This window comes from Glacieibacterium arshaanense (assembly GCF_004681125.1).
Classification (GTDB): domain Bacteria; phylum Pseudomonadota; class Alphaproteobacteria; order Sphingomonadales; family Sphingomonadaceae; genus Polymorphobacter_A; species Polymorphobacter_A arshaanense.
In genome coordinates, this window is record NZ_SIHO01000001.1 from 1 (window position 1) to 57671 (window position 57671).

The 57671-nt window shown below is 63.6% G+C and carries 52 protein-coding genes and 1 tRNA gene (1 of these 53 running past the window's edge); 31 read left to right on the top strand and 22 right to left on the bottom strand.

The window, feature by feature from the left end:
- Positions 1–253, top strand: a 253-nt coding sequence (locus tag EUV02_RS15565) for an autotransporter domain-containing protein (RefSeq protein ID WP_166430434.1), incomplete at its 5' end; no start/stop codon positions are given.
- Between the two features lie 480 nt (positions 254–733).
- Positions 734–2662, top strand: coding sequence for a TIR domain-containing protein (locus EUV02_RS00005; RefSeq protein ID WP_135244205.1), 1929 nt, complete (start codon positions 734–736; stop codon positions 2660–2662).
- Between the two features lie 180 nt (positions 2663–2842).
- Here EUV02_RS00005 and EUV02_RS00010 read toward each other — a convergent pair whose 3' ends face one another.
- A complete protein-coding gene (locus tag EUV02_RS00010) occupies positions 2843–4888 on the bottom strand; it encodes a hypothetical protein (protein ID WP_135244206.1) in 2046 nt (681 codons plus the stop codon).
- A 33-nt stretch (positions 4889–4921) separates the two neighbouring features.
- Positions 4922–5776, bottom strand: a complete 855-nt coding sequence (locus EUV02_RS00015) for a hypothetical protein (RefSeq protein WP_207790067.1) — start codon at positions 5774–5776, stop codon at positions 4922–4924.
- Between the two features lie 292 nt (positions 5777–6068).
- Between EUV02_RS00015 and EUV02_RS00020 the strand changes: the two genes are divergently transcribed.
- The 6 genes from EUV02_RS00020 (at position 6069) to EUV02_RS00045 (ending at position 12870) form a co-directional block, all read left to right on the top strand.
- Entirely contained in the window at positions 6069–6983 is a 915-nt protein-coding gene (locus tag EUV02_RS00020; protein ID WP_279379484.1) for a helix-turn-helix domain-containing protein, read from the top strand.
- A 303-nt stretch (positions 6984–7286) separates the two neighbouring features.
- On the top strand, positions 7287–8750 hold the full coding sequence (locus EUV02_RS00025) for an aldehyde dehydrogenase family protein (protein ID WP_135244208.1): 1464 nt from the start codon (positions 7287–7289) through the stop codon (positions 8748–8750).
- Between the two features lie 8 nt (positions 8751–8758).
- Complete coding sequence (locus tag EUV02_RS00030) at positions 8759–9643, top strand: SDR family oxidoreductase (protein WP_135244209.1); 885 nt, start codon at positions 8759–8761, stop codon at positions 9641–9643.
- The gene (locus tag EUV02_RS00035) at positions 9640–10347 is read left to right on the top strand and encodes a glutathione S-transferase family protein (protein WP_166430435.1); all 708 of its coding nucleotides are present in this window, start codon (positions 9640–9642) and stop codon (positions 10345–10347) included. Before EUV02_RS00030 ends, EUV02_RS00035 begins: the two co-directional genes overlap by 4 nt.
- A gap of 63 nt (positions 10348–10410) precedes the next feature.
- Positions 10411–11673 carry an alpha/beta fold hydrolase gene (locus tag EUV02_RS00040; protein ID WP_207790068.1) on the top strand — a complete coding sequence of 421 codons (1263 nt, stop codon included), beginning with the start codon at positions 10411–10413 and terminating at the stop codon, positions 11671–11673.
- A 3-nt stretch (positions 11674–11676) separates the two neighbouring features.
- On the top strand, positions 11677–12870 hold the full coding sequence (locus EUV02_RS00045) for an acyl-CoA dehydrogenase family protein (RefSeq protein WP_135244211.1): 1194 nt from the start codon (positions 11677–11679) through the stop codon (positions 12868–12870).
- On the opposite strand, the gene EUV02_RS00050 is transcribed toward EUV02_RS00045, so the two are convergent.
- From EUV02_RS00050 to EUV02_RS00075, 6 genes are read right to left on the bottom strand one after another with little or no spacing between them, the layout of a single operon-like run.
- Complete coding sequence (locus EUV02_RS00050) at positions 12867–13772, bottom strand: MBL fold metallo-hydrolase (protein WP_135244212.1); 906 nt, start codon at positions 13770–13772, stop codon at positions 12867–12869. The two genes, EUV02_RS00045 and EUV02_RS00050, sit on opposite strands and share 4 nt — an antisense overlap.
- 59 nt (positions 13773–13831) lie before the next feature.
- Entirely contained in the window at positions 13832–14707 is an 876-nt protein-coding gene (locus tag EUV02_RS00055) for an HpcH/HpaI aldolase/citrate lyase family protein (protein ID WP_135244213.1), read from the bottom strand.
- Positions 14697–15608, bottom strand: coding sequence for an HpcH/HpaI aldolase/citrate lyase family protein (locus tag EUV02_RS00060; RefSeq protein WP_135244214.1), 912 nt, complete (start codon positions 15606–15608; stop codon positions 14697–14699). The genes EUV02_RS00055 and EUV02_RS00060 overlap by 11 nt, the downstream gene beginning before the upstream one ends.
- Positions 15609–15622: 14 nt before the next feature.
- The gene (locus EUV02_RS00065; protein WP_135244215.1) at positions 15623–16864 is read right to left on the bottom strand and encodes a CaiB/BaiF CoA transferase family protein; all 1242 of its coding nucleotides are present in this window, start codon (positions 16862–16864) and stop codon (positions 15623–15625) included.
- Positions 16861–17346 (bottom strand): MaoC family dehydratase, encoded by a 486-nt coding sequence (locus EUV02_RS00070; protein WP_243445713.1) that lies wholly within the window; start codon positions 17344–17346, stop codon positions 16861–16863. Before EUV02_RS00070 ends, EUV02_RS00065 begins: the two co-directional genes overlap by 4 nt.
- On the bottom strand, positions 17343–17840 hold the full coding sequence (locus tag EUV02_RS00075; protein WP_135244216.1) for a MaoC family dehydratase: 498 nt from the start codon (positions 17838–17840) through the stop codon (positions 17343–17345). Before EUV02_RS00075 ends, EUV02_RS00070 begins: the two co-directional genes overlap by 4 nt.
- A 181-nt stretch (positions 17841–18021) precedes the next feature.
- Here EUV02_RS00075 and EUV02_RS00080 point away from each other — a divergent pair, with 181 nt between their 5' ends.
- The 6 genes from EUV02_RS00080 to EUV02_RS00105 all read left to right on the top strand — a co-directional run bounded on the left by EUV02_RS00080 (position 18022) and on the right by EUV02_RS00105 (position 24541).
- A complete protein-coding gene (locus tag EUV02_RS00080) occupies positions 18022–18810 on the top strand; it encodes an IclR family transcriptional regulator (RefSeq protein ID WP_135244217.1) in 789 nt (262 codons plus the stop codon).
- A 217-nt stretch (positions 18811–19027) separates the two neighbouring features.
- The gene (locus EUV02_RS00085; RefSeq protein WP_135244218.1) at positions 19028–20278 is read left to right on the top strand and encodes a cytochrome P450; all 1251 of its coding nucleotides are present in this window, start codon (positions 19028–19030) and stop codon (positions 20276–20278) included.
- A 75-nt stretch (positions 20279–20353) separates the two neighbouring features.
- Positions 20354–21235: a crotonase/enoyl-CoA hydratase family protein gene (locus tag EUV02_RS00090; RefSeq protein ID WP_135245296.1), complete on the top strand. Its 882-nt coding sequence runs from the start codon at positions 20354–20356 to the stop codon at positions 21233–21235.
- A gap of 39 nt (positions 21236–21274) precedes the next feature.
- Positions 21275–22270 (top strand): NADP-dependent oxidoreductase, encoded by a 996-nt coding sequence (locus tag EUV02_RS00095; protein ID WP_135244219.1) that lies wholly within the window; start codon positions 21275–21277, stop codon positions 22268–22270.
- Between the two features lie 35 nt (positions 22271–22305).
- Positions 22306–22830, top strand: a complete 525-nt coding sequence (locus tag EUV02_RS00100; protein ID WP_135244220.1) for a VOC family protein — start codon at positions 22306–22308, stop codon at positions 22828–22830.
- Positions 22831–22894: 64 nt separating this feature from the next.
- Positions 22895–24541 carry a flavin-containing monooxygenase gene (locus tag EUV02_RS00105; protein ID WP_135244221.1) on the top strand — a complete coding sequence of 549 codons (1647 nt, stop codon included), beginning with the start codon at positions 22895–22897 and terminating at the stop codon, positions 24539–24541.
- A 40-nt stretch (positions 24542–24581) separates the two neighbouring features.
- Here EUV02_RS00105 and EUV02_RS00110 read toward each other — a convergent pair whose 3' ends face one another.
- A complete protein-coding gene (locus EUV02_RS00110) occupies positions 24582–25454 on the bottom strand; it encodes an amidohydrolase family protein (RefSeq protein WP_207790069.1) in 873 nt (290 codons plus the stop codon).
- 98 nt (positions 25455–25552) lie between these two features.
- Between EUV02_RS00110 and EUV02_RS00115 the strand changes: the two genes are divergently transcribed.
- The 9 genes from EUV02_RS00115 to EUV02_RS00155 all read left to right on the top strand — a co-directional run bounded on the left by EUV02_RS00115 (position 25553) and on the right by EUV02_RS00155 (position 36013).
- A complete protein-coding gene (locus tag EUV02_RS00115) occupies positions 25553–26902 on the top strand; it encodes an MmgE/PrpD family protein (RefSeq protein ID WP_166430436.1) in 1350 nt (449 codons plus the stop codon).
- The gene (locus EUV02_RS00120; RefSeq protein ID WP_135244223.1) at positions 26899–27684 is read left to right on the top strand and encodes an alpha/beta fold hydrolase; all 786 of its coding nucleotides are present in this window, start codon (positions 26899–26901) and stop codon (positions 27682–27684) included. The genes EUV02_RS00115 and EUV02_RS00120 overlap by 4 nt, the downstream gene beginning before the upstream one ends.
- 116 nt (positions 27685–27800) lie before the next feature.
- Positions 27801–29432, top strand: a complete 1632-nt coding sequence (locus EUV02_RS00125) for a GMC family oxidoreductase (protein ID WP_135244224.1) — start codon at positions 27801–27803, stop codon at positions 29430–29432.
- Between the two features lie 261 nt (positions 29433–29693).
- Positions 29694–30470: a glucose 1-dehydrogenase gene (locus EUV02_RS00130; protein ID WP_135244225.1), complete on the top strand. Its 777-nt coding sequence runs from the start codon at positions 29694–29696 to the stop codon at positions 30468–30470.
- Between the two features lie 47 nt (positions 30471–30517).
- Entirely contained in the window at positions 30518–31573 is a 1056-nt protein-coding gene (locus tag EUV02_RS00135) for an AraC family transcriptional regulator (RefSeq protein ID WP_135244226.1), read from the top strand.
- A 2-nt stretch (positions 31574–31575) separates the two neighbouring features.
- On the top strand, positions 31576–33222 hold the full coding sequence (locus EUV02_RS00140) for an AMP-binding protein (RefSeq protein WP_243445714.1): 1647 nt from the start codon (positions 31576–31578) through the stop codon (positions 33220–33222).
- Positions 33219–33746, top strand: a complete 528-nt coding sequence (locus EUV02_RS00145; protein ID WP_135244227.1) for a VOC family protein — start codon at positions 33219–33221, stop codon at positions 33744–33746. Before EUV02_RS00140 ends, EUV02_RS00145 begins: the two co-directional genes overlap by 4 nt.
- 27 nt (positions 33747–33773) lie before the next feature.
- Positions 33774–34370: a hypothetical protein gene (locus EUV02_RS00150; protein WP_207790070.1), complete on the top strand. Its 597-nt coding sequence runs from the start codon at positions 33774–33776 to the stop codon at positions 34368–34370.
- 461 nt (positions 34371–34831) lie between these two features.
- Positions 34832–36013: a serine hydrolase domain-containing protein gene (locus EUV02_RS00155; RefSeq protein ID WP_243445715.1), complete on the top strand. Its 1182-nt coding sequence runs from the start codon at positions 34832–34834 to the stop codon at positions 36011–36013.
- A 132-nt stretch (positions 36014–36145) separates the two neighbouring features.
- Here the strand turns inward: EUV02_RS00155 and EUV02_RS00160 are convergent, their stop codons facing one another.
- Positions 36146–37345, bottom strand: a complete 1200-nt coding sequence (locus EUV02_RS00160; RefSeq protein ID WP_135245300.1) for a multidrug effflux MFS transporter — start codon at positions 37343–37345, stop codon at positions 36146–36148.
- A gap of 440 nt (positions 37346–37785) precedes the next feature.
- On the opposite strand from EUV02_RS00160, the gene EUV02_RS00165 reads away from it, so the two are divergent.
- Together EUV02_RS00165 and EUV02_RS00170 are read left to right on the top strand one after the other, a co-directional pair.
- On the top strand, positions 37786–38259 hold the full coding sequence (locus EUV02_RS00165) for a GNAT family N-acetyltransferase (RefSeq protein ID WP_243445786.1): 474 nt from the start codon (positions 37786–37788) through the stop codon (positions 38257–38259).
- A 665-nt stretch (positions 38260–38924) separates the two neighbouring features.
- Positions 38925–39632: a PEPxxWA-CTERM sorting domain-containing protein gene (locus EUV02_RS00170; RefSeq protein WP_243445716.1), complete on the top strand. Its 708-nt coding sequence runs from the start codon at positions 38925–38927 to the stop codon at positions 39630–39632.
- A 421-nt stretch (positions 39633–40053) separates the two neighbouring features.
- On the opposite strand, the gene EUV02_RS00175 is transcribed toward EUV02_RS00170, so the two are convergent.
- From EUV02_RS00175 to EUV02_RS00195, 5 genes are read right to left on the bottom strand one after another with little or no spacing between them, the layout of a single operon-like run.
- A complete protein-coding gene (locus EUV02_RS00175; protein WP_135244229.1) occupies positions 40054–40413 on the bottom strand; it encodes a carboxymuconolactone decarboxylase family protein in 360 nt (119 codons plus the stop codon).
- A 22-nt stretch (positions 40414–40435) separates the two neighbouring features.
- On the bottom strand, positions 40436–40624 hold the full coding sequence (locus EUV02_RS00180) for a YgaP family membrane protein (protein WP_135244230.1): 189 nt from the start codon (positions 40622–40624) through the stop codon (positions 40436–40438).
- A 26-nt stretch (positions 40625–40650) separates the two neighbouring features.
- Positions 40651–41910 (bottom strand): TolC family protein, encoded by a 1260-nt coding sequence (locus EUV02_RS00185; protein WP_135244231.1) that lies wholly within the window; start codon positions 41908–41910, stop codon positions 40651–40653.
- Positions 41907–42110, bottom strand: a complete 204-nt coding sequence (locus tag EUV02_RS00190; RefSeq protein ID WP_135244232.1) for a YgaP family membrane protein — start codon at positions 42108–42110, stop codon at positions 41907–41909. Before EUV02_RS00190 ends, EUV02_RS00185 begins: the two co-directional genes overlap by 4 nt.
- Positions 42111–42127: 17 nt before the next feature.
- On the bottom strand, positions 42128–43405 hold the full coding sequence (locus tag EUV02_RS00195) for an NAD(P)/FAD-dependent oxidoreductase (RefSeq protein WP_135244233.1): 1278 nt from the start codon (positions 43403–43405) through the stop codon (positions 42128–42130).
- Between the two features lie 149 nt (positions 43406–43554).
- Here EUV02_RS00195 and EUV02_RS00200 point away from each other — a divergent pair, with 149 nt between their 5' ends.
- The 4 genes from EUV02_RS00200 to EUV02_RS00215 are packed head-to-tail and all read left to right on the top strand — an operon-like array spanning position 43555 to position 48500.
- The gene (locus EUV02_RS00200; protein ID WP_135244234.1) at positions 43555–43899 is read left to right on the top strand and encodes a rhodanese-like domain-containing protein; all 345 of its coding nucleotides are present in this window, start codon (positions 43555–43557) and stop codon (positions 43897–43899) included.
- 19 nt (positions 43900–43918) lie between these two features.
- Positions 43919–44956 carry an efflux RND transporter periplasmic adaptor subunit gene (locus EUV02_RS00205; RefSeq protein ID WP_243445717.1) on the top strand — a complete coding sequence of 346 codons (1038 nt, stop codon included), beginning with the start codon at positions 43919–43921 and terminating at the stop codon, positions 44954–44956.
- 8 nt (positions 44957–44964) lie between these two features.
- A complete protein-coding gene (locus tag EUV02_RS00210; protein ID WP_135245302.1) occupies positions 44965–48186 on the top strand; it encodes an efflux RND transporter permease subunit in 3222 nt (1073 codons plus the stop codon).
- Positions 48183–48500, top strand: a complete 318-nt coding sequence (locus EUV02_RS00215) for an ArsR/SmtB family transcription factor (RefSeq protein WP_135244236.1) — start codon at positions 48183–48185, stop codon at positions 48498–48500. Before EUV02_RS00210 ends, EUV02_RS00215 begins: the two co-directional genes overlap by 4 nt.
- A gap of 277 nt (positions 48501–48777) precedes the next feature.
- Here EUV02_RS00215 and EUV02_RS00220 read toward each other — a convergent pair.
- From EUV02_RS00220 to nth, 3 genes are all read right to left on the bottom strand, one after another.
- Positions 48778–48854: transfer RNA gene (locus EUV02_RS00220), tRNA-Arg, on the bottom strand.
- Between the two features lie 48 nt (positions 48855–48902).
- Entirely contained in the window at positions 48903–49313 is a 411-nt protein-coding gene (locus EUV02_RS00225) for a hypothetical protein (protein ID WP_135244237.1), read from the bottom strand.
- Between the two features lie 67 nt (positions 49314–49380).
- On the bottom strand, positions 49381–50022 hold the full coding sequence (nth, locus tag EUV02_RS00230) for an endonuclease III (protein WP_135244238.1): 642 nt from the start codon (positions 50020–50022) through the stop codon (positions 49381–49383).
- On the opposite strand from nth, the gene EUV02_RS00235 reads away from it, so the two are divergent.
- Positions 50021–50569, top strand: coding sequence for a DUF2244 domain-containing protein (locus EUV02_RS00235; RefSeq protein WP_135244239.1), 549 nt, complete (start codon positions 50021–50023; stop codon positions 50567–50569). The genes nth and EUV02_RS00235 overlap by 2 nt on opposite strands.
- Positions 50566–51747 carry an N-methyl-L-tryptophan oxidase gene (solA, locus tag EUV02_RS00240; RefSeq protein ID WP_135244240.1) on the top strand — a complete coding sequence of 394 codons (1182 nt, stop codon included), beginning with the start codon at positions 50566–50568 and terminating at the stop codon, positions 51745–51747. The genes EUV02_RS00235 and solA overlap by 4 nt, the downstream gene beginning before the upstream one ends.
- A 7-nt stretch (positions 51748–51754) precedes the next feature.
- Here solA and EUV02_RS00245 read toward each other — a convergent pair whose 3' ends face one another.
- From EUV02_RS00245 to EUV02_RS00260, 4 genes are all read right to left on the bottom strand, one after another.
- Positions 51755–53170 carry a sigma-54-dependent transcriptional regulator gene (locus EUV02_RS00245; protein WP_135244241.1) on the bottom strand — a complete coding sequence of 472 codons (1416 nt, stop codon included), beginning with the start codon at positions 53168–53170 and terminating at the stop codon, positions 51755–51757.
- A complete protein-coding gene (locus EUV02_RS00250; RefSeq protein ID WP_135244242.1) occupies positions 53167–53712 on the bottom strand; it encodes a heme NO-binding domain-containing protein in 546 nt (181 codons plus the stop codon). The genes EUV02_RS00245 and EUV02_RS00250 overlap by 4 nt, the downstream gene beginning before the upstream one ends.
- A 197-nt stretch (positions 53713–53909) precedes the next feature.
- Positions 53910–55538 (bottom strand): response regulator, encoded by a 1629-nt coding sequence (locus EUV02_RS00255; RefSeq protein WP_135244243.1) that lies wholly within the window; start codon positions 55536–55538, stop codon positions 53910–53912.
- 56 nt (positions 55539–55594) lie between these two features.
- Positions 55595–57671: the 3' portion of an ATP-binding protein gene (locus EUV02_RS00260; protein WP_166430437.1), read on the bottom strand. The gene runs 1508 nt beyond the window's last position; 2077 of the gene's 3585 nt are visible here — the last part of the coding sequence; its start codon lies beyond the right edge, outside the window — the gene reads right to left on this strand; its stop codon occupies positions 55595–55597.

The window sequence follows — 57671 nt, forward strand, 5'->3', positions numbered from 1 at the left end:
CGCCTCGCTGCGCGGTTCGGCTGGCTGGCTGCACACCAGCGGCGACCGCTCGCCGGAAGCCATCGTCGCCATCACGGGCACAAACAGCCCGGCGTCGATCTACGGTGTGGCGTTCGACGAGGATGCGGCTTCGCTCGAAGCCGGTATCGACTACAGCTTCGGCGCCTTCCGCGTCGGCGTTGGCTACGTCGGTGTCCTGGGCAAGAACACCAAGGACAACGGCGTGACCGCAACGCTGAGCTGGGGCTTCTAAGCCAGCTACGTCGCAGCTGCGGCAAAACATGCAAGCGGCGGGGGTCAACATTGACCTCCGCCGTTTCGCTGTCTAGCGCTGGTGCATGAACTTCCTGTCCGACAATGCGGCGTGAAAGTTCAATGCCGCAGGTGCTTTGCTGCCAGCCAATGTCAGCTTACATCGGGTGCAGAACCGGAAGCTGCCGTTCGGCAAACGGCCCCGAAACGGAATGGCTGGTTTTCAGCGCCCACATGACCGAAGTTGCCGTCCGCGCAGGGAATTGCCAGGTTGGCGTCTAGCTGAGCTAGCCGCCGCTGAGCGTCGCGTTTGCAAATCTGCCAATTTGTGGGAACTTTGTGTCCCGCGTGCCGGCTACAGACGCACCGCAATGGCCAGAAGTCGCGCCGATGCACTGCACTGAGCGGCACTGACACCCCACGGTCTGGCAATTTGCCGACGCTCGGCTAATGTCGCCTCTGCGCAACGCAAGGGGGTTGGGTGGTCGACGTTTTCGTTTCCTACAAAGCGGAGGACCGCGCCCGTGTGGCGCCGCTGGTCAAGGCGCTGCAGGCCGAAGGGCTGTCCCTCTGGTGGGATGCACACATCGGCGGCGGCGACGACTGGCGCGCCAGCATCGAGAGCAATCTGGAAGCCGCGCGCGTCGTCATCGTCGTCTGGAGCACACGTTCGGTTGGCCCCGAGGGACGCTTCGTGCGCGACGAAGCGACCTGGGCGCAACGGCGCGGCGCCTATCTGCCGGTGCGTATCGATGCGGTTGATCCGCCGTTGGGCTTTGGCGAAATCCAGGCGCTGCAACTCAGCGGCTGGAAGGGCGCGCGCAGCGATGCACGCTACAAGGCCGTGTTGGCGGCAGTACGGGCGCGCACAAGTGGGGAGGCACTTGTCGCCCTTGCACCTGTGCCGCTTCCAGCCAAGGGCCTGGACCGACGCCTGTTGCTCGGCGGCGGCGGCGCGCTGCTGGCGGCGGGGGCGGGTTTCGGCGCCTGGCGGATGTGGGGTGGCAATGTGCCTGCCGGGGCGATTTCAATCGCCGTGCTGCCGTTTACCAATCTGTCGGTTGATCCCGAACAGGCGTATTTTTCCGACGGTCTGGCCGAGGAATTGCGCACGACGCTGGCGCGGATTCCCGAGGTCAAGGTCATCGGCCGGGTCAGTTCGGAGAAGTTCCGCGATGCCGACGATCTAAAAGACGTCGCAGCGCAATTGGGTGTCGATACCGTCCTGACCGGCAGCGTTCGCAAATCGCCCAGCAAGGTGCGCATCTCTGCCCAGTTGATTGACGGCAAGACCAGCGTCGAGCGCTGGTCGGACAGCTTTGACCGGGCGCCGGGCGACGTTATTGCCATCCAGAGCAGCATCGCCACCGCCGTCGCGGCGGCGCTGAGTACCCGGATCGGCAGCCAGATCGGCCGGCAACTGAGCGCAGAGGGGGCAGGCGGCACCGGCAATGCCGAGGCGCAGGCACTGTTCCTGAAGCAGCGGCAATTGGGCCTGACCGGCGACGGGGAGGACATTGCACGCCAGCGCATCGCACTGCTCGATGCCGCCCTGGCGCTTGACCCAGACTATGCCGACGCGATTGCCAACAAGAGCGTCCTGGTCAGATTTTATGGCAACCCGGCCGACCCACAGGCCGCGCGGGCCGCGGCGCGGACGCTGATCAAGCGCGCCGTCACGGTCGCCCCACAATCGGCCTATGTGCGCATCATCAATGCCAGCGGCATGATGTTCGACGGCAACATCAAGGGCTCGGTCGCAGAGGCCGACGCGGCGCTGAAACTGAACAGCAACGATGTCCGGGTGCTGGCCATCGCCGCGCGCCTGATCGGCATCGCCTATCCCGCCCGGGGTGCCACTCTGGCGCGGGCCGGGCTGACGCGGGATCCGTTCAATGCCAACAGCCAGGCTGCGCTGGCCGACACGCTGACCCGTGACCGGCAGTATCGCGAGGCGCTGACGGCTGCGGACGCTGCGTTGGCGCTTTCGAATGGCTCGTTCGGGTGGACCGAAAAGATCGCGGTGCTGTTGGCAACCGGCGACTTTGCCTCAGCACGCATTGGCCTGCCGCAGTTCAAACTGGACTGGCAGCGTTACGCCGCCACCGCCGTGATCGAGGCGCGGACCGGCAGCCGTGCCGCAAGCGATGCAGCGGTTGCGGCCCTCGATGCCATCAACAACGACAGATTCCATTACCAGCTGGCGCAGATCCATGCCCAACGCGGGGAGAAGGCGCTGGCGCTGGCATCGCTCGACAAGGCACTGGCGACGCATGACAGCGCCGTGCAATTCTCGCTGACCGATCCGCTGCTCGATCCGTTGCGCCGCGAGCCCCGCTTCAGGGCCTTGGTGGCGGAACTGTTTCCAGCCGATGCGGTGGCGGCGATGGCGAAGCGGCTGGGAACCTAGGGGGCCGCGGTCAAACACAAGCTGGCGATAGATTTCGCAAATGGGGCGCGGCGCGGCGAGGCGGATATTGGTCTAGTGTGGGGCCGAAAGCTGACTGACGGCAAATCGCCGCAATTCAGACATTGCGGACATTTACGCTCCAATTGCGCGCAGCGTAGCTCAAGCGCCGCCCGATCCCGCTTAAGGTCGGCGTGCGGGGCCAATTTGCGGTGCTGCCACTGGTGCTGCCATGCCATAGAATATCACGACACCCTGTCCGCCGCAGCGCGTGGATAGAGCTTCGGGCGGCACACCTATGCAGGCATCGATATCCTGCCAGTTGTTCATTGCCCAGACGTTGCCGGCGGGATCGACCGCGATGTCGGTGAGCATTTGCAAGCCGCCACCGACATAGCCTTCGGGCGGCGAGATCTGGTCGCCGGTCTTGAAGCCGGGCGGGCAATTTTCGGTACGCGCCCCGCACAGCTGCACAATTGGGCTGCTTGCGCCGGCAAAGTTCGAAATCCAGACATTGTCGTTGCCGTCGACGACCACCGCCCAAGGGCCGGGCAGACCGCCGCTCTTGAACGGGGCGCCGGGGAAAGAACTGCCGTCGGGGCGGATCAGGGTCACCGATCCACCATGTTCGCCGCCCTTTTGCTTCGACATGATTGACGTCAGATAGTCGGATGCCGATGCGACGCCGCGTTCTTTCAGGTGCACGCCCATGTCGACAAGGTGTGCCATGCCGAGCGCACCGGTACCGAAGCGATTGGTAATCCAGGCATTGCCGAGGCTGTCGATGGCCATGCCGCTGTTGTTGATGCCGGTGGCATGCTTTTCGACCTTGGTCGGATCGGCGGCCGAAAACACCGTGACATGCGGCGCGCCGCTATTCGACACCCAGATCCGGTCTTGCTGGTCGATAGCGAGATGGAACGGCGCGGCAAACGACTTGCACGGCTCGGCGCTCTTGCCCTCGCAGACGATGCGGCCTTTGGCGATGTCGCCCTTGGGGAAATAGACGAGCTGGTCCTTTTCGATCCCCAGTGCCCAGACATCACCTGTCTTGGTGACGATGATGCCCTGCATCAGCCCGAGCCGGCCACCGAACGTCAGCCCCTCGGGCGGCGTTAGAGGCTTGCCGCTCTTGTCGAACACGGTGATCGCTTTGCTGCCGTAGCTGGTAAGCCAGGCGTTGTCGTTGCCGTCGACCGCCGCGCCAAACGTCCCGCCTTCCATCCCGCCGCCGGTGAAGCCGGTGGTGATCGGCGACAGCGGCTTGCCGTTGGGCGCGAACTTGCTGGCATGGCCCTGCCAAAGCGAGTCCTGACCCTGCCAGCCGATGGTAAAGTTGTCGCCGACCCACAGATTGCCCTGACTGTCGAACATCGCCTTGCCACCGGCGCGGTAGCCGCCGCCGTCGAACTTGAGCGGCATGACCCAGGCGCTAGGCTCGCGCAGCAGGTACGGCATGAACGGCACCTCGCGCATCTGCGTGCGCGGGTTGGTCGGGTAGAAGTCAGCGATCAGCGCCAGCGCCCGCGCCGGCTTGTACCAGGGGTTGCGCGCAATCGTGCGGATTGCGGCGAACGTATCACGCGGCGCGTCTTGGTCGGGGCCTTGCGCTGCAGCAAACAGCAGCGCGCAGGCGTTTGCACGCACGCTCGTCACACAGCCCGCCATCGCATCGGCGAGCGTCGCGAAATTCGCCATCGTCGGCGTCTGGCCGCCGTTGAGCGGGCCTTGGATCGCCTCGCCCCAGCCTCCGGTTTCGAGATCGACGAAGTTGGGGACATTGCCCGCGGCGATTTTGAGCCCGAGCGGCTGTCCGCTAATGCCGCGGTTGTCGATGAACTGCGCGTGCGTGTAGGCGGCAGCGATCGAGGTGAACTCATTGATTGTGAGGCGCGGCGGTGTCTCGCTGCCCAACACCGTCACCAGCGTGATTGCCGGATTTTCGCCGCCGCGCAGCGCCGAACGACCGCCCTTGGCGATCAGATAGTGGCTGGTGCCCGCTGCGGCAGCGGGGATGTCGATGGTGAAACGACCCTCGGCATTCGTCGTCGCATGGGCGATTTCCTGCGGTGCGGTCGAAGACGCTACCCATAAGGTGACGGCAGCGCCGGCGACCGGTGCGTTGCCGCCCAGAACCCGGCCTTCGACCATGCGGGCGCTGGCCCCGCCCGCAGCGCACGTCAGTGCCGCTGCGCCGGCCAGAACGATGTATTTGCCTATCGTGTTCATCAAGGCTGCTCCTGCTGCTTTCGAATGCGCGCGCTATTTCTTGCCCGTCGGAAACAGGAATGTGGCGAAGGCGCGGATACCCCATTCGGCGGTGCCTTCTGGCCGCGACACATAATACCGCCCGCCGGCACCGAACTGGACGCGCTGGCCACCGATCTTCATCAGCTGCGCGACATCGAGGTTGATCGGCACGGCACACTGGTTGCCCTGAAGTTTCCAGTTACACGTCGTTTCGCTGTTGAGGATGACGGTGGTGAAGTGCCTCGTGGTGTAGGTCAGGAACGGCTGGACATATAGCGCATCTACATCAGCCTGACGCGCATTGCCGGCGAATGACCACATCTGGTTGGCAAGCACGCCGATCGTCCACGGACCGGATTGCTTGAGAGCGACACCTGTGGGCCCGATCGACCATTTGGCACCACCCAGGCCCGGGCTCGTGCTCGTCGGAACCAGGATCACCGGGCCGACGCCCCAGATCAGGCCGCCCTTCGTGGGCGACAGGAAAAAGCTCTGCGTCGTGTCACCGAAGCCGGTCTGTCCGGTCGCGGGGCCCGGCGTGATATGGCTTTGCGTGATGAACGGCAGGATCGTGCGCGAGATCAGGTTCCAGTCATCGTTTAGGTGGATCGGCACCACCGGCTGGATGTTGACCCAATATTTGCTACCCTTGCCGTCGGGGCCGCCGCCCGAATCCCAATTGCCCTGGAACGGTACGCTGATCAGGTCCGCCACCGGGTTGGACAATTGCTTGGCGAGTTTTGCAGCTTCTTCTTCGGCGGTGGCGGCAGGCACCCCTTCGGCACACGCAGGCGCAGTCAGCGTGATTGCTCCCAGCGTCGCCGCAAATAGGGTGACGCGGATCGACGATGAATTCCGTTGGTTCATTTCTGGTCTTTCCGTGCGTGAGTGAGCGGACAGCCGAGCCCCGGCGCAGTTTACATCCAGCTGATATTTACGCCGACGTTCTAAAGCTGGTATTGTCATTTTGCGCCGATTTCAGACGAATTTTCAGCAGACCGCGGCCTATGACCGCGCCGCATGGTAACTCTGGGGGAGACGGGAGATCGCGAGGCAATTCCCACTGTTCGCGCGCGCGTCAGGCTTCGGCCCGCTGTTTTCTATCGTCGCGCGCGATTTCGGTGACGATGCCGCTAATGTTCTGCGCAAGCGTAGCCATTTGCCCGGATTTGCCGAACAGCCGGTGCTTGATGCACTCATGCCGGTGCCCTTTCAAAGCATCATTCATACCTTCACCGATGCATCCATGTTGCTGGGTGATCGAACGATTGGCGCCCGCATAGGTGTCGCAATGCCGGCACAGGCATTCGGACCCTATATGGCGTTCGCACTCGCCGCCAACGACCTCGCTGGGGTGGTCAGTCGCGCGCAAGCCTATTCGCGTTTGCACACCAACGGCGTTGCGTCACATCTCATGGTGCACGGCGCGCGAGCGACCTGGCGTCTGACCTATGCGATCGAGGGAACGACCGATCTGGATAACCATGCACTGCACATCATCGTGCCGCTGATCGCAGTTCTCCGCGAATTTGGCGACCGCGATGCGGACCAGATCGCCGTGCACATCGTCAGTGGCTATGCACCCGATGCGCGTGCCATCGAAGCCATTGTCGGCAGCCGAGTGGTACCACGCAGTAGCGCCCATGCTGTGTCGTTTCCGGCAGCATGGCTGCGCCGGCGACGACCAGCGCCAAAATGGGCCGAGGACGTATCTCTCGACGCCCTGCCACAATATCTCCAGGTGCCGCTGCCGACATCACTGGTCGATGCGGTGCGGCATGCGCTCGCCGGTAGGCCACTCGAGGACACTGTTGATCTGGAATCGATCGCCGCGGAACTGGGCCGGGCCGGTCGCACGCTGCAACACGGTTTGGCATGCGAAGGCGTCTCATATCGTGACATAGTACGCAATGTGCGGATCGAACGCGCAATTCAAATGCTGGCCGAATCCAATCGACCGATCGCCGAAATCGCCCAACACGTCGGCTACACGGATCAGGCGAATTTTCACCGGGCATTTGTTGCCGTGACCGGCGCAACGCCGAAGCAACACCGCAAAGCATCACGTAGCTGAGAGACCACAGTCGACTTTAAATGGACTCGCCTAAGGTTCATGGAGACGCACGGATTGCTCGGAACTGCCGGATGGGGCGCTATAGGGACCTTACCAACTTCGGCCGAATTGGGGCCGTAAGCGGAATGGCGGGTTGGTGGCCCTTTGGCAGCGGAAACTGCCGTTCGTTCACGTTCGGCGAAGACGGACGGCATTGTGCATTGCATAGCCTCCACGTCGCCCAAATGCGCAGCTCTCCATCACAGTTGTAATCGATTGGGCACGCGGCTTACGTGCGAGGTCAGGATTGGATAGCAATTCGACATGACGCGCGAACAGCCAAAATCCAGCCAGCTGCAACGCTGGGATCATTACATCAATGGCGCCAGCCATGCGCCGGCTAGCGGTAACTATATCGATGCCTTCGACCCCTGCGCCGGTGCGGCGGTGGACCAGGTTGCTGCCGGTTCGGCGGCCGATGTCGACCTTGCGGTGCGCGCTGCGGCTGCGGCAGCGGCTGCCTGGCGCGACCGTCGGCCGATCGAGCGCGGGCGCATCATGCTCGCCATTGCCGCCAAGATCCGCGAGAAGGCCGCGCATATCGCGGCCATCGAAAGCCGGCAGACCGGCAAGCCGGCGTGGCAGTCACCGCTCGAAGTCGAGGTCGCGGCACAATATTTCGAATTTTACGGCGGGCTGGCAAACCTGTTCCATGGCGAGGTCATCGGGCTCGGCGCCGGCTATCATTCGTACACCACGCGCGAGCCGTTCGGTGTCGTTGGCGTCATCACGCCTTGGAATGCGCCGATCAACCAGGCCGCGCGCGGTATCGCTCCGGCGCTGGCGGCGGGCAACACCGTTGTCGCCAAGCCGTCCGAATTCACCTCCGCCTCCACTGTCGAGTTGGCGCGACTGGCGTGCGAGGAATGCGGCCTGCCACCGGGCGTGTTCAACGTCGTGCTGGGCGAAGGCGAAGCGTGCGGCGCGGCGCTGGTGTCGCATCCGCTGGTACGCAAGGTCGCGTTCACCGGCAGTGTCCGCGCCGGCCGTGCAATCAGCCATATTGCGGCCGAGCGGCTTATCCCGCTGACGCTCGAGCTCGGTGGTAAATCGCCCAACATCATCTTCGACGATGCCGACCTGAAGCAGGCGATCCCCGGCGCCGTGCGCGCGTTTTCGGGTAATGCCGGGCAGGTCTGCCTCGCCGGCAGCCGGCTGCTGGTCCAGACGTCGGTCCACGGCCAGGTTGTCGAGGCGCTCGCTGCCGCGGTCGCTGCGGTCAAGGTGGGCCCGCAGAGCGACGCGATGGTCGGCCCGATCACGACGCGCGCACAGTACGACCGCGTCCGCAGCTATTTCGAGATTGCCCGGCAGGACGGCGCCCGTGCCATTGTTGGCGGCAATCTCGATGCGCGTGACGAATGGAACGCGGGCTGGTTCGTGCCGCCCACGGTCTATGCCGGCGTCACCAACGACATGCGCATCGCACGCGAGGAAATCTTCGGCCCGGTGCTGGTCGTCATTCCATTTGCCGACGAAGCGGAGGCTATCCGCATCGCCAATGATACCGAATATGGCCTCGCCGCTGGAATCTGGACGCAGAATCTGTCGCGTGCACACCGGGTCGCGGCGGCGCTCGAGGCGGGTCAGATCTACGTCAACGAATATCAAGCCGGTGGCGTCGAGACGCCGCTCGGTGGCTACAAGAACAGCGGCTACGGTCGCGAAAAGGGCATCGAAGCGCTGCACCACTATACGCAGCTCAAGTGCGTCACCATCAAGCTTTAGGCACGCCAATGCAGATTTCAGGTAAGATTGCCGTCGTCACCGGGGGAGCTTCGGGGATCGGCCGCGCGATCGCGACCGAATTGCTGGCGCGCGGGGCCAAAGTCGTGATTGCTGACATCGACGGCGCGCGCGCGGCGCTGGTCGCTGCCGAACTCGGCGGCGGTGCGGTCGGGGTGGCGTGCGATGTGGCCGACCGGGCGTCGGTCGAGGCGTTGGCGGATGCCACTGAAAGCAGCTTCGGGCCAGCCGATTTGGTATTCGCAAACGCCGGCGTCAGCGTCAGCGGGCCGCTGATCGACGCGACGCCGCAGGCGCTCGACTGGATTTTCGGCGTCAATGTCCGCGGCACCTGGAACACCGCCGCCGTATTTGCGCGCCGCATGCGCGACACTGAAAGCGCCGGCCACATCTGCCTGACCGGATCCGAACATTCGATCGGCATGCAGAGCGCCGGCATGGGGTTGTACACGGCGACCAAGCAGGCGGTGCTCGGCATGGCGGATGTTTTGCGCGCCGAGCTTCCGGCCAACATCGGCGTCAGCATATTGTGCCCGGGACTGGTCGAAACCGAACTGCATCTGTCAAAGCGTCACGGCCCGCTGGAGCAAGATGATGCTGCCGCACAGGCGTTCGGCGGCGCCATCATGGCGCGCGGCATGCCCGCCGCGGGGATAGGTCGCGCTGCTGTCGAAGGCGTTGCGCGCGGTGATTTCCTGATCGTCACCCATGCGACTGCGCTGGCAGCTGCGGAGGCGCGCCACGCCGAAGTACTTGCTGCCTTTGCCGCTCAGGCGCCGATGACGGCCGAGGCCGCGCGCTATGCAATTGACCAGATCATCGCCGATGTCGGGGCACAATGGGCCGCGCGCGGTGCAGCGGAGGCCGGACAATGATCACGCTCTATCAGCTCGCCACCTCGCCGTTCACCGAGAAGGTGCGCCGCGCCCTCGCCTACAAGGGCATTGCGTTCGATATTCACGAAGTTGAACGCGCCGCGGTTCCGGGCGGGCGCTATGCCAAGGTCAGCCCGACCGGCAAGTTTCCGGCGATGGATCACGACGGGACTGGAATCTGGGATTCGACCGACATCATCCGCCATCTTGAAGCTGCGTTTCCGCAAAAGCCGCTGATACCGGTCGACCCGCGCGACGCGGCACTGGCGCATGTGATCGAGGACTGGGCCGACGAAAGCCTGTATTTCTACGAAATCACCATGCGGCTGGCCTGGGCGCACAACCTTGAAGCAGCGCTTGACGAGTTCGCCGCCGGCATGCCGGGGCTGTCGCACGACGATGTCCGCCAGCGGATACTCGAAGGTGCCGGCGCCCTGACCAAAACACAGGGTCTGGGCCGCAAGCCGGTGGCGCAGGTCGTGGCCGATGCCCAGCGACACTTCGCGGCAATCGATGCGATGCTCGATGGCCGCGACTGGCTGATCGGTAGCAGTCTTTCGGTGGCTGATCTCGCGGTGATCGCACAGGTCAATGCATTGCTCTATGCGGTCGAAGCACGCGACGCACTCGCGGCCAGCCGCAATATTGTGGCGTGGACGGCGCGCGTCGACAGCGTCGCTCCCTATGCCAAGGCGGCGAGCTGATCGACAGCAAGTTGGCGACACCGGAGAGCATCCGGGTCGGACCAGAGATGGGGAGACGACGGCATGACGGCATCACGCGAATGGTCCACTGAAACCCTGGCACGCAACTGCTCTGCTGACGGCGAGTTTCGCATCGCCGCGCGGTTCTGGACCGGCGGACTGCGCTTCGATTTCAGCACTTATGTCGCTGCTATCACGCTGACCGACGGTGCGGTTGCCGCCGGTGATCCCGGCGCCGGCGCACCGGGCGTCATTACGCTGACCGCGACCGATGAGGTGTGGGCCCAGCTGCTGGCGGCCAAGCCGCCGCGGTTCTACAACGACATCGGCAATTTGATTGGCGCCGAGCTGATGCAGATGGCGGGCGATCAGGTGCGCTATGCCCAATATTATCCCGCGATCATGCGCGCGATCGAACTGCTGAGGCCGTCCGTCGCCGTGACGGCCCTGCCCGCGCGTGCACAACCCGGCCACTTCGACAGCCCGGTCGGCCGTTATGTCCACATCGATATCGATGGGCAGGATCACCGCATCTATTTCGAGGAAGCCGGCACCGGCATTCCACTGCTGCTGCAGCATACCGCCGGCTGTCATGGCAGCCAATGGCGGCACCTGTTCGAATGCCGCGCGATCACTGACCATTTCCGCCTGATTGCCTATGACCTGCCGTTCCATGGCAAGTCGTTACCTCCACTCGGGCCCAAATGGTGGGCGAATGAATACCGGCTTACCGCCGATGTGGCGCGTGCGGTACCGGTAACGTTGGCCGCTACGCTTGGGCTTGATCGTCCGGTTTTTATGGGCTGCTCGGTCGGCGGCCTGCTGGCACTCGATCTGGCGCGACACCACCCCGATGTGTTCAGCGCCGTCATTTCACTGGAAGGCGGGCTCAATATCGAGGGCGACCTTACGACGCTGACCGAATTGTGGCACCCGCAGATCAGCAACGAATATAAGGCACGGTTGATGAATGCGCTGATGAGCCCGACCTCGCCCGAGCATTATCGCAAGGAAACCAGCCAGGTCTATGCCGCCGGCTGGCCACCGGCCTTTTTGGGCGACCTGTTTTACTACATCGCCGACTATGATCTGCGTGACGAGGCCCAGCACATCGATACAGGCAAGGTTGCTGTCCACATCCTGTCGGGTGAATATGATGCCAGTGGCACGATGGAGCTCGGGCAGGCAGCGCATGCGGCGATTGCCGGTTCAACCTGGGCTGCCATGAACGATGTCGGCCACTTCCCGATGTCCGAGAACCCCGAGGCTTTTCTGGGTTATCTGCTGCCGGTGCTCGAAACGATCAAATCCACGCGCGGGGTCTGAACAATGTCATCGAACGCTGACCAGGCTGCAGGCCTCACCGCCGAACAGGTGATGATGCGCGATGTCGCGCGCGAGTTCACGCGCGCCGAAGTGACGCCGCTGGCCAACCGCCTTGATCCCGAAAAGGCCGATATTCCGCGTGCCTTGATCCACAAGATGGGCGACCTGGGGTTTTTTGGTATCATGATCCCGCAGGCGTATGGCGGACTGGGTCTTGGCGCATTCGAATACTGCCTTGTCGCCGAGGAATTGGCGAAGGGCTGGATGAGTGTGGCCAGCCTGATCGCACGCGGCAACGGCTTCTATCGCTCGATCCCCGGCGAAGGTGCAGCGCGCGACGCCAAGATCGCGGCGATGGCGCAGGGTCGCTATCTCGGCGCAGCGGCCTTATCCGAGCCGCAGACCGGATCCGACCTGTCGAGCGTTGCCTGCCGCGCCCGTCGTGACGGCGACGAATGGGTGATCACCGGCAACAAATACTGGTGCACCTTTGCCGATGGCGCCGATTTTATCTCGGTGCTCTGCCGCATCGATGACCCTGATGCGCCCGACGGCAAGGCTGGCACTGTCAGCATCTCGGTCGAAAAGCCGCAAGGCGAACTGCCCAAGGGCGTGACCGGCTCGTCTATTCCCAAGATTGGCTATTTCGGCTGGAAGACTTGGGAACTGCGTTTTGAGGATGTACGTGCGCCCGTCGCACCGGCCAGCGACCGCGGCAGCGCGCCGGGCCGTGCGTTTCAGGCAACGGCCGCAGCACTGGGGCTGGCGCGCGCGCACACCGCCGCACGGTCGATCGGGCTGGCGCAGGCGGCGCTCGACCACGCCATCGGCTATGCCCGCGAGCGTGTGCAGTTTGGCCAGCCGATTTCGGATTTCCAGGCTATCCGCTTCAAGATTGCGACGATGGCGACCGAGATCGAGGCAGCACGCCAGTTGATGTACCACACCTGCCGGCTGCTCGACGGCGGCGCGGCGGCGACGAGCGAAACCTCGATGGTCAAATATTTCGCGTCGGAAATGTCCGAGCGCGTGACCAGCGAGGCGTTGCAGATCCTCGGCGGCGCCGGCTACACAACGCTGCACCCGATCGAACGCTATTGGCGCGACGCGCGGCTGACCAAGATTTTCGAGGGCACGTCCGAAATCCAGCAGCGCATCATTTCGGACGCACTGCTCGGCAAGCCGACGCGGCGCTAGGCCTTGTCGCTCACCAGTCGGTAGCCGGCACCGTCAGCGACCACGCGGCCCGCCGTCGGCGGTGCGAAGTGCGATCCCATCAGCACGCCCTGCGTGCCGGCAAGCCGCCCCAGCATCGCCTGCCGCGTCGTGATGCCGAGCGCGGAGTCAGCATCGACGGATGTCGACCATTCGGGATGCGCCATCTGGCACGGGTGATGGAAACTGTCGCCGGTGATCACCGCGAGCGCGCCGTCCGATTCGATGACGACGCTGACATGGCCGGGCGTGTGGCCGGGTGTGGGTTCCAGCCGGACCTCATCGCAGATCCGGTGGCTGGTGCTGACGACATCGGCCAAGCCGGCATCGATGATCGGCTGGACCGAATCGGCGTGCGTCTGCCGCTGGTCGCGCAGGAAATCGAGGTGATGGTCATTAGGGTCGGTATCGATCGTCGCCAGCGTGGCGCGTTCGGCCTCCCAGTGCGCCAGCTCGACATCGGCGAACAGGTAGCGCGCATTGGGAAAGGTCGGCGCCCAGTGGGTACCCGTCCAGAAGGTGTTCCAGCCGACATGATCGAGATGGAGGTGGGTGCACAGCACGATGTCGACGGCCGCCGGATCGAACCCTGCGGCGCGGAAGCGGTCGAGAAAGCCGGTGTGCGCGTGGTGCCAGGCTTCCAGCACGCGCCGGTCCTTGTCATCGCCGACGCAGGTGTCGACGACGATCAGCCGCCCGCCGGCGCGGATGACGAACGCCTGGATGACACCGTCGATATTGCCTTCGGCATCGGCGAAATCAGGCGCCAGCCAATCGATGGCGCGCACGGCGTCCCGCTTTGCGGCGGGGATGATGGCGACCAGTCCTTCCAGATCCTGTTCGAAAATCGTCGTGACGCTGACCTTGCCGATATTCCAGTCCATCCGTCCCTCCCCAATTTGGCACCACCATGGCGCGACCGCCGGGCAGTTGCATCCGCCGGTCAGCCGTCGGTGCCGCCTATTGCCGACCAGATTGCGAGCAATTGCCGTGCTTCGGCAAGGTGCAAACGTTCGACCATTTGGCCTTCAAGCCGGATGACGCCGCTGCTGGCGGTCGACGGGTCGGCAAATGCCGCTACCACCTTCCGCGCCCAGACAACTTCGTCGGCCGACGGGCCGAACGCCGCATTGGCAATTGGCACCTGCCGAGGGTGGATCAGAGTTTTGCCGTCGAACCCGAAATCCGCGCCTTGCCGGCATTGCGCTTCGAGCCCGGCATCGTCTTCAAGCGCGTTGTAGACGCCGTCGAGTGCCGCGAGCCCGTTGGCACGCGCGGCGGCGACCATGTTGAATAGCGCCGGCACGAAAATCTGCCGGTCAGGCGTCTGGCGCGCGCGCATTTGCTTGGCGAGGTCATTGGTGCCGGCCACGAACGCAGCCAGCCGCGACTGCGCTGCAGCTGCGGCGATGGCCGCGACGCCGAGCACGGCCTCGCAGGTTTCGATCATCGCCCATAGCGCGGTGTTACCGGCGAGCTGTCCGTCATAGGCCCGCACATCGGCAGCGCTGCCGACCTTGGGCGCCAGCACGGCATCGGCGCCGATCGCGCCGCACGCTGCAAGGTCGTCGTGCCCCCAGGCAGTGTCAAGGCCATTGACCCGCACCACCAGTTCGCGGCGGCCGAAACCGCCATCGCGCACAGCCTGTACGGCATTGGCGCGCGCAGAGACCTTGGCATCGGGCGCGACTGCATCCTCGAGGTCGAGGATGACGACGTCGCAATCGAGATCGCGTGCCTTTTCGATGGCACGCACGTTGCTCGCCGGCAGGTAGAGCGCGCTGCGTCGCGGCCGCGCGACCGCAGAGTCAGAGGCCATAGAGGTTGGCCTTGTCGAGCGTGTTGCGGACCAGCCGCAGCACCGCGACATCGACCATCACGCCATCGACCTGCACCGCGCCAAGGCCCTGTGCCTCGGCGTCACGGTATGCGGCTTCCATCTTGCGGGCACTGGCAACGGCGCGCGCATCAGGTGAGAAGATTTCGAGCGCCGGGGCAATCTGCAATGGGTGGATGGCCCATTTGCCGACCATGCCGAGCGACTTGGCGCGCATCGCTTCACTGCGGAATCCCGCGTCATTGCCGAAATTGGCATAGGGGCCATCGACCGCGTCTAGCCCGGCAGCGCGGGCCGCCATGGTGATGCGGAAGCGGGCATAGTGGAAGATGTCGCCGGGATAGCTGCCACCGTCGCCGATCGCTGCAGTGTCGATGCCCTGCGAACCCGAATAGTCACCCATGCCGAAGATCAGGCATTCGAGGCGGTCGCTGCTGCGCGAGATCTCCTCGACATTCTGGAGCGCCTGCACTTCTTCGATCAGCACCTCGATACCGATCCGGCGGTCGAGCTTGAGCTTCTTTTCGAGCTGCCCGAGCATGCGGTCGAGAAAGATCACATCGGCTGCGGAAAACGGCTTGGTCAGCATGATCGTGTCGAGGTTCTTGCCGGCCTTTTCGACAACGGTGATGATATCGTCATGGCACCACTCGGTGGTGACGTCGTTGATCCGTACGCAACGGGTCTTCTTGCCCCAGTCGAGGTTGTTGAGTGCCCAGGCGATCTTGTCGCGCGCTTCGACCTTGGCGCTTGGGGCGACCGCATCCTCGAGGTCACAGAACACATGATCGGCCGCCGAGGCGGCACCCTTTTGCAGCATCTTCTCGCTGCTACCGGGCACCGACAGTTGCGACCGGCGCGGGCGTTGAATGCGGTTGGTCATGACGGAAAGTCCTTTCATCCACGATAGGTGCGCGCGGCGCGCGATGCGATCAACGCCGCGATTTCGGCATCGGTCAATCCGGCGCGCTGCAACTGCACGACGGTGTCTTCGCCAAGATAAGGGCTGCGACGATGCACGCCGCCCGGCGTGCGGGTCATCTTGATCGGCACGCCGGCGACGCGGATCGGGGTCGCCGAGCCGGGCTGTTCAAGGTCGACGACCATTTCTCGGACCGCGAAATGCGGATCACGCTCGATGTCGACGATGTTCATCACCGGTCCGAACGGGATGCGCCCGCCAAGCCGCTCCATCAGCTCGGACTTGGTGAAGCGGCTGGTCAGCGCACCCAACTGGCCGATCAGGACATGGCGATTGGCCGTCCGCGACGGCACATCGACGAAGCGCGGGTCATCCGGCAATTCTGGCGCGCCGATGGCGTTGCACATGATCTTGAAAAACGCGTCCTGATGCGCGGCCACGGTGATGAACCCGTCGGCCGCCGGCAGCATACCGAACGGGCACAGGAATGGGTGATGATTGCCTTCGGGGCCGGGAACTTCCCCCAGCACCGAATGCTGCCACACCGAGCGTTCGCAGACGGCGAGCACTGCATCGACCATTGAAATGTCGACGAACTGGCCCTCGCCGGTGCGCCGGGCATGATGGATCGCGGCGAGCACGCCGAAAGCCAGCATCATCCCGGGCACGATGTCGCCGACGCCCGGCCCGACCTTGGTCGGCGTTGTAGCATCGGGGCCTGTCGTCGCCATGATGCCGCCCATCGCCTGCGCCACGACATCGAACGCCGGCCAATCGACATAGGGCGATGCACCGGTGCGCTGGTCGCCGAACCCGCGCAACGCGCCGTAGACCAGCCGCGGATTGACCTCGCGCAGCACCTCGTAGCCGACGCCGAGCCGCTCAAGTACGCCTGCACGGAAATTCTCAGTCACTGCATCGGCATCGCGCACAAGGGCCTTAAGCGCGGCTCGGCCGGCTTCTGTCTTGAGGTCGAGGCACACACTGCGCTTGTTGCGACCGATGCTCTGGAAATAGCCGCCGAGCACCTTTTCGCTATCGTCGGCGCGGAACGGACCGCCGCCGCGCGTCATGTCGCCCTCCGGCGCTTCAACCTTGATAACTTCGGCGCCGTGGTCGGCAAGCATCATCGTCCCATAGGGGCCGGCGAGCATCTGCGTCAGGTCGATGATCCGGATATCGCGCAGTGCCCCGAAGGCTGGCGTGGCCTCGCTCATCGATCGGCCCAGTGGCTCTTGCGCTTGAGCAGCACGCGGCGGTCGACCTGGGCGACCTGCTCGTCGCGCTGGTTGTAGCCATAGTGGCGGAACACGACGATGCCGGCGTCGTCGCGATCGGCATCGCCGGTTTCGAGCACCTCGCTATAGGCGTAGAGCGTGTCGCCGTGCGTGACCGACTTGGTCAGGCGAATATTGTCGAGACCGAGTTCGGCCAGTGCATTCTCGCAGCAATCCTGGCAAGCCAGCCCCAGCACCAGCGAGAAGTTGACGCCGCCATAGGAGATGATTGTGCCGAACGGCGTCGCCGCCATCGCATGCTCGTTGAAATGACCCTGCGCAGTGTTCATGACCATGTTGGTAATCAGCACGTTTTCAAGCGGCGTAACGGTTTTGCCGCGCGCGTGGCGGATGACCAGCCCGACAGCAAAATCCTCGAAGTAATTGTTCTTGCCGGTCAGTTTGGATAGCTCGCCCATCATGCAGCTCGCTTCGGATTGCGCAGGCGCACGAGGTTCGAGCGGCGGAAGCCGACCACCCGTTCGCCGGCTTCGTTGAAACCTTCGGTGCGCCAGGTGACGATGCCGTTGGCCGGATTGCTTTCGGAAATGCGCGTTTCGGTTGTCGTGCTGCGCGCCGTCAGCGTCGCACCCGGATAGACCGGGCGGTCATAAGTCAGGTCGAAAACGCCGAGGAACGGCCCGCCGATCTCGCTGCAATCCTCGACGCTCAGCCCGAGCACGACGTTGAACACCAATTGAGGGTTGACGACGATGTCGGGATGGCCGTGCGCCAGCGCATAGGCGCGGTTGAAATAGAGCGGATTGAACGACAGCGTCAGCGTGGTGAACAGCGTCGTGTCACCCTCCAGAATTGTGCGCCCCCAATGATGGTCAAATGTCTGCCCCACATGGAAATCTTCGTACAGCCGTCCCTTGGGCCACAACGTCGCCCTCGGCCTCGGATCGCTCGTCATAGCCTTGCCTCCAATTGAACCATACATGCGGCGATGCGCAGCGGGCGGCAATCCGGCTTGGCTGGCCCCGGGAATCGATTACATATGCAATACAAATTGCCCGAATTGCCGTGTGCCGACCGCACCGATGCATTACATGTGTAGCAGCACTGTCCTGCCACGAAGCCGGAGCCACTGACCGATGACGGCCACCGCCCCACGTTCCATCAAGTCGGCCGAACGTACGCTGGCGTTGTTCGAACTCTTCTCGCGCGAGCAGCGGCCGTTCACTGTCGGCCGGGTATCCGAGTCGCTGGCCATGCCGCAGGCCAGCGCCAGCATGCTGCTGCGCAATCTCACCGAACTTGGCTATCTCGAATATGACCGGGCTCATCGCACCTATGCCCCGAGCATCCGCGTCGCCCTGCTGGGAAGCTGGATCGATCGCCGCTTTGGCCAGGCCGGATCAATCGGGGCGCGGCTCGATGCGCTGCAGCGCCGCGTCGGCGAGACCGCGTTCATGGGCATCCAGAACGGCGCGCTGATGCAGTATGTTCTATCGCAAGAATCACACCAGCCTGAAACGCTCAGCGTCGAGTCGGGCCAGTTCCGCTCGTTGACATTCTCGGCGGTAGGTCGCGCGTTGCTCAGCATCAAGCCCGATGCCGAGATAATCACCTGGGTCCGGCGCTGCAACGTCGAGGCCCGCGAGGAACGCTTCAAGGTCCGCGAAGCCGACTTTATAGCGTTGATGCAGCAGGTCCGCGCGGACGGGTTTGCCAGCACTGCTGGCGACGTAACGCCCGGGCTTGGCGCCATGGCGGTCGCGATCCCTTCGCCGATGGGTAGCGCGCCGCTCGCAGTGGGCGTCGGCGGCCCGATCGCGCGCATGCGGCGCAAGCGCGAGACCATCATCGAGGCCTTGCGCGAGTTTGCAGCCGCATCGGCGCCTGAGGTGCCCGTCGCCAGCGCCGGGCAATCGCATATGTAATCGATAGCGCCTGCGCGCGCGTCCGACTTGTCGGCGGCGTCGCAGGTCAGCATCGTGCTGCGGGGAAAGTTCGGCGGGCCTGGCGTCGCGATGGTGCGACGTTTCATCGGGTCCCGTCCACGAACCTTATGCGCCATCGGCGCATCAATCCGACCTGCGGTGGCCGGCCCATGTGCAAGCATGCGGCACGCGCCGGATGTCATAGGGAGTTCTGCGCGTGAATCTGGCCTTCGATACCAGTCTTGTCGATGTCGACCTCATCCCGGAAGGCAAAGGGCCGCCGCTCGAGCTGTTCGCGCGCTGGCGCCGCGAAGACCCGGTGCACTGGAACCCGCCGCCTGCGCCCGGCACCTATTCCAGTCCTCAGGTCGGCGCGACGCTCGACAAGGGCTTCTGGGTGCTGACCCGTTACAAGGACGTCGATACTGTATCGCGCAACCAGCAGCTATTTTCCTCGTGGCTCGGCAGCCCGATTATCTGGGATTATGACGAAGAGGCGCTCGCCCGCCAGCGCGCCGGCATGATGGGCATGGACCCTGACCGGCACTTGCGTACGAAGCGGCTGGTAACCCCGATCTTTATGCCGCGCGTGATCAACGAGCTTGAACCGGAAATCGCACGTGTCGCAAAGTCGATCGTCGACGACGTCGCCGCCGCCGGTCGTTGTGAGTTCGTATTTGATGTCGCGTCGCGGCTGCCGGTCTATACATTCTGCAAACTGTTGGGGGTTCCCGATGGCGATCGAGACCTCATTTTCAAGCTGGGTAACCTCGTCGCCGATACCGAAAACGCCGATACCGACCACGGACAGTCGGTCATGCAGCTGATGGAATATGCTTTGCGCCTAGCCGCTGAAAAGGCGGCCAATCCAGACGGCACGATGATGAGCAACATCGTCAATGGCGAGGTTGATGGCGACAAGCTTGCACCCGAAGAAGTCGCAATGTTCTTTGTGCTGCTGTCCATCGCCGGTCACGAGACGACGCGCACCACCGCCGTCCATTTCATCCGGCTCATGACCGAATACCCCGATCAATACGCATTGCTGCGCAGCGATCCCGAACGTTACCTGCCCAACGCGATCGACGAGGTGCTGCGCTTTTCGCCCCCGGTCATCAAGTTCCGCCGCACTGCAACGCAGGACACGATGATTGGCGAGCGCGCGGTCAAGGCCGGCGATAAGATCTACCTGTCCTATGCGGCCGCCAACCGCGACCCGGGCATGTTCGAGGACCCTGACCGCTTCGACATCACCCGCGCCAATGCGTCCAAGCACCTGTCGTTCGGCATCGGACCTCATATCTGCCTGGGTGCCCGGCTGGCGTCGATGCAGCTCAAGCATCTGTTGATGGAAGTCATCACGCGTATCCCTGACTTCCGGATTGTCGGCGAGCCGACCTATTTGCGCAGCCTTTGGTTCAGCGCCATCCTCAACATGCCGATCGAGTTCACTCCCGAGCGGAAGTAATGCGATCGATACCGACCGGCAGCCCCGAATGTGCTGCGCTGCAGCGATCCTGACCTGTTGAATGAGACAAAAGCGATGACAGACACCCAGTTTGATACCCTGCTCTATGCGGTCGAGGATGGCATAGCGACGATCACGTTGAACCGGCCGGACCGGATGAACGCCATGACCGGTCGCATGACGCAGGATCTGTTGCGGGCTTTCGATGCTGTCGACGCCGATGATGCCGTCCGCTGCGTTATCTTCACCGGTGCCGGTCGGGCGTTTTGCGCCGGTGCCGATCTCGGTGGCGGCGGGGCGTTCGATTATGAAACGCTTGCCGATCCCGATATCGAAGTCACCCGCGTCGGCGACATCTATCGCGATGGCGCCGGGCTGGTGACAATGCGCATGTACGAATGCCTCAAGCCGATCATCGTGGCGGCAAACGGTGTCGCGGTCGGCGCCGGGGTGACGATGCAACTGGCCGCCGATATCCGGCTCGCTTCCACCGATGCCCGCTACGGTCTGGTCTTTGCCCGCCGCGGCATCGTCATCGACGGCGCGGCATCATGGTTCCTGCCGAAACTCGTCGGTCTGCAGACGGCGCTCGACTGGTGCATGACAGGTCGCATCTTTCCGGCAACCGAAGCGCTGGAAGCCGGTCTGGTGAAGTCGCTGCATGCACCCGAGGAGCTTATGCCGGCGGCGCGCGCAATTGCTCGGATGATCATCGAAAACACCGCCCCGGTATCGATCGCGCTGACGCGGCAGCTGTTGTGGCGCATGGCCGGAGCCGACCACCCAATGGAAGCCCACATCACCGACAGCCGGGCAATCCAGTCGCGCGGGGCTTCGGCCGATGCGCAGGAAGGTGTCAGTTCCTTCCTGGAAAAGCGCGCGCCGGCATTCCCCAATCGGGTCAGTGCAGATTTGCCCGACCCCTTCGTCAACTGGCGGGAGAGACCCTTTGCCTAATCTCAGGGTTAGCTGCGAGATGAACATAAGGAGCGGACATTGACGACGAACAGGCAATGGATTTTCGCCAATACGCCGCAGGGCGCGCTCACCGAAGCGACGTTCCGATGGCAGGAAACCCCGATGCCGCAGCCCGGTGACGGCGAGGTTCTTGTCCGCACCAGAATGTTGTCACTCGATCCCGCCAATCGCGCCTGGATGAACGGTGCAACCTATCGCGAACAGGTGCTGCCGGGCGACGTCATGCACGGCTTCACGCTTGGCGAAGTCGTGGCGTCGAACGTTCCCGACTTTGCGCCCGGCGATCTTGTCGACAGCATGGGTGGCTGGCAGGACTATGCTGCCCTGCCTGCTGCGGCCCTGGTCAAGCGAAACCGCCGGCACACACCCGAACTGCTGATCGGCGTATTGGGTGTCACCGGTCTGACCGCCTATCACGGCTTGTTCGATATCGGTGAACCGCGTCCCGGCGACGTGGTGCTGGTCTCCGCGGCGGCCGGCGCCGTCGGCACCATCGTCGGTCAGCTGGCGCGGTTGGCCGGGTGCCGTGTGGTCGGCATCGCCGGCGGGCAGGCCAAATGCGACTGGCTGGTCCGCGAGCTCGGCTTTGATGCTGCCGTCGATTACAAGGCCGCCGACTTCCACAAGCAGCTGCGGGTCGCGACGCCGAACGGGGTCGATGTCTATTTCGATAATGTCGGCGGCGTTTGCCTCGATGCAGCCCTGCTAGCGATGAACCTCGGCGGCCGTATCGTCTGTTGCGGCGCCGTGTCCCAGTATGACACCGGCGCAACCGGCGGCTCGCCGTTGCTCCCCGGCGTCGTCGTCACCAAGCGCCTGCGGATGCAGGGTTTCATCGTTCTCGACTATGCCGCGCAGCAGGACCAGGCAGAAGCCAGATTGGCAGGCTGGATCGAAAGCGGCGCTGTGCGCAGCATCCTCGACATCGTCGACGGGCTCGAAAACGCGCCCGCCAGCCTTATCCGGCTGCTTGCCGGCGGCAATCTGGGAAAAATGGCTATCCGGGTAAGCTAGGGCATGGCTGCTGCGATATCGGAAAGGTTAGACGCATGAGCAGATTGTTCGGACCGGCCACACAGAATGGCATCGTCGTCGCGGACCTTGACGCTGCGCTCGCCTACTGGACCGGCAGCCTTGGCGCCGGACCGTTTTTCCGCACCAACAACCTGCCCAACGAGTATTTCTTCCAGCGTGGCCGCGAACTGCCGCCACCCGAAATGTCGATCGCCATCGGCAATTGGGGCGACCTGCAGATCGAGCTGATCTGCCCGCACGGTGACGGCGAATCGACATGGCATCAATTCCTCAAGACCACCGGAGGCGGCCTCCACCACATATCGGTATGGTCACCGACCTATGATGCACACGTCCAGCAGGCACGCGAAGCCGGTCTTGAGATGGAGTGCCACGGCAAGGTGCGCAACGGCCCGCGCTACAGCTATTTTTACGCCGATGCGCCCGGCCAGCCGCTGCTTGAAATCGCCGATTATACCCCGGCACTGGCGGCGCTGTTCGGGCACGTTCGCGACGCGGCACGAAATTGGGATGGTGCAGATCCGGTGCGCTCAACTTGACCATTCCACTGCACGCGCGCCGATCTAACACGTCACAACAAGCAAACGATTGAGGGATATATCCATGAGCACCGCCACCAACACCGTATCGGGCCAGACGAACGCATCAGCGGCGACCGATTGCGATGCGGTCGTCGTCGGTGCCGGCCTCGCCGGGCTGCACCAGCTCTACCGGTTGCGCCGGCTTGGGCTCAACGTTGTGGCGTTCGAGGCGAGCGACGGTGTCGGTGGCGTCTGGCATCACAACCGCTACCCCGGCGCGCGCGTGGATTCGCACTTCCCGCACTACCAATATTGGTTCTCCCGCGACTTGTGGGAGGAGAGCGAATGGACCGAGCGCTTCCCCGCGCAGCCCGAAATCGAGGCTTATCTCAACCACGCGTGCGACAAATTCGGGCTGCGCGAGCATATCCGATTCAACACCAAGGTTACTGCCGCACACTATGACGAGGCGAGCGGCACATGGACCGTCTCGACCGATGACGGCAAATCGCTGACGACGCGTTTCCTGGTGCTAAACAGCGGCGGCCTTTCGGCGCCGCGCCAGTCGCCGTTTCCCGGCGCCGGGACGTTCCGCGGCGTGTCGTGCCACACCGCGAGTTGGCCCAAGGACGGCGTCGAACTGGCAGGCAAGCGCGTTGGCGTCATCGGAACTGCCGCGACCGGCATTCAGGTCATCCAGACGATTGCGCCGATTGTCAGCCATCTGTCAGTGTTCCAGCGCACGCCCAATTTTGCAGTGCCGATGAAGAACCCCAAGATCACGCCCGAACAGAATTCGGCGGCGCAGGCCGATTTCGAACGGCTGCGCGGCGTCGTCCACAACACGTTCGGCGGCTTTGCCTATGAAGGCGAACCACCGATGTTCGACGACACCGACGAGGCCGAGCGTCAAGCGCGGCTTGAAGAGCTGTGGGCGGCTGGCACCCTGCAGATCTGGGGCGGCGCGTTTGCCGATGCATTCGCCAATGCCGAAGCTTCGCATTATGTCACCGAATTTGTGCGCGCCAAGATTCGTGCGCGGATCAACGACCCCAAGCTTGCCGACAAGCTTCTGCCGACCGACCATTATTTCGGCAGCCGCCGCGTGCCGCTCGAGACCGGCTATTTCGAGACCTACAACCGCGACAATGTCGAACTTGTCGACCTGCGCGAGGAGCCGATCGTGTCGATCGACGCGGCCGGTATCAACACCGCGACGCGCCACATCGACCTTGATGTCATTATCTATGCAACCGGCTTCGAAGCCGGCGTCGGCGCAATCAACCGCATTGCCATCACCGGGCGTGACCACCGGTCATTGCGCGATGAATGGAACAAGGCCCTGCGCACCACAGTCGGCATGCAGGTACACGGCTTCCCCAATTTGTTCATGACGATGGCACCGTTCGCGCCTGCGTCAGCGCTGTGCAACCTGCCGGTTTGCGCCGACCACCAGGTCGACTGGATCGGCGACGCAATTGCCTATGTCCACACCAATGGCAAGACCTCGATCGAGCCCAGCGCCGAGACCGAAGCCGCATGGATGGCGCATCATGTCGAGGTATCCGAGCCGACGATGCTCGGATCGAACAAGAACTCCTGGTATCGCCACAAGCGCGAAGACGGCAGCATTGGTGAACTGATCGCCTATGCCGGCGGCATTCCGCAATATCGCGAGACCTGCGACGCCATGGTGGCCAGCGGGTTCAAAGGCTTCATCGTCCGCTAGCCTCGAACCGTCGGCGATGACAGCGACTGGCGCAGACGTGCTAGGCGGCCAAACCCAGCACGCGCGCGGCGTTGTCCTTGAGGATCAGCGGCAAGACATCCTCGCGGAAGCCGGCCTTCTGCGCTGCCTCGATCCATTTGTCCGGGGTAATCAGCGGAAAGTCCGAGCCGAACAGCATCTTGGTGCGCAACTGGGTGTTAGCGTACTGAATGACCTGCGGCGGAAAATACTTCGGCGACCAGCCCGAAAGGTCGATGAAGACGTTTTCCTTATGCTGCGCCATCGACAGGCTTTCGTCGGTCCACGGCCAGCTCGGGTGCGCGAGGATGATCTTCATGTCGGGGAAATCGACCGCGACATCGTCGACCAGGATCGGCTGGCCGTATTTGAGGCGGATGCCACCGCCGCCGCGCATCCCCGATCCCAGCCCGGAATGGCCGGTGTGGAATATCGCCGGCAATCCATATTCGGCGATGACCTCGTACAGCGGATAGGCGATGCGGTCGGACGGGTTGAAATCCTGCATCGGCGGGTGGAACTTGAAGCCGCGGACGCCGAATTCCTCGATCAACTGCCGGGCTTCGCGGGCACCGAACTTACCCTTGTGCGGGTCGATCGAGGCGAACGGGATCATGATGTCGCTATTGGCGCGCGCGGCTTCGGCGACCTCCTCGTTGCGGATGCGCTTGACCCCCATCCCAGCTTCCATGTCGATCGTGAACATCACGAATGCGATGTTGCGCTCGCGGTAATAGGCGATGGTTTCGGGGATCGTTGGGCGCCGGCGGTCGACTTTGAAATAGGCGCTGGCGGCATCGAAATATTGCCCCATGACGGGATCCTCGGGATCATGGCACGATGCCTCAGCATGGGTATGGACATCGATGGCGCGGATTTTGGCGAGGTCGATCATGCTGGATTCCGTCGTTGGCTGCGGCCATCATACACGCGCTCGCTGCGACCGCGCGACCATGTTTCGCCATGCGCTGGCAATATCACAGGGGTGAAGCAATGACCGACCTTCAGGTTCCCGATGTGACCTGCGCGCTGGTGCGCCAGCTGATCGCGATGCGTACCGCGCCTCCCGCGCCTGAAGCGGTGACGGTTGCCAAACAGTGCCTGCTCGACTGGCTGGGCGTGACCCTGGCCGCGCGCCACGAACCGCTTGTCGAGATGCTATGCGATGAACTCGACGGCGCGGACGGCGCGTGCAGCGTGTTGGTCCGCGACCGCCCCGCGTCGCTGCTCGATGCCGTGCTTATCAACGGCGCCGCCGGCCATGCGCTCGACTATGATGATGTCATTACCGCGATGGGCCATCCGACCGCGCCAGTGGCACCCGCGGTGATCGCGCTGGGCGAAGTGACCGGCGCGTCGGGTGCCAAGGTCGTTGCCGCGTTCATTGCCGGGCTTGAGGCCGAATGCCGTGTCGCCAACCTGCTCGGTCCGTCGCACTATGCCAAGGGCTGGCACGGCACCGCGACCTTCGGCTGCTTCGGCGCGGCGGCCGCTGCCGGGCATTTGCTCGACCTCGACGAAGCGCAGATGTGTCATGCGTTCGGTATCGCCGGCACGCAGGCTGCGGGGCTCAAGAGCGTGTTTGGCACAATGTCGAAGCCGCTGCATGCCGGGCGTGCCGCGCAGAACGGTGTGCTCGCGGCGCGGCTGGCGCGGCGCGGCTTTACCAGCGACACCGACATTCTCGGCTCGGCGCAAGGGTTTGCCGCAACGCAATCGACCAGCGTCGACCGCGGGGCCGCACTGGCGCCGCGCGCACTGCCGTGGGTGGTCGATGTGCTCTTCAAATATCATGCTGCCTGCTACCTGACACACAACACCATCGAAGCCGCCGCCGCGCTGCGCGACGGCACACCGTTCAGCACTGCCGATATCGAAGCCGTGACCGTCGAGGTTCAGCCGATGCATATGGGGGTGTGTAACATCGAAGCCCCGCGCACGGGGCTCGAGTGCAAGTTTTCGCTGCGGATGACCTGCGCGATGGCACTGCTGGGCGAAGATACATTCGACGAGGCGCTCTATTCGGACACGACCGCTGCGCGACCCGACCTCGCAGCGCTGTGCGCGCGGACGCAGGTAGAGCCCTGCGCGCCGACAATCGCGTCAACCGTCCATGTCCGGCTTTCGGATGGCCGCAAACTGTCGCACACCGCCGATGTCACCCAACCGGTGCGCGACCTTGCAGCCCAGCAACAGCGGATCGAGCGCAAGTTTCGCAGCCTCGGCAACGACAGCCTCGCCGCAGGTACGCCCGACAGGATCATCGCCCTGTGTCGCGACCTCGACCGTGCACCCGACCTGTCGAACCTGCTGGCGGCGTGCGCAGAAGCGGTGCGGGTATGAACTTCGTCATCGATGGCATGCATGTCGACGTCCATGGCGACGGCCAGCTCCCCTATCTGCTGCTGGTCCACGGCTTCCTGTCGAATCGTGGTCAATGGCGACCCAACCTCGCGGCGCTGTCGCAGGTTTGCACTCCGGTCACGATAGAACTGCTCGGGCATGGCCGTTCGGGGGCGCCGACCGATCCCGCAACTTATCAGGTCGACGCTTATGTCGCGCGCTTCGAGGTGCTGCGCGAACGGCTAGAGACAGCGGCGTGGTTCATCTGCGGCCAATCCTTCGGCGCCGGACTGACATTGCGCTATGCGCTGACGCATCCCGCGCGCGTCACCGGGCAGATCTTCACCAATTCGGTCTCTGCATTGTCGCCACCGATGAGCCAGGGGCCCGCCGACCAGCTCGCGGCGCTCGACGCGGGCGATGTCGCGGCGCTGCGGGCGATGCCCTATTACCCGCGGCCATCAAAGCGCCTGCCGCCGGTAGTCTGGCAGGAGATGGTCGATGATGCCGCGCTGCTTCAGCCTTCGGCAATTGCCAATGCGCTGCGCGCGACCGTGCCCGGCCTGTCGGTTGCCGCCGATATTGGCCGCACCGCCGTCCCGACATTGCTCGTCAACGGCATGCGCGAAGACGCATTTCAGCCGTTCCGCACGCTGGCCGCGACCGAAATCCCCGGGGTCGAGATTGCCGATGTCGACGGCGGCCATTCGATCAACCTCGACCGCGCCGACGCATTCGATGCGGCAGTCGCGGCGTTCATCGTGCAGCACATGCCGGGCTAGGCAGCCCCAATCACATTTGTGATAATGGCCGCGCCCACCGTGCCGCGGATTGTCGATCGCGGCCGAACGCGCAACTCTTCCGGCAACGACAAGGCAAATGACCTGGGGATGCGGCGTTGGGCGACTCCTATGACTATATCGTGATCGGTGCCGGCTCGGCCGGCTGCGTGGTCGCGAACCGACTGTCGGCCGACCCGAAATACCGCGTGCTGCTGCTTGAGGCGGGCCCCGAAGACCGCAACATGTGGATCCATATCCCGGCGGGAATGCAGCGGCTGTTCCTCAACCCTGATGTGCTGTGGCCCTATATGACCGAGCCCGAGCCCGAGCTCGGCGGACTGCAGGTGTTCTGGCCGCGCGGCCGGACGCTGGGCGGTTGCAGCGCGGTCAATGGCATGGCCTATGTCCGCGGCCAGCCCGCCGACTATGACCATTGGGCGCAGGCCGGCAACCGTGGCTGGGCATGGGACGATGTATTGCCGTTCTTCCGCAAGAGCGAGAATTACTGGGGCGGCGCCGACGATCTGCACGGCGACGGCGACGGGCTGCGCGTGACCAACACCGCGCACCGCCAGCCCGAAGGTAGCTCGATCCACCGCGCTACCAAAGCATTCATCGATGCCGGCATCGCCGCCGGACTGGCCTATAACCCTGACTTCAACGGCCCTGTGCAGGAAGGCATCGGCTGGATCGACCACAGCATCGACGGCCGCGGCCGGCGCCACAGCACCGCAACCGCCTATCTGAAGCCCGTTCGCAACCGGTCGAACCTGAAGATCATGACCAACGCCATGGTTGACCGGATCGTCATCGAGGATGGACGCGCCGTCGGCGTCGAACTGCGCCACAACGATGTCCCAATGCGCATCGACGCATCCGGCGAGATTATCTTGTGCGCCGGCACGGTCAACTCGCCGCAGACGCTGATGCTGTCGGGAATCGGGCCGGCGGAACATCTGCGCGATCATGGCATCACGCCGATTGTCGATGCACCGATGGTCGGCCAGAACCTGCAGGACCACATGTACGTCCATTGGGTGCACGAAGTGCGTCCTGGCTACAGCTTCAACGGCGAAACCAGCGGTACGCGTCTGTTGCCGCACATCCTGCGATATTACCTAAGCGGCAAGGGACTGCTGACGACCGGGGCGAGCAGCGCCTATATCTTCTGCAAGTCGCTGCCCGGTGCCGACACCCCCGACACGCAGATCGGCTTCCGTGCGTTCTCGACAGAGGCGATGGTGAGCGGCACGCCCGGCAAGCACAAGTTCCCGGCGTGGTCGGCGTCAGTCGCCTATCTACGGCCCAAGTCACGCGGCCAGATCCGACTCAAATCGGCCAACCCCGCCGATGCTCCGGCGATCCACGCCAATTATCTGACGCACCGCGATGATCTCGACGCGCTGATGTCGGCGCTGCGGCTGATCGGCAAGCTCTATGCCACGCCGATGATCCGCGATCTTGTCGTGCGGCGGCTGGCTCCGGCCGACAATGTAGATATCGACGACGACGCACAGCTCGAACATTTTGTCCGTACGCATGGCGGCACGATGTATCACCCCGTCGGCACCTGCATGATGGGTCCGCACCCCGATGCTGTGGTCGATGAGCGGCTGCGCGTGCGCGGTGTCCGCGGCCTGCGCGTTGCCGATGCCTCAATCATGCCGACGATCGTGTCGGGTAACACCAACGCACCTGCAGTGATGATCGGCGAGAAGGCGGCCGCAATGTTGCTCGAAGACGCCTGAGAGTGACGCAGACTGCGATCCGCCTGGGCCGCATGATGATCGCGAAACATGACGCGAAATGTAGCTGACGCGTTCAGGGCGCTCGGCGCCAAAAAGCTGACAAGTCGCGCCATTTGCGAAAAATGTATACCTTGGCGCCCAATGTCTGTTTTTTGGCGCAATTTATCAGTTTCTGTGCCGGCTGTGTGTGTATGCTGCAATTCAAGAGATCGGTGACGTCCCCTCAGCAGAAAGCGGGCGCCCACTTGGAGGAGCACAGACATGGACAGATTAGATGGCAAGGTGGCAATCGTGACCGGCGCAGCCGCTGGTATTGGTGAGGCGACTGCGCGGCGGTTTGCTGCCGAGGGCGCCAGTGTCCTGCTCACCGACATCAGCGAGGAAGGCGAGGCGGTGGCGGCTTCGATCGGCGCCAAAGCTGTGTTTGCGCAGCAGGATGTCACCGACGAAGCACGCTGGGAGGAAATCATCGCGCTGGCGCTGGCAACATGGGGGCGGCTCGACATTCTGGTGAACAATGCCGGCATCTCGATGTTCGGTGTGGTGACCAATCTCAGCTTCGCCCAATGGAAGCGCTGCATATCGGTCGATCTCGACAGCGTGTTCCTTGGCACACGTGCGGCAATCCCGGCGATGCGGCAGAGCGGTGGCGGATCGATCATCAATATGTCGTCGATGGCAGGGATCACCGGCCAGCGCACCCTGTCTGCGTATTGCGCCGCAAAGGGCGGAGTGCGGTTCTTTTCCAAGGCCGTGGCCCTCGACTGTGCCGATGCGGGCGACAACATCCGCGTCAACTCCGTCCATCCCGGAATCATCGATACACCGATCTTCCGTGCGACCACCGATGATCAGCGCCGCTCGCCAGTCGGGCCCGAGCCGCTCAGCCCTGATCTGCTGGCCGGAATGGTCACGCCGATGAAACGGGCGGGGCGCGCGGAAGACATTGCGGCGGCCTGCGCCTATCTCGCGTCGGACGATGCCGCCTTTGTCACGGGTACAGAACTGATCGTTGACGGCGGGTCCTGCGCCGCCTGACCTCACTGCGCGTGAATGCCATCGGTTGCAAAGGGGCGTAGGTCATCGTGAACAGTGCCATTCCATCCAGTGCATTGCCGCAGGCCCATGCCGGCACACTGCGCCAGTTTGTGCGCTACGCCGAGACGACCGGCCTCGATCTTGACGCTTGTCTCGACGCCGAGATGGCCGGTTGGGTGAAGCGCGCGGCCGAGCTGGATACCGTGCCCGCCCATGTGGTGGTCGATGTGCTGGAAGTCTGCGCAGCGGTGGGCGAACGACCGGATCTTGGGATTGCCTTCGCCGCCTGGAGCAACCCGCGCGGGTTCGGTCCGCTGAGCTTGCTATGGGACCATTGCCCGACCTTTGGTGAAGTCGTGCGCGTCGCCAGTCGCTACCTGCACCTCGAAAATCAGGCGCTGGGCGCGGCAGTGGAGCGCGAGGTCGATGAAGTGTCGCTGTGCCATTTCACGGCGGTTCCGGCACGGTTTGGCAGCCGACAGTTCATTGAGGCGACACTGGCGCTTGATGTGCACCTCGCGCGCATGATGTTTGGCGAACATTGGGCGCCCTTGCGGCTTGAACTGGACTTTGCACCGCCGCGCATCGAGCGCTTTCGTCGCAATTTCTTTGCCTGTCCAATCGAGTATGGCGCGCTGCGCAATGCGCTGGTCATCCGCCAGGAAGACATGGACCGCCTGCAGCCCAATGCCAATCCCTCGATGCTGGCCTATCTTGAGGCGCAGCTCGAACGGATGGCACTCAGCCGGCCGAGCGGTCTGGTCGAGCAGGTCGAGCAGGCGGTGCTGGCCAACCTGCCCGGCGGCACGGCCAGCCTCGACCATGTTGCGCAAGTGCTTACACAGAGCCGCCGGACACTGCAGCGGCGGCTGGGCGAACAGGGACGCAGCTTTGCCGACATCGTGCTCGCGGTACGCAAGCGCGTGGCGGAAGACTATTTTTCCAGCGAGCCACGCCCCCAGCTGACCGAACTGGCCTACCGGCTGGGCTTTGCCGACGCGACAGTCGCAGGGCGCTTCCTCGCCGCGCATCTCCGCCCGGCGCGCGCCATGCGCCGCAGACTTGCACCCGGGCTGCGCAGTTTTGAAGCAGAGGCGCACTAGGCATGTCCTCGCCTTCTGCTTTCCCAATGCCCGGCGCAGCGACGACCAGTCAGATTTCGCACGCGATCGGGGCAACCACGCCGCCGCTGCTGGAGATCACTATCGGCGCGGCACTGCGCCGCGCAGCCGCAGAGTGGGGCGATGCCTGTGCGCTGGTTTCCTGCGCGGAAGGCCTGCGGCTGAGCTGGCGCGAACTCGATGCGCAAGTCGATCGGCTGGCGGCAGGATTGCTGGCGCAAGGGCTGGTGCCGGGCGACCGCGTGGCGATCTGGGCGCCCACTTCGGCAGCCTGGACCCTGCTGCAATTCGCGACGGCCCGCGCCGGGCTGGTCTTCGTGACCTTCAACACCGCCTATCGCCGGTCCGAACTGGCGCATGTGCTGGCGCTTTCCGGCGCGCGGATGCTGGTGAGCGCGGCGGGCTTCAAGACGATCGACTATGCAGCCGAGCTGGCCGCGGTCGAAGCCCCGGCCCTCCAATTCCGGGTCATGCTGGATGCGCCGCCGCCACCGGGCTGGCTTGCCTTCGAAGCATTGTTCGCCCCTGCGGGTACGGTATTCGAAGGCCCGGACGGACAGCCGGAAGACCCGGTCAACATCCAGTTTACCAGCGGCACCACCGGGCGGCCCAAGGGCGTCACGCTCTCGCACCGCAATATCCTGAACAACGGCGATGCGGTCGGTCGCAATGCCGGGATCGGGGCGGGAGACCGGGTGTGCATCCCGGTGCCGCTGTTCCACTGCTTCGGCATGGTCATGGGCAATCTCGCCTGCCTCACCCACGGGGCCGCCATGGTCTACCCCGCCAGCGCCTTCAGCGCCGAGGCGACACTGCGCGCGATTGCCGACGATAGCTGCACCTATTGCTACGGCGTGCCGACCATGTTCATCGCCATGCTCGACGTGCTCGATCACACGGCCTGCGACCTCTCATCGCTACGCGGCGGCATCATGGCCGGATCGAACTGCCCGGTCGAAGTCATGCGCCGTGTGCAGGACCGCATGAACATGCGCGAGGTGACGATCGCCTACGGCATGACCGAGACCAGCCCGGTGAGCACGCAGACCCTGCCCGATGATCCCTTCGAGGCCCGGATCGCCAGCGTAGGCCGGGTGCTGCCGCATATCGAGATCAAGATCGTTGACCAGGCGGGCGAGATCGTGCCGCGCGGGGTCCAGGGCGAGCTGTGCACGCGCGGTTATTCGGTCATGGCGGGATACTGGAACGATCCCGAAGCAACCCGGCGCGCGATCGATGTCGACGGGTTCATGCATTCCGGCGATCTCGCGACAATGGATGCCGAGGGTTATGTGGCCATCACCGGGCGATCCAAGGACATGATCATCCGCGGCGGCGAGAATATCAGCCCGCGCGAGATCGAAGAGCACCTCTATACCCACCCGGCGGTGCAGGATGTCGCCGTGATCGGCGTTCCGGATGAAAAGTTCGGCGAGATCGTGGTCGCTTGGATCATTGTGGCCGCTGGGGAGACACCCAGCGAAGCCGATATCCTGGCCCACTGTCGCGGCGTCATCGCACACTACAAGGTGCCCGCACGCGTCCGTTTCGTTTCCGAACTGCCGATGACACCCTCCGGCAAGGTCCAGAAATTCATCATGCGCAGGATTGAGACAGGAGGCGATACATGAGCCGGTTCTTTGGCCCACCAACCCAGCATGGGGTTGTGGTGCCCTCGCTTGAGGCTGCCCTAAAATACTGGACCGAAGTGGTCGGTGCCGGCCCGTTCTTCATGATCGGGCAACCGCCGCATACTAGCTTTCACATCGGCGACACCCCTGCCGACGAGCCGAAGATGCGCATCGCTTTGGGCAACTGGGGCGACATTCAGATCGAGCTGATCGAACCGCAAGGCGATGGCCCGGCAACCTGGCACCAGTTCCTGCGCCAGCGCGGCGGCGGCCTGCATCACACCTCGGTCTGGACTGCGGACTATGATGCGATGATCGGCGCCGCCCGGCAACGCGGCCTCGCTGTCGAAGTCGCGGGCGCGCTCTCCAACGGCGTTCGGTACACCTATTTCCGCTCACCGGCCCCATGCGATCCACTCATCGAAGTGAGCGAGCTCCTGCCCGATGTCGCCGCAGCATACGCCTTCATCCGCGAAGCTGCGATCAACTGGGACGGGGCCGATCCCATTCGTCAGTTCGGCTGAACAGACTACCCGCCAAAGGAGCGAACCATGAAAAGAGACATCAAGCATCTCATCTCAGCTGCCGACAAGGCGCTGACCCGGCTAACCAACCCGCTGCACCGCAAGATCGCCGCCAACTACCGGCTCCATGCCATGCTGGAAGTATCTGGCCGCTGGGAAGAGATTTTCGCGCCGGACATGACCGTGGACCACCCGTTCTATCGCGTCGCATCGCCCCAAGGACTGATCGAGCTGGACGGCCGGGAGCAGGTGCAGAGCTTCTACAAAGGCCTTGTCGAGACCGACACGACCGTGATGATACTCGACCATGAGGAGTTGGTGATAGACGACTGGGGTTTTGCTTCCGAGGCGCTGTACAACACCTACCTGACCGGCGAGCAGGCCATGGCGCGCGGCGCTGCTGGCGCCCAGCTGGGCAAGAAGTACATTGAACAGCGCTGGGTCTGCATGATCTGGCCCTATGATGCTAAGGGGCGCATGATCGGCGAACGCGTCTATCCCGCCCCGACGGTTGAACTCGTCGAATGCCCAGACGAGGACTTCCTCACGGTTGAGGATGCGCATCGCGAGTTCGGGCCACTGATCAGGCAGGCGCAGGATGAATTGAGAGATTCGTCGGGCTGAAACAATCGCTGGCGGAAGTATAAAGGCTGTAGTGAGGACCTCACACCCAACCCTAGGCCATTGGTGAAGCGGGCAGCGACATCGCCGAACACAAGCTGCTTTGCGTTGAAGCCGCCCGTCCGCTTTAAGGCTTCACCAAAATGACACGAACGGCCGGAATGGAGCGCGTTACGGCTGGTCTGATTTTTGACCGGATTGGGGCCGTTAGCTGTCTGACAGCTTGCGGAGCGGCGATTGAAGATAGCTGCCGTCGCCCGGCTACCCGCAGTCTAGGCCGCTTCCGACCCAGATACAGACGTTCGTCATTGAGTTCGCGAGTGTCTGCTTGCGCCGAAAGCCGCCTTTCATCGAACAGATACCGGTGCGGCGGATCTTTGCCCCATTCCGGGAATGGGATGTAGACTGTTGGATTGTTTCAACCATTCTTGCTACCGATTGGACGGAGTTCTGGGGAGCAAGCAATGCGCCGCCACATGGCAAGCCGCCTGTTTTTCGTCGCACTGGCTGTATTCTGTGCGCCGGCAAATGCTAAATCAATCGCCGACCAGATTGCTCGCATCGAGGCCCCTCAATCTCCAAATCGCCAGGGAGCCGACCCTTTAACACTCCAACAGATTCTCGAACGGTTCCATGTTCCGGGTATCAGCATCGCAGTCATTTATGACTTCAAGGTGCTGTGGACAAAATCATATGGTGTTGCTGATGTTGAGACGCGCGCGCCGATCACCGCTGACACGCTGTTCCAGGCAGCTTCGCTAAGCAAGCCCGTTGCGGCAATGGCTTCCCTAAAGGCGACGCAGATCGGAAAATTCGGGCTCGATCAGGATGTGAATACGATCCTGAAAAGCTGGAAACTGCCTGACAGCCCTTTTGGCAGTGGTGCTGCTGTCACGCCGCGTATGTTGATGAGCCACACGTCCGGTACAGGCGACGGCTTCGGCTTCCCGGGATATGAACCCGGTGCTCCATTGCCGACGCAACAACAGATTCTCGATGGCAAGAAGCCGTCGGCACTTGGTCCGGTCAGGCTGGTGCGCCCGGCGCTGACAGCATCACAATATTCGGGTGGTGCGGCCCAGATCGAGCAGCTGGCATTGACGGACGCAACCGGAATGCCATTTGCAACGATCATGCAGGATTGGGTGCTGGCACCAATCGGCATGACGCATTCCAGCTTTGAACAGCCTTTGCCGCCCGATATGCAGCGCTACACGGCTCGCGCGCATGGCCCTGACGGCAAGAGCATGGGACCGCGCTGGCGTGTATATCCCGAACAGGCGGCCGCCGGCCTGTGGACCACTGCAGCTGATTATGCGCTCTTCATGATTGAAGTGCAGAAGACCTTGGCTGGCCGATCAACAACGGTCCTCGACCGCGCAACGATGCAAAACATGGTCACGCCTGTTGGCGTTGGACCCTATGCGGTTGGCTTTGAAATCGTACAAGAAGGTCAAGGCTGGTACTTCAAACACAACGGCGCGAATTGGGGTTTTCGTAGCTTCGCGATGGCGCACGTTGCCAAAGGCTATGGCGTTGTCATCATGGCCAATGGCGATGGCGGCTTGCCCGCTGCATCCGAAATTGTGGATCGCGTCGCAGCCGCCTATGGTTGGGACATGCTCGACAAACCAATGCTGCGTTGAGAAGGCGATCGGGGCCGATTCCGGAATGACGGCATTTGGGCGCCAGATTGAGAAAGCTGACACTAGTTCCTCTGGGCTGCGGTGCCAAATCTCTTCGCGCCACGATCTGTGAAAGCTCCCGGCCTAACCCTGTCAGTCGAGGGACATCCGAGGCTGAAACAACTGCCCACCCTCGACAACATAGACGACGGTCAGGACCGTAAGACCGATGCAAAGATAGCCGATGGCAAGCGGCAGCGTCGTGCCATTGTATGACTGGCCGATGGCCGAGCCGACTATGACCGCGCCGACACTGCTGATGAACCCCTGTACCGACGATGCGGTGCCAGCAATGTGGCCCACCGGCTCCATCGCCATCGCGCCGAAGTTGGCACCACAAAGGCCGATGCAGACCATGCTGAGCGCCTGAAACGGAATGTAGGTCCATAGTGACTCCCAGCCGCCGACGATGATCGCCAGATGCAGCAACGACAGGCCAATCAGCGCGAACACTGCGGTCTGTGAGATCAACCGCGTCCCGAGGCGCACAACAAGGCGACTGTTGGCAAACGAGGCACAACCCATCGAGAACGCGCAGATGGCGAACAGCCACGTGAAGTTCTCGCCGGCGTGAAACTCATCGACGAAAATCTGCTGTGACGACGACACAAAACCGATGATGCCGCCGAACGTCAGCGCACTTGCAATCGCATAGCCGATCGAAAACCGGTTGGTCAGCGTCAGCCGGTAAGACGCACTCAGCGTCGCCATCGAGATCGGATGGCGGTCTGCAGGTGCCAGGGTCTCCGGGAAGCGCACAAGCGTCCAGGCCAGCACGAACGCCGCAAACGCCGCCAGTGCGTAGAAAATCATCCGCCAAGGCCCGAATGCCAACAGCAACTGCCCCAGTGTTGGCGCCATGATCGGCACGATGAAAAAGATCATCTGTGCCACTGAAAGCGTCCGCGCCATCTGTCGCCCCACATAGCGATCACGGACGATCGCCACTGCCAGCACGCGCGTGGAGGCTGACATCAATCCCTGCAGAAAGCGCGCCAAGAGCAGTGCTTCAAACGTCGTCGAGCTGGCGGCAAAGATGCTTGCCGCAACGAAGCCAGACAAAGTGGCGAGTAACACCGGTTTACGGCCGTAGCGGTCTGCCAAAGGACCGTAGACCAGCTGCCCGAAGCTGAACCCGAGCATGTAAACAGTAATGACCCATTGGCGATGGTTGGCTGCGGATAAGGCAAGCTCGCTACCGATATCGGCCAGCGCCGGCAGCATCAGGTCGACGCCCAGCGCGTTGACCGCCATCACGGCGGCGACAAAAACCACGAACTCGCGCGGAAACATTCGGGTCGTTAGAGAAGTGCTGTCCATGCGCCACGCGTAAACCGCTGCGCCACAGAGCGCTACCTCGGTCGTGCAAGAATAGCGTAGTGCCCAAGCTTGCTTTGAACTGGATCGCCCGCCTGCCCATGTGCCAAAATATGGAATTACTTCCGGTTTTGGATCGCCTGCAGCGATATCCGACAAGCCGATAAGAGGCGCGGCGCAGCTAGGCGGCTTTTCGAACGGTTTGGGGCCGATACCGGAATGGCAGTTTTCAGACGCACTGGAGGGATAGCTGCCGTTCGCCGGCGCCGGAAGAGAATGACGCCTTCCGATCCAGAATCGGCCGTTCATCCGGTCATCGCCGAATGACCGCTACTCGGTAGGGGGAGCGTGCATCAAACTTCCGCTCTGGCTATGCTATGCGTCTTTGGTAGCCGCTGGGACGCAGTAGAGTGCAGATGAGAATTTCTTGGGCAAAGCAAGATGACGCAGCAGCTCTCATTCCCCTACTGACTGCATTACATCTGCATGACGTAGGTGGAGCTTCCAGTCCGGAGCCGGATGCAGTCCTGTCTCACGCGCGGATTTTAATAGATCCGACAACGCCCCATCGACTTGCTGTAGCCTGGAATCAACAGGGCATGGCAATTGGCCTAGCGGCGGTAGGCCGCTTCGTTTCGATCAGCGATCTGCGCCCGAAAAACTCGCTGCAATTAGAGCTGAAGGAGCTTTTCGTATTGCCTCAAGTGCGCGGGCAAAAGGTTGGCGCGACACTCTTTGATTGGATTGTGAACCAAGCCGGAGAGCAAGGTGTCTGTCGCATTGACTGGCACGTCAAACGCCAAAATCACCGCGGCATTGAGTTTTACGAAAGGCTGGGAGGACGTATCGTCGACGACCGTCTTAGTATGCGTAAATGGGTCAATGCATAGATCACGATCGCCCAGGGGTCGGAAGCTGTCGTTCCCTGCAGCCGTGGTTAATGGCAGCTCTGTCCCAGGCCCGGCTATTCAAAGCCAGTCACCATCTTGCTTCTGCGAGCGGCAGTTTCCGGGCTTAGCGCGTTCGATTTTGAACTTCGGGAATGGGGCGCGTTCTGGACTAGCCGCTATTTTGACCGGTTTGGGGCCGGAAGCGGTCCGTCCGGTTTCGGGCGATCGTACCGGGATAGCTGCCATAGGTATCCGCCAAACCGGCCTGGCGGCTAACGACCCCAAATAAAACGTTGGGAATAAGATTTGCGCGGCGTGAAAGCGGTCAGAATTCCTTGAGTTAAACGGAGACACCGTTCCCGAACCGGCGAGATGAGCGCTGATGGTTGCTGGCTTCGACATGGTCGGCATCCCGATTCGACGCACTGCGCGGCGGCAGTCGCGGATAGTCGCCGCCGCCTGAACCGTCCTGTGATTGGCGGACAAACTGTCAGAAAATGCTGCACTTTCGCAACCGGGCGCGTAGAGCGCGCGCGCTCAAGTGGCCGCACAATAACTATTTCTTCAGTTGCGCTGGTTTGGTATGAATGTTGCTTGAGTTCTTTTACCTTTCAAAGGCGCGGGTTGCCTCAAGGGGGGGTGCCTGCAAGCAGGGGGATAAGACCATGAACCAGCTTCGTACGCTCACCGTTGCGGTCGCAGCCGCTGGATTGCTCGCCGCAATGCCCGCCGCTGCAGTCGTCAAGATCGCGACCTATAGCGGCATTATCACCAATGGCTATGACCAGACCGGCGTGTTCGCGGCACCGGACACCGACCTCACCGGCTACAGTTGGGTCGCCAATTTCACCTATGACAAGACGCTGGGTGCAGTTCAGGCCACTGACGGCGTCACCTATGACTCCAGCTTTGGCGGGACCGGCGTTGGTTCGCCCGGCGGGTCCCCGGTGATCGCGGCCACAATCACGATCAACGGTGTCACCAAGTCAGTACAGACCGGCTATAGGGGCGTTATTCGTACATCGACAAGCCCAGAAGTGCGGCATGACGCTAGTTACTATTTCGATGATGGGATAACCTACCAGGACAATTCTGTTGTTTTAATCGGTAATCCCCCCGGTGCGCCTGCGTCGCTCGACCAAAATTTCGGACCGGTCGCCACCACGCTCCGCCAAGGCTCTGTGCAGTGGCTTACTTACGACTATTCGGTCGGCACCGAGATTGAGTACGCTTATGCCAATTTCAGCAGCGACGCAGTCTATTCAGTGAGCAGCGCGGTGCCAGAGCCGGCGAACTGGGCGCTAATGATCGCCGGTTTCGGCATGGTTGGCGGTGCGCTGCGGCGGCGAGGGGCTGCGCTCGCCGCTGCCTAACGACCCTACTTCGAGACGTGAGGGGCGGTTGGAAACGGCCGCCCCTTTTCATTGGCTAACGGCATACGTTGGCCAAACGGCGGTAGACAATTATTTCAATAGTCCAGCAGATGAAAAAATCGCTCGATGCAGCCAGCTAACAAATGTCCACTTGCTCGTTATCTGCTGCCAAAACCCGCCTGTCGCCTTCCCAGCCCATTGTGGCCACAGCACATTACCGAATCATTCGCAGATGGGGCAGGCAGAGGAATGGAAGGAGTTGGGCGTCAGAGCACAAGTAGATGACATTGCCAACGCATTGTGGGTGCTGGCAAAGCCGCTTTGAACGGCCCAAATTTCAGCAAGTACCGCAAAGCGCCATGCATAGTCGTCACCTGGATTTTCAATCGCGGGCTTGTCAGCGAACGCATGAATCGCAAATTCAACTGGTTGAAGCTTGCCCGGCGCTCATCTGGTCGACAGCTTCAAGCGCCTTCGCCGCGTACATCACCGACGGGCCGGCACCCATATAGACCGCCATGGCCAGCGTTTCCGAAATCTCTTCGCGCGAGGCGCCGTGCTTGACGGCGGCTTTGGCGTGATAGGCGATGCACGGGTCGCAGCGCACCGCGACGCTGATCGCCAGCGCCACCAGCTCGCGCGTCTGCGCATCGAGCGCCTTGGCGCCGTGCGCGGCGCGCGCCATCTCCGAAAATGACTTCATCACATCGGGCGCGGCCTGGCGCAGGTTGCGGACAGCGCCGTTCATGTCGCCGATCAGGGCGACCCAGTCTTCGACCATGGGAATGCTCCGTTGCTTGAGGTTAGCGGCCGCGGCTGCTGATGCCGAAGATGCTGTAGATCGGGCAGCTGCTCATCAGCCCGGTCAGCAGCGGCACGACGCCGATCCAGCCCCACGGGGTCTTCGGGCCAACGAACACCAACGCGATGAGCACAAGGCCCGCCACGATGCGCAGGATGCGGTCGATGCTGCCGATATTGGTCTTGAACATAGCGTAGTCCTTTGCTGCGGGGTGATTCAATAAGTGCCGAGCAACGCGCCCAGCCGGTAGGCGATGACGGTGCGATTGGCGCGCGCCTGTGCGGCGTTGCTGGCGGCGGCGATGGCCTCGCGCTCGGCATCGAGCAGGTCGAGCTGCGGCTTGAGTCCGACGCGGACTTCGTGGCGCACGCTGGCGAGCGAGGCATCGGCGGCGCGTGCCTGATCGGCGGCGGCACTGGCCATCAGTGCCGTCGCCTGAACCCCCGACCAGGCGGCGATGACCGCCTCCTCGATCTGCGCGCGGGCGCTGCGCAGGCGTTCTTCGGCGGCCCGGACATCGGCATTGGTTTCGGCAACGCGGCCTTCTGTGCGGCCGCCGTTGTAGAACTGCCAGTTGGCGCGCAGGCCGACCGTAGCGGCGTTGGCGCGATAGTCGGGGAAGAATTCGTCACGGATCGCCGAGGCTTCGGCAAAGGCACCGACGGTCGGCAGCCGGTCGGCCTTGGCACCGCGCGCGGCGGCCTGTGCGGCAGCCAATGCGGCTTGCGCCTGCATCACCGCCGGGCTGTTCTTCGCCGCGATATCGACGGCGGCATCGAGCGTCGCCGGCGCGGTAGGGCCGGCGGGCAGCGCCGTCAAGCCGACGGGATCGACGCCGACGAGGTTGCGGTAATGCGCGCCAGCCGCCGCACGTGCGCCACGGGCCTGTGCCAGCGCGCCGAGCGCTTCGGCATGGCGCGCCTGCGCCTGCGACACCTCGGTGCTGGGGCTTTCGCCGACACGGAATTTCTGTTGCGCCTGGCGGGTAATTTCGGCGGTCTGCGTGACCAGATGTTCATAAAGCGAAATGACGATGTCGCTGGTCAGCACCGCGCCATAGGCGGCGGCAACATCGGCCGCGAGTTCGGCGCGTGCGGCGGTGCGCCCGGCCTCGGTCGCGGCGATGCCGGCGCGGGCGCGGTCGTTGGCGGCACTGACGCGGCCTCCGGTGAACAGCGGCTGCTCGATGCTCGCCTGCGCGGCAATCGGCGTCACCGTGGCGCCGGGCATGCCGAAGAAGTTCATCGTGTCGAGATAGCCGTAGCCGACCGAGGCGCGCACCGATGCCGTCGGGCGGTTGCCGGCCTGCGCCTGTGTTAGTCGCGCGGTCGCAGCATCATGGTCGGCATCGGCGGCGGCCACCGCGGGGGCGTGCGCCAGTGCCGCAGCAATCGCCTCGTCAAGTGTCACCGCCTGCGCTGGCATTGCCAGCGCCAGCGCCAGTGTCGACAGCAAGATGAGGCGGCGCAGCTTCATTTGAACGCGACGCCGGGCTTGGCGCCGAGCTTGCGGAACACAATGGCCGCCGGGCAGAAGCCGGTGACGCTCGACTGGATCAGGTTGAAGCCGGCAAAGGCGCTCAGCGCCAGCCACCAGGGGTGGACCAGCAGCGAAAGCGCGATGCCGAGCAGCACGACAAATCCGGCAAACATCAGAACAGCGCGATCAAGCGTCATGGCGTATTCCTTTCGGTTCAGGGCTTAAGTTTGTGGACACCGATGAGGTCGAGCGCGAGCTTCTCGTAGAAGGGTTCGCTTTCGCCTTTGCGGATCTTGCGCAGGAAGTATTTTTCGAAGCCGATCTTGGCGAGGTGGACCCATTTGCCCTGCGACGACCAGTTGACGTTGCGCGGCGGAATCTGCGGCTGCGCGATGAAGGCGATGCCCTCGTCGCCGAAATCGGCGAGGCAGATGGCGTTCCAGCTCGCTTCGGCGGTCGGTTCGCGGCCATCGAGGATTGCGTCGAGATTGGCGGCGATGGCGCTGACCATGCTTTCGATCATGAAGCCGGTCTTGGGAACGCCAACGGGCACCGGCGTCGGACCAGTGGGGGCAATCGCGACGCAGACGCCAAGCGCGAAGACGTCAGGGAACTTGGGGTTGCGCTGGTGCTTGTCGACGATGATAAAGCCGCGCGGATTGGTAAGCCCCTCGATGCCGAACACCGCCGGCACGCCGCGGAACGCCGGCAGCAGCATTGCATAGTTGAACGGCAAGTCGTGCGTTTTGACCACGGCACCGCCCTCGGCGATCTCCTCGACGTGCATCAGGTTGGGCTCGACGCTGGTGACGCGCGCGTTGGTCACCCATTTGATGTGCCGCTCGCGCAGCGCGCTTTCGAGCAGGCCCTTGGTGTCGCCGACGCCGTCGAGGCCAAGATGGCCGACATAGGGCTCGGCAGTGACGAAGGTCATCGGCACCTTGTCGCGGATCTTGCGGCGGCGCAGTTCGGTATCAAGGATCAGCGCGAATTCATACGCCGGGCCGTAGCACGACGCGCCTTGCGCGGCGCCGACGACGATCGGGCCGGGGTTTTCGACAAAGCGGTCGAAGGCATCGGCGGCGGCGACCGCATGCGCGGTCTGGCAGACAGAAACGGTATTCGCCGCCGGGCCGAAACCCGGGATTTCGTCGAACGCCAGGTCGGGGCCAGTGGCAATTACAAGATAATCGTAATTGACGGTCGTGCCGTCGTTGAGTTCGATGCGCTTTTCGGTCGGATGCACGCGCTTGGCGCCAACAGATGTGAAGGCGATCTTCTTCTTGGCAAACACCGGCGGCAAATGGATCTGGATGGCTTCGGGTTCGCGCCAGCGCACTGCGACCCAGGGATTTGACGGGATGAATGAATAGGTCTCGCTTTCAGCGATGACCATGACGTCGGCGCGACCCTTGACCGCGTGGTTGATCTCATAGGCGGCGATGGTGCCACCCAGGCCCGCACCCAGCACGATTATTTTTGGCCGTGGCATCCACTGTCTCCCCGAAAAGGACCGGCGATTGCTGCCGGTTGGAACATGCTTGACTAAATATAAGACTTACATGATATATACAAGCATCAAAATGATGCGTGGATATCGGCAGTCCGATGCTGCGCGCTGCACGCCCAAGGAGACGGCACATGTTCGGATTCGGCAAAGCTGCCAACATCAACGAAATTAGCGCCACGCAACTGCAGGCGCTGCTCGCGGCGGATACTGCGATCGTCATCGACGTCCGCGAGCCCGACGAATTTGCCGCCGAACATATTGCCGGTGCGACCAACCTGCCGCTGTCGCGCTTCGACCCGGCGCTGCTGCCCGACGCCGGCGCGCAAACCATGGTGTTGCAATGCGCAGGCGGCAAGCGCTCGGCGATGGCGCTGGGGCGCTGCAAGGACGCCCGCGCGGCCATCGACACCCACCTCGCGGGCGGGCTGGCTGCGTGGAAATCCGCCGGCCTGCCGACCGTGCACGGCAACCGCTAGCATGTTTCCCCAGGGGCAGATGACCATGCGCAAGCTGCAATCGACCGGCCTTGTCCTCGCCGCGCTGCTGGCGCTCGGGGCATGCGGCGAAAAATCGGCCCCGCCCGCTGCCCCTGCTGCAGCACCGGCGGGCACGCAGCTCAAGCTGGGGCTGGCCACCGTCGCCGACATGAAGGCCGTCGGCGCCGAAGTCACGACGCGCGACCAGGCCGAAGCGCGCGTGCGCATTCCCGGCACGCTCGCCAGCCTCGATGTGCGCGCCGGCGATACTGTCACCAAGGGCCAGCACATTGCCAGCGTCGTCGATGCGCGGCTGGGCTATGAAACCAGTGCCGCATCGGCGCAGCTGGCCGCCGCCGAGGCCGAAGCAGCCCGCGCCCGCGCCGAGCTCGTCCGCATCGACGATCTCTACCGCAACAAGGTCTATGCCAAGGCGCGGCTCGACACCGCCGTTGCGGGCGCGCGTGCTGCCGATGCCCGCGTTGCCGCCGCGCGCGCGCAAGCCGGGGCCAGCGCCAGTATCGCTAGCCAGGGCGCCGTACTGGCGCCCGCGAGCGGTCGCGTGCTGCGCGCCGATGTCCCCGCCGGCTCGGTCGTCGCACCGGGCATGTCGGTCGCCACCATCACCGCCGGACCGCCGGTGGTGCGGCTCGAACTCCCCGAATCGCTCGCCGGGCAATTGCGTACCGGCGCGCCCGTCACATTGACCGACAGCGATCTGCCCAATGTGTCGCGCACCGGGCATGTCGTGCAGGTCTATCCGGCGATCAACGCCGGTCGCGTCACCGCCGACGCGCAGTTTTCCGGCCTGTCCGAACGCTTCGTCGGGCGCCGCGTCAATGCCTCGATCGCGGTCGGCGAACGCCAGGCGCTGGTGGTGCCGCGGCGCTTTGTCGAAACGCGCTTCGGCATTGATTATGTGACGGTCCTGGGCGCCGACAAGCAGGTCAGCGCGGTGCCGGTGCAGACCGCCGCCGTCGCCGACACCGCGATGGTCGAATTGCTGTCAGGTGTTGCTCCCGGCGACACGTTGATTGCCAAGGGTCCCGCAAAGTGAAGCCCGAAGTGAAGCTCGGCATATCGGGTAATTTGACGCGCGCGACGATCAATTCACCGCTGACGCCGCTGCTGCTGCTCGCGGCAATCGCCATCGGCCTGCTGGCATTGATGTCGATCCCGCGCGAGGAGGAGCCGCAGATCAGCGTGCCGATGGTCGACATTCAGGTGATGGCGCCGGGGCTGGCGGCAGCGGACGCCGTCGAGCTCGTCGGCATCCCGCTCGAGACCATCGTCAAGAGCGTCGACGGTGTCGAGCACGTCTACACCCAGGCCGAAGACGACGGTGTGATGGTCACCGCGCGCTTCCTCGTCGGCTCGAACCCCGAAGCGGCGGCAACGCGCATCGAGGAGAAATTGCGCGCCAACTGGGACCGCATCCCCGTCGGCATCCCCGATCCCAAGGTCACCGTGCGCGGCATCAACGATGTGCCGATGGTGGTGCTGACCTTGTCGCCCAAACCCGGTGCTGCGGGGCAATGGACCGATGCCGCGCTGTACGAACTCGCGGTCAAGCTGCGTACCGAAATCGCCAAGGTCGACAATGTCGGGCTGACCTTCCTGACCGGCGGGCGGCCCGATGAAATCCGCATTGCGCCCGACCCGGCGCGGCTGGCGCAACATCGGGTGCCGCTGGGCAGCATCATCGAGGCGGCAAGCCAGGCCAACCGCGCCTTCCCGGCCGGCAGCATTCGCGACGGCGGCCAGGCTGTCGCCGTGACCTCGGGGCAGACGCTTGGCAGCTCCACCGAAGTCGGCCAGTTGACGGTGCGTTCGGTGACCGGTGCGCCGGTCTATTTGCGCGATGTCGCCACCGTCAGCCAAGGCCCGCGCGAGGACCAGGCGCGGGCGTGGCGCTGGGCGCGCGCCGACGACGGGTGGCATAGCGCGCCCGCTGTCAGCATCGCGGTCGCCAAGCGCGCCGGGGCGAACGCCGTGGTGGTATCCGACGCGCTGCTGGCGCGTGTCGAGGCGCTCAAGGGCAGCCTGATCCCCGCCGGGGTCGAGGTGTCGGTCACGCGCAACTACGGCGCCTCGGCAAACGAAAAGGCCAATGAACTGCTCTACCACCTCGGGCTGGCGACGGTGTCGATTGTCGTGCTGATCGGCTTTGCCATCGGCTGGCGCGAGGCCGCGGTCACCGCAGTCGTCATCCCGACGACGATCCTGCTAACGATGTTTGCCTCCAACCTGATGGGCTACACGATCAACCGCGTCAGCCTGTTCGCGCTGATTTTCTCGATCGGCATTCTGGTCGATGATGCCATCGTCATTATCGAAAACATCGCGCGCCACTGGGCGATGCCCGATGACCGCACGCGCACGCAGGCCGCCATCGAAGCCGTCGCCGAAGTCGGCAATCCCACTGTCGTCGCCACGCTGACGGTGGTCGCGGCGCTGTTGCCGATGCTGTTCGTCGGCGGGCTGATGGGGCCGTATATGGCGCCGATTCCGGTCAACGCCTCGGCAGCGATGATCTTCTCGTTCTTCGTCGCGGTAATCTTCGCGCCGTGGCTGATGATCCGCTTTGCGCACAAGGCTCTGACAGGTGAAAGCGCCCACGGCCACGAAGACGCCAGCGGCGGCAAGCTCGGCGCACTCTATGCCCGCGTCGCGCACCGCGTCATCGACAGCCGCAGCAGCGCGCGCAACTTTCTGATCGCCGTCGGCGTCGCGACGCTGGTCGCGGGCTCGATGTTCTATTTCAAGGCGGTGACGGTCAAGCTGCTGCCGTTCGACAACAAGTCCGAAGTCCAGGTCGTCGTCGATATGCCCGAAGGCACCAGTCTCGAGGTGACCGAACGCACGCTCGATGCAGTCGCAGCGGTCGTGCGCAAATTGCCCGAGGCGGTGTCGATGGAGGCCTATGCCGGCACCTCGGCGCCGTTTAACTTCAACGGTCTGGTACGCCATTATTTCCTGCGCAACCGCCCCGAAATGGGCGACGTCATGGTGACGCTGCTGCCCAAGGACGAACGCGACCGCGCCAGTCACAACATCGCGCTCGACCTGCGCGAACAGCTCAAGGCGCTCAAGCTGCCCGAAGGTGCGTCGATCAAGGTCGTCGAAACGCCACCCGGCCCGCCGGTGCTGGCAACCTTGCTCGCCGAAATCTACGGCCCCAATGAAAAGACCCGCCGCGCTACCGCCGATGAAGTCGCCAAGGTCTTCCGCTCGATTCCGTTCATCGTCGATGTCGATGTCAGCAGCGGCCAGACGCGTCCGCGGTTGCGGCTGGTGCCCGACCGCGCGCGGCTCGATTACTACAACCTGTCCGAGCGCGAGCTGCACGATTCGATCGGCGCGCTGCTCGGCAACCGCACCATCGGCTATGCGCCGCGCGGCGACAGCCGGACGCCGCTGCCGATCACCATCGCGCTGCCGCAATCGGCACGCAGCTGGTCGAGCACGCTCGCCAGCACGCCGGTCGCGGTGACACGCGACGGCGGTAGCCCGCAGCTCGTCGAACTCGGCACGCTGGTCGAAGCGCGTCACGAAGCCGGCAGCCACACCCTGTTCCGCCGCGACGGCCGCGCCGCCGACATGGTCACCGCCGAACTGGCGGGCGAATATGAAGCGCCGATCTACGGCGTGCTCGCCGTCAACCGCGCCATCGACACTGTCGACTGGGCCGCCAAGGGGCTGACCAAGCCGGTCATCCGCTTTGCCGGCCAGCCAGACGACGAATCGGTGACCAGCCTGCTCTGGGACGGCGAATGGGAAATCACCTGGGTGACGTTCCGCGACATGGGCGCGGCGTTCATGGTGGCGTTGCTCGGCATCTACGTGCTGGTGGTGGCGCAGTTCCGCAGCTTCAAGCTGCCGCTGGTCATCCTGACCCCGGTGCCGCTGACGCTGGTCGGCATCGTCATCGGCCATATCCTGTTTTCGGCGCCGTTCACCGCGACCTCGATGATCGGCTTCATCGCGCTGTCGGGGATCATCGTGCGCAACTCGATCCTGCTGGTCGATTTCATCCGCCACACCGCAGCCCCCGGCAAGCCGTTGCGCGACACGCTGGTCGAAGCCGGGCGCATCCGCTTCAAGCCGATCGTGCTGACGGCGGCTGCAGCGATGATCGGCGCCGCCGTGATCCTGACCGACCCGATTTTCCAGGGGCTAGCGATCTCGCTGCTGTTCGGCCTCGCCTCGTCGACATTGCTGACGGTGCTGGTTATTCCGGCCATCTATGTGGTGCTGCGCGATGACGGAAAGGCCGCGACCCGATGAACCTGAGTGCTACCAGCATCGAGGCACTTGCCGCGCGCGCGACCGTTGCTGCGGCGACGCTCAAGCTGCTCGCCAATGAACAGCGGCTGCTGCTGCTGTGCCGGCTGACTCAGGGCGAGGCCCCGGTGGGCGATCTCGTCGAACACCTCGGCCAGTCGCAATCGAGCGTATCACAGCACTTGGCGCGCCTGCGCGAAGGCGGCCTCGTGACGACGCGCCGCGAGGGTACCGCCATCCACTACCGGCTTGCCGACGCCGGCGTCAGCCAACTCATCGATGCGCTCTGCGACCGCTTTGGCGGCGAACCCGGCTAGGCAGCTACAAGCCCTTAGAAGCGGACTGTCCGCTTTCGGGAATAACCTGGATGCAACTGAATGTCGCGAATGGGGCGCGAAGCTGCCAGGCAGCTTTAGGTTCGTCGCCTCCGAGTTTCTAGACCAGCTTTGAAGCTTGAATTGCAACGAGCGGCAAGGCGAGTCACCGCGATTCTAGCGAGGCATCTTGGCTCCGCAGTGGCTCCGCAAATTGCCTCGATACACTAGCAATTTTCTGTATTCCACCTCGAGCGGGCCCTCTCCATAGAGGGATTTATGGTGCACCCGACAGGATTCGAACCTGTGGCCTCTGCCTTCGGAGGGCAGCGCTCTATCCAGCTGAGCTACGGGTGCCGATTGGTGGCGGGGCTTAGCAACTCTTGGCTGCAAGCGCCAGCATCATCAGCGCGGGACCGGCGTGGCCTTAGGGGGCGGGGTGTAGGGGACGAACTGGCCCAGGCCGCAGACCGAGCCTTTCACCGGGCCACCACCCTGAACAATCACGGTGATGGTGTTGACCGAGCACAGGTCGTTGATGCTGGTTTCATAGCCAAAGGCGCGGTTGAGCGCGAGGCCGGGGCACGGGAAGGGCAGTGTGTTGCGATAGATACTGCCGTCGTTCATGACGAAATCGATGACGCTGTCGCTGACGATACGCGATTCGCGGATCTGGGTTAGCCGCACACACATCTGCGTGCCGGCGGTGGGCGGTGGTGCGGCCGCGACTGCGGGTTTGGGCTTGGTTTCGGTACATGCCGCGAGCACCAGCGACGCGCCGACGATGACCCCAAGCTGCCAATGAATCTGCCGCATTTTACCTCTCCCGTCGTTGGCGCGTATCATGCCAGACAATCGTCCCAGCGTGCAATGGCGGTGCGGCTCAGCCCGGCGCCGCGGATTTGCCGGGAAAGTCGCACAAGTCGGCAATCGGGCAGCGCCAGCATTCAGGTTTGCGTGCCTTGCAGACATAGCGCCCGTGCAGGATCAGCCAGTGGTGCGCATGGCGGCGATAGGCCGGCGGGATGACCGCCATCAACCCATCCTCGACGATGCGGACGTTCTTGCCCGGCGCCAGTCCGGTGCGGTTGGCAACGCGGAAGATGTGCGTGTCGACGGCGCAAGTTTCGGCTCCAAAGGCGATGTTGAGCACGACATTGGCGGTCTTGCGCCCGACGCCAGGCAGCGCTTCGAGTGCATCGCGGTCGTTTGGCACCTCGCCGCTATAATTCGCCACCAGCGAAGCGCTCAGTGCGATGACGTTCTTTGCCTTGGTGTTGAACAGTCCGATGGTGCGGATGTGGCGGCGCAGGCCTTCCTCGCCTAGGTCGAGCATCGCCTGCGGTGTCTGCACGGTTTCGAACAGTTCGGCGGTCGCCTTGTTGACGCCGACGTCAGTGGCTTGCGCCGACAGTACCACCGCCACCAGCAGCGTGTAGGTGTTGACATAGGCCAGCTCGGTTTCGGGCGCCGGGTCGGCGGCGGCGAGCCTTGCGAACATCGATTCAATCTGCTGCGGCGTCATGGCTCATCCTGTTGGCGATATCGCTATCGCATGGCACGCGGCGCCGCGCTATGACCGCGTCATGGCCTCGGCAGTTATCGATCTGACGCTCACACCTAACCGGTCGCTCGACCGGCGCCACAGCCGCTGGCTGATCGCCGGCGTCGGCGGGGTGTTCCTGCTGATGGGTGTGCGGTTGCTGTTTTTGGGCGCTTGGCCGGTCATTCCCTTCATGATCGCCGATGTGCTGCTGCTTTCATGGGCGTTCCGCGCCAGCTACCGGGCGGGTCGCGCCTATGAATGGCTGCGCATCGAAGACGGCTGGCTGACGCTATGCCGCGTCAGCGCGTACGGCCAGCGTCAGCCGATCCGTTTTGATCCCGACCGCACCGTCGCGCGGCTCGAACGCATATCCGAAGACCAGAACCGGCTGTGGCTGGCGAGCGGCGCGCAGCGCGCCAGCGTCGGCGCGTTCCTGTCACCGGCCGAGCGCGAGGCCTTGTATCCGGTGCTGGCGGGCGGGCTCGCACGATGGCGAGCCGCGCAGCGTAGCGGCGGCTTGCGCTGAACACTGCCGCACCCGCCTATGATGTCGCGATCGTCGGGCTGGGGGCGATGGGCGTGGCGACGCTTTATCAACTGGCCAGGCGCGGTGTCCGGGCCATCGGCTTCGACAGCTTCACGCCGCCGCATGGCTTCGGGTCGAGCCATGGCGAGACGCGCATCACGCGACAGGCAATTGGTGAGGGCGCGGGCTATGTGCCTTTGGTGCTGCGGTCGCATCAAATCTGGGACGAGCTTGAGGCCGCGACCGGCACGCGGCTGATCACGCGCTGCGGGTTTCTGGCGATCGCCGCAGCCGACGCACGCGCCGAAATGCACGGCAAGACCGGCTTTGTCGAAACGACGATTGCCGCCGCACGGCTGCACGGAATCGTCCATGAACTGCCGACGGCGGCCGAGGCCGCGCGGCGCTTCCCGCAATTCGCACTGCGCGGCGATGAAACCTGCTATTATGAGCCCGGCGGCGGCTATGTTCATCCCGAAGCCTGCATCGCGGCGCAGTTGCAGGAGGCGCAGCGGCTGGGTGCCGCGTTGCAGCTTGATACCAGAGTGCAGGCGGTGGTTCGGGACGGGGTCGGGGTGCGCATCGAAACATCTGTAGGCGATTTCCACGCTGCACACGCGGTTGTCGCGGCAGGGGCCTGGGCGGGCGATTTTGTCGGCGCGGCATTGCGGCTCAACTTTGCTATCTACCGCCAGGTGCTTCACTGGCTGCCGGTCACCGCACCCGGGCTGTTCGCCCCTGATGCCGCCCCCGTTTTCATCTGGAGCTACGGCGCCGACTCCGAAGACCAGCTCTACGGCTTCCCGCCGCTGCCCGGTGCCACATCAATGAAATGCGCCGCCGAATATTACCGCAGCACCATCGACCCCGACAGCGACTGGCGCGACATCAGCGCGGATGAAGCTGCAACGTTCTACACCCGCCATGTAGCAGGCCGCATCAACGGCGTCGGCGCAGTGGCAGCGCGGTCGCAGGCCTGCATCTACACTGTCACGCCCGACGGCGATTTCGTCATCGACGACTTGGACAGCGCGCCGGTCACCTTGGTTTCCGCCTGCTCGGGACACGGCTTCAAGCACTCGGCAGCCATCGGCGAGGCCGTCGCTCAGCAGCTAACCGGATCATCGTCGCTCCTGTCCGCTGGGCTGTTCGCCGCCAAGCGGTTCGCGAGCGTCTAGCGCCGCCTCAGGCGGCGATGCCGCTCCAGCGTTCGCGCTTGCGGTAGAGCGTCGACGGGCTGATACCGAGGCTGCGCGCTGCCGCCGGAAGGCTGCCGTTGTTGGCATCGATGACATGTTCGATGACCAGGCGCTCGATCGCGTCGAGCGTCAGCCCCGACAGGCCTTCGATTCCTGGCGGTGCGTAGGTCGACGGGTTGGCCATGCCGAACGACGCGCCTTCGGCGGCCAACGCCGGGCGCGCTGGTGCCGTGGCGAAGTCGGCGAGGTTGAGCGCTGGCCCTTCCGACATTACGACCGCGCGTCGGATGACATTCTGCAACTCGCGTACATTGCCCGGCCAGTTATAGGCACCGAGCTTGGCCTGGTCATCGACCGACAGCGGATCGAAGTGTTTGTGTTCTTCGCGGGCGAATCGCTCGAGGAACGCTTGCGCCAACTGGATGACATCGCTGCCGCGCTCGCGCAACGGCGGCATCTCGAGCGGGATGACCGCCAGCCGGTAGAATAAATCTTCACGGAAGCGCCCGGCGGCAACTTCGGCGGTCGGGTCGCGGTTGGTGGCGCAAATGACGCGCACATCGACCGGCTCGGGTTTGCTGCTGCCGACGCGCTGGATCATGCCGGTCTGCAGGAAGCGAAGCAGCTTGACCTGCAGCTTGAGCTCCATTTCGCAGATTTCGTCGAGGAACAGTGTGCCGCCATCGGCTTCCTTCGCCGCGCCGAGGCGGTTGTCGATGGCGCCGGTAAACGCGCCCTTGATATGGCCGAACAGTTCAGATTCGAGCAGGTTTTCCGGAATTGCACCGCAGTTGATCGCCACGAATGGCCGTTCATGGCGTCGGCTAGCGCGGTGTATGGCCTCGGCGGCGACTTCCTTGCCGCTGCCGCTTTCGCCGGTGATGAACACCGTTGCCTTCGAATCGGCGACACTTTCGACGGCGCGGTAAACCGCCTGCATGGCGCTCGAGCGTCCGATGAAGCCCTGGAAATTGTCGCGTGTCGTCAGCGAGCGGACGACCTTGACTTCTTCGGCGAGGACATGGTGTTCGGCGGCATTGCGGACTGTCGTCAGCAGGCGTTCTGCGGCGAGCGGCTTGACGAGGAAGTCGTAGGTGCCAAGCCGCATGGCAGCGATAGCGCGCTTGATCGAGCCGTCCGAGGTGATGACGATGATGCTGCTTTTTTCAGCGAGTTCGGGCTGTCCCGCCAGCCAGTCGAGCCCGTCGCAGTCGGGCAGCTGCAAATCGAGCAACACGACATCATAGGGTTCTGTCGCGCTGTCGATGAGCTGGCGCGCGGCTGCACCGCTGTCGGCGATATCGACGGTGTGACCGATGCCTTCCAGATGTGCGGCATAGGTCATGGCGAGCGAAGCAACATCTTCGACCACGAGAATGCGCGCGGCGACGGTTGGGGTCATTGCGGAGCTTCCTCTGCTGAAATTATGAAGGTTGCGGCATCGTCGCGGGCATCGGCGGCCCAGCGCAGCTGTCGTAAATCGCCATAGGTATCCAGGCACGCGCGGATCAGGCCATAGGCGATGTGCGCCATTGGACGGTGGGACCGGTAGGTGACTGTCAGCTGATTGCCGTCAGTCACGGCGTCAATCTGCGGCGGTTTGGCATCGGGGTAAAGCACGCGTACTTCTTCGTGGATGTGCGAGCCGACATGAATAAGCAGCGCATCAGCGCTGGCGTAACGCGCCATTATTTCCGGGAACAGCACGTTGAAGCGCCCGTAGAGCCATGCGCCATAATCCTCACAGATTTGTGGGCCTTCCGATCCGCTCAATTGCGCGGCGATCCCGACCATCGTCAACGCATCGCGACTTGGATAATTACCGACGCTGGTGAAGGCGCCGTCGTTTTCGAGGTCGCTATCGGTAATGACCGCATCGGCGAATTCGATACCGTAGCGAGTTTCTAGAAACCCGACCAACTCGGTAAATATGATGCCCTTCATGACTTGCTAACCCCTGGAACCACGTGACCAGCCATGCTGATCGAATCAGCGCGATGCAAGCCATGTGCCAAGTACCTCCCTGCGCGCGAACGGCAGGTTGGTCGCATTATGCGAAGAATACTCGCATTTTGCACAATATCTATTGAATTTTGCAAAAATCGTCGCTCGAAAATGCAACGACAGATTTGCAAATTGCTTCAGCCGGGACTTCGCCTCAGCAGGCTGCGCCCTGTGTCAATGGTGGCGCGCGCCAGAGCGACCAGATTGTCGGCAAGTGCTCTATCCGGCATGTCGCGGGAGCGACTTCCATCGAGCATGTGCATCAAGGCGGTGGCGCCAAACGCCGAAGCAATTCCGACAAGGCTATGCCGGGCGCGGCGAACGCCTTCGGCATCCCGGGCTGTAACCGCGGCCGAAAACTCACCGGACAATTGTTCGATATCGCTCACCATCTGGTCGAACAGCTGGCGGCGGCGGGCAGAAGGCAGAGTCGCCATAGCGTTTTCGAACACGGACACGTCAAATACATCGGCATCACGCGCTGCAAAAGCTGCGGCCAGCGCCGAGAAAAGCGCCGGTACGCCGATTGGCTTGGCAAGGCAGGCGGTCATGCCCGCAACGGTCAATGTATCGCGTTCGGCCTGGATTGCCTGCGCGGTGACGCCGATAATTGGCACAGCACCGGCCGCGCCCGGCAGTTGGCGGATCTGCCGTGTGGCCTCGGCGCCGTCCATTACCGGCATCTGGATGTCCATCAGGATGACATCGATATCACCCTTTCGGGCCTCGGCGAGCGCCTGTGCCCCGTCGCCGACGACGCGGTAGTCGCAGCCTAGCGTGTCTAGCATGCTGGTCAGCACAATCTGGTTGGTTTCGATGTCATCGGCAACCAGGATGCGCGGCCGCCGCCCGGCAACACGCAGCTGCGCGACGCCGGTCGCGGCGGTCGCTGCGGCCGGGGCCGGTAGGACGACGTCGCCGGGCATGGCCACATCGTCGGCTACATCGATGATATTGTCGATGAGCACCCGCAACGCGTCACCAGCGTCCTGTGCACGGTCGAGTTGCGCATGCTGTTCGGGGTTGAGCGGCGTATTGCGCAGTGCCGTCATCATCCCGAGCACGCCGTTCACCGGGGTGCGGATCTGGTGACTCATCGCGGCAAGAAACTGCGATTTGGCCCGGCTGGCCGCGGCGACGGCATCGTTGCTGGCGCGCAACTCGGCCGACAGGCGTTCGAGTTCGGCAACGCGCTCGGCAAGACGGATCTCGGTGCGCAGTAGCCTTTGCAGGTTGCGCTCGCCGGTCATTTGCAGCGCCTTGACGCGGCGCTCGGCGGCGCGCTGTTCGGTCACATCTTGTACCGTGCCCGACACGACATCGCCGCCATTTTCAGGATCTCGCCGCAGGATCCACCGGAACCAGCGCACCGCGCCGTCGATACGGACGATCCGGCATTCGTATCGATGGTCACAATTAGCGGCGACCTGCCCCGCGAAGAACGCAGCGGCCGCGGCCTCGATTCGCCTGCGGTCGAGGGGGTGCAGCGCGCGCAAAACATCATCACCGTCGGCACGCTGGCCAGGTGGCAGACCAAGCATTTCCGTCAGCTGCGGCGACAGCAGGAAATCCGCGCCCGGCTCGCGGTAGATCGTCGCCAGCTGTGCCGTACGCTGGGCGCGGATCAGGTTGCGGTTGCCAATGTCGAGCTTGGAAACCAGGTCGGATTCGCGCTGCCGGAGTTCGCGGTTGCTGCGGTCGAGGTCACGCGAAATGCGCTCGAGCAGCATCTCGGCCTCGGCCTGCGCAGCTTCGGCGCGCCGCAACCGCCGCTCGGCAAGCGCCAGCCGTTCGGTGATTTCCGGATCAGGCGTCGCAGCGCTCATGATGTGACCCCCGCCGCCCTGTCGACATCCACCAGCACGGCAGCGCCGGCATCGGCGACTACCTCGCCGAACCAGACGCAATGCGCCGGTGCGACCTGCGCGAGCAGTTTTTCACCGAAGGCGCACCAGATCGCCAGCGTGGTTTCGCCGATCGAACCGGCAAGCCCCTTTGCGGCATGCAGCGCGCGTGTCGCTGCTTCCGCGTCGCCGGCTGCCAGTGCGGCGGACAGTTCGCTGGTCAATCGCGGCAAATCGCGGTGCACGCTCGCCGCTAGTCGCTGGCGGATGTCGGCCGGTAGTCCGTCGAAAACTTGCGGCGCCTCCGGCACCGGCGCCTCCGCCAGCGGGTGCAGCAGCAACGGCCCGAGTGCGGCGAGCATGGAGTGCCGACTGAACGGCTTGGCTAGCGAGGCGTCGATGCCGGCACGCACCAGCTTGTCGCTCGTCGGCTCGTCGGGGCTGGCAGTAAACCCGACGACACGGCGCGCCGCGACGCCGGCGGGCAGCAGACGCATCAACTCGATGGTGGCGGCACCGTCTAGCACCGGCATGCTGCTGTCCATCAGCACCGCATCGAAGCGGCGATGCGCCATTGCGGCAAGCCCTGCGACGCCGTCGGGCGCGGATGCGGTATCGCAACCAACCGCCGCCAGATGCGCCTCGGCCACGGTGCGCGTGGCCTCGATGTCGTCGACAACCAATATGCACGGGCGCGTGCCGTCAGGCAGCGCCAGCATGACTGGGACGGGCTCGGGCGCCGGCGCTAGCGCCTCGACGGTGGTGCGGGCCAACGGCAGTTCAACCCAGAAGCAGCTGCCGCCGTCGATATTGCTTTCGGCGCCGACCTGACCGCCCATAGCTTCGGCGAGATGGCGACAGATGGCGAGCCCCAGCCCGGTGCCGCCAAAGCGCCGCGCCGTCGAAGATTCCGCCTGCCGGAACGGCGTGAACAGATGCGGCAAGACTTCGGGATCGATTCCGATACCCGTGTCATGGACCTCAATTCGGATTGGTATGTCGGGTTTGACATCGGCATAGATGTCGATGCGGCCCTGACCGGTGAACTTGACGGCATTGCTGACAAAGTTCGCCAGAACCTGTTGGATCCGGGTCGCATCGCCGATGACTGGCACCGGGCCGACCAGATGGTTGGTGATGGTGACATTCTTGGCGTTCGCCGCCGGGCGGAACAGATTGGCGCTTTCTTCGATGACTTCGGCCAAATCGAAGGCGGCCGCCTCGAGCTCGAACTGGCCGCTGTCGACCTTGGCATGCATCAGAACATCGTCAAGCACCGTCATCAGTGTTCGTGCCGACTGTGCAATTGTGGTCATCGCGCGCACCTGATCGACCTCGTTGGCACCGCGCATCAGCTCGATCATGCCAATGATCCCGGTCATTGGCGTGCGGATTTCATGGCTCATCATAGCCAGCAACTCGGCGCGCTGTTCGGCTGCAAGATCGGCAGCGTCGCGTGCTTCGGTCAACCGCTGTGCCGCTTCGACTTCGTCCGAAACATCGCGGGCGATACCGAACAGCGCAACGGGCACATCTCCGGGCGCGATTTCCACCTGTGCCTTGAGGTCGATCTGGCGCAGCACGCCGTCACCGCGCACGATTGTCGTGCGCAGCGCAAACGGTTGTTTGTCCGCATTGGCGGCATGCACGGCGTCGAGAAGAGTCGCCGCCGATTCGGGCGTGTACATCGCCATGGCATTGTCGAAGCTGATTGGCGCGTCGCGGTCGAGCCCATAGATGCGGTGCATGCCGTCAGACCAGGTCAGGTCGTTGCTACCGTATTCTAGTCGCCAATGGCCGATCTGTGCGGTGTCCTCGGCGAGCATCAGCAGCCGCAGGCTTTCCTGCAGGCGTAACCCGTTCTGCCGCTCTTCGGTTGCGTCATGCATGACTGCTGCAAAGCCGGCGATCTCGCCTGCAGCGTCGCGGATCGGTTCTACCACCAGTGAAGCCCAGAAACTGCTGCCATCGCGCTTGAGCGCCGACCCCTCGCCGAAATAGCGGCCGCTGCTGGCAGCACGCGACAGGATGCGCTGCGACAGGCGTTCGGCCTGA

What these genes read in the sequence shown, in the direction of transcription:
- EUV02_RS00010 (WP_135244206.1), bottom strand. Translation starts at nt 4,888, where the DNA reads ATGAACACGATAGGCAAATACATCGTTCTGGCCGGCGCAGCGGCACTG.
- EUV02_RS00015 (WP_207790067.1), bottom strand. Translation starts at nt 5,776, where the DNA reads ATGAACCAACGGAATTCATCGTCGATCCGCGTCACCCTATTTGCGGCG.
- EUV02_RS00025 (WP_135244208.1), top strand. Translation starts at nt 7,287, where the DNA reads ATGACGCGCGAACAGCCAAAATCCAGCCAGCTGCAACGCTGGGATCAT.
- EUV02_RS00030 (WP_135244209.1), top strand. Translation starts at nt 8,759, where the DNA reads ATGCAGATTTCAGGTAAGATTGCCGTCGTCACCGGGGGAGCTTCGGGG.
- EUV02_RS00035 (WP_166430435.1), top strand. Translation starts at nt 9,640, where the DNA reads ATGATCACGCTCTATCAGCTCGCCACCTCGCCGTTCACCGAGAAGGTG.
- EUV02_RS00040 (WP_207790068.1), top strand. Translation starts at nt 10,411, where the DNA reads ATGACGGCATCACGCGAATGGTCCACTGAAACCCTGGCACGCAACTGC.
- EUV02_RS00045 (WP_135244211.1), top strand. Translation starts at nt 11,677, where the DNA reads ATGTCATCGAACGCTGACCAGGCTGCAGGCCTCACCGCCGAACAGGTG.
- EUV02_RS00050 (WP_135244212.1), bottom strand. Translation starts at nt 13,772, where the DNA reads ATGGACTGGAATATCGGCAAGGTCAGCGTCACGACGATTTTCGAACAG.
- EUV02_RS00055 (WP_135244213.1), bottom strand. Translation starts at nt 14,707, where the DNA reads ATGGCCTCTGACTCTGCGGTCGCGCGGCCGCGACGCAGCGCGCTCTAC.
- EUV02_RS00060 (WP_135244214.1), bottom strand. Translation starts at nt 15,608, where the DNA reads ATGACCAACCGCATTCAACGCCCGCGCCGGTCGCAACTGTCGGTGCCC.
- EUV02_RS00065 (WP_135244215.1), bottom strand. Translation starts at nt 16,864, where the DNA reads ATGAGCGAGGCCACGCCAGCCTTCGGGGCACTGCGCGATATCCGGATC.
- EUV02_RS00070 (WP_243445713.1), bottom strand. Translation starts at nt 17,346, where the DNA reads ATGATGGGCGAGCTATCCAAACTGACCGGCAAGAACAATTACTTCGAG.
- EUV02_RS00075 (WP_135244216.1), bottom strand. Translation starts at nt 17,840, where the DNA reads ATGACGAGCGATCCGAGGCCGAGGGCGACGTTGTGGCCCAAGGGACGG.
- EUV02_RS00080 (WP_135244217.1), top strand. Translation starts at nt 18,022, where the DNA reads ATGACGGCCACCGCCCCACGTTCCATCAAGTCGGCCGAACGTACGCTG.
- EUV02_RS00090 (WP_135245296.1), top strand. Translation starts at nt 20,354, where the DNA reads ATGACAGACACCCAGTTTGATACCCTGCTCTATGCGGTCGAGGATGGC.
- EUV02_RS00100 (WP_135244220.1), top strand. Translation starts at nt 22,306, where the DNA reads ATGAGCAGATTGTTCGGACCGGCCACACAGAATGGCATCGTCGTCGCG.
- EUV02_RS00105 (WP_135244221.1), top strand. Translation starts at nt 22,895, where the DNA reads ATGAGCACCGCCACCAACACCGTATCGGGCCAGACGAACGCATCAGCG.
- EUV02_RS00110 (WP_207790069.1), bottom strand. Translation starts at nt 25,454, where the DNA reads ATGATCGACCTCGCCAAAATCCGCGCCATCGATGTCCATACCCATGCT.
- EUV02_RS00115 (WP_166430436.1), top strand. Translation starts at nt 25,553, where the DNA reads ATGACCGACCTTCAGGTTCCCGATGTGACCTGCGCGCTGGTGCGCCAG.
- EUV02_RS00120 (WP_135244223.1), top strand. Translation starts at nt 26,899, where the DNA reads ATGAACTTCGTCATCGATGGCATGCATGTCGACGTCCATGGCGACGGC.
- EUV02_RS00130 (WP_135244225.1), top strand. Translation starts at nt 29,694, where the DNA reads ATGGACAGATTAGATGGCAAGGTGGCAATCGTGACCGGCGCAGCCGCT.
- EUV02_RS00140 (WP_243445714.1), top strand. Translation starts at nt 31,576, where the DNA reads ATGTCCTCGCCTTCTGCTTTCCCAATGCCCGGCGCAGCGACGACCAGT.
- EUV02_RS00145 (WP_135244227.1), top strand. Translation starts at nt 33,219, where the DNA reads ATGAGCCGGTTCTTTGGCCCACCAACCCAGCATGGGGTTGTGGTGCCC.
- EUV02_RS00150 (WP_207790070.1), top strand. Translation starts at nt 33,774, where the DNA reads ATGAAAAGAGACATCAAGCATCTCATCTCAGCTGCCGACAAGGCGCTG.
- EUV02_RS00155 (WP_243445715.1), top strand. Translation starts at nt 34,832, where the DNA reads ATGCGCCGCCACATGGCAAGCCGCCTGTTTTTCGTCGCACTGGCTGTA.
- EUV02_RS00160 (WP_135245300.1), bottom strand. Translation starts at nt 37,345, where the DNA reads ATGTTTCCGCGCGAGTTCGTGGTTTTTGTCGCCGCCGTGATGGCGGTC.
- EUV02_RS00165 (WP_243445786.1), top strand. Translation starts at nt 37,786, where the DNA reads ATGAGAATTTCTTGGGCAAAGCAAGATGACGCAGCAGCTCTCATTCCC.
- EUV02_RS00170 (WP_243445716.1), top strand. Translation starts at nt 38,925, where the DNA reads ATGAACCAGCTTCGTACGCTCACCGTTGCGGTCGCAGCCGCTGGATTG.
- EUV02_RS00175 (WP_135244229.1), bottom strand. Translation starts at nt 40,413, where the DNA reads ATGGTCGAAGACTGGGTCGCCCTGATCGGCGACATGAACGGCGCTGTC.
- EUV02_RS00180 (WP_135244230.1), bottom strand. Translation starts at nt 40,624, where the DNA reads ATGTTCAAGACCAATATCGGCAGCATCGACCGCATCCTGCGCATCGTG.
- EUV02_RS00185 (WP_135244231.1), bottom strand. Translation starts at nt 41,910, where the DNA reads ATGAAGCTGCGCCGCCTCATCTTGCTGTCGACACTGGCGCTGGCGCTG.
- EUV02_RS00190 (WP_135244232.1), bottom strand. Translation starts at nt 42,110, where the DNA reads ATGACGCTTGATCGCGCTGTTCTGATGTTTGCCGGATTTGTCGTGCTG.
- EUV02_RS00195 (WP_135244233.1), bottom strand. Translation starts at nt 43,405, where the DNA reads ATGCCACGGCCAAAAATAATCGTGCTGGGTGCGGGCCTGGGTGGCACC.
- EUV02_RS00200 (WP_135244234.1), top strand. Translation starts at nt 43,555, where the DNA reads ATGTTCGGATTCGGCAAAGCTGCCAACATCAACGAAATTAGCGCCACG.
- EUV02_RS00205 (WP_243445717.1), top strand. Translation starts at nt 43,919, where the DNA reads ATGACCATGCGCAAGCTGCAATCGACCGGCCTTGTCCTCGCCGCGCTG.
- EUV02_RS00215 (WP_135244236.1), top strand. Translation starts at nt 48,183, where the DNA reads ATGAACCTGAGTGCTACCAGCATCGAGGCACTTGCCGCGCGCGCGACC.
- EUV02_RS00225 (WP_135244237.1), bottom strand. Translation starts at nt 49,313, where the DNA reads ATGCGGCAGATTCATTGGCAGCTTGGGGTCATCGTCGGCGCGTCGCTG.
- EUV02_RS00235 (WP_135244239.1), top strand. Translation starts at nt 50,021, where the DNA reads ATGGCTCATCCTGTTGGCGATATCGCTATCGCATGGCACGCGGCGCCG.
- nth (WP_135244238.1), bottom strand. Translation starts at nt 50,022, where the DNA reads ATGACGCCGCAGCAGATTGAATCGATGTTCGCAAGGCTCGCCGCCGCC.
- EUV02_RS00245 (WP_135244241.1), bottom strand. Translation starts at nt 53,170, where the DNA reads ATGACCCCAACCGTCGCCGCGCGCATTCTCGTGGTCGAAGATGTTGCT.
- EUV02_RS00250 (WP_135244242.1), bottom strand. Translation starts at nt 53,712, where the DNA reads ATGAAGGGCATCATATTTACCGAGTTGGTCGGGTTTCTAGAAACTCGC.